This window comes from Rhizobium sp. IBUN, assembly GCF_000510625.1.
Classification (GTDB): domain Bacteria; phylum Pseudomonadota; class Alphaproteobacteria; order Rhizobiales; family Rhizobiaceae; genus Rhizobium; species Rhizobium altiplani.
The window spans coordinates 1-51,263 of sequence record NZ_AZNV01000039.1; the positions used below are offsets into that span (position 1 = coordinate 1).

At 57.2% G+C, this 51,263-nt stretch carries 47 protein-coding genes, 4 tRNA genes and 3 pseudogenes; 35 read left to right on the plus strand and 19 right to left on the minus strand.

Features of this window, described 5'->3' with window-relative positions; genetic code table 11:
* Positions 1–177 precede the first annotated feature (177 nt).
* Genes RHIBUN_RS0126015 through RHIBUN_RS0126025 form a run of 3 tightly spaced genes read left to right on the plus strand, consistent with a single transcriptional unit; the run spans position 178 to position 5,640 of the window.
* Positions 178–948, plus strand: coding sequence for an ImuA family protein (locus tag RHIBUN_RS0126015; RefSeq protein WP_025661816.1), 771 nt, complete (start codon positions 178–180; stop codon positions 946–948).
* Positions 869–2,380 carry a DNA polymerase Y family protein gene (locus RHIBUN_RS0126020; protein WP_037217653.1) on the plus strand — a complete coding sequence of 504 codons (1,512 nt, stop codon included), beginning with the start codon at positions 869–871 and terminating at the stop codon, positions 2,378–2,380. Before RHIBUN_RS0126015 ends, RHIBUN_RS0126020 begins: the two co-directional genes overlap by 80 nt.
* Positions 2,377–5,640 carry an error-prone DNA polymerase gene (locus RHIBUN_RS0126025; RefSeq protein ID WP_025661818.1) on the plus strand — a complete coding sequence of 1,088 codons (3,264 nt, stop codon included), beginning with the start codon at positions 2,377–2,379 and terminating at the stop codon, positions 5,638–5,640. The genes RHIBUN_RS0126020 and RHIBUN_RS0126025 overlap by 4 nt, the downstream gene beginning before the upstream one ends.
* A gap of 720 nt (positions 5,641–6,360) precedes the next feature.
* On the opposite strand, the gene RHIBUN_RS37535 is transcribed toward RHIBUN_RS0126025, so the two are convergent.
* The gene (locus RHIBUN_RS37535) at positions 6,361–6,501 is read right to left on the minus strand and encodes a hypothetical protein (RefSeq protein WP_245271723.1); all 141 of its coding nucleotides are present in this window, start codon (positions 6,499–6,501) and stop codon (positions 6,361–6,363) included.
* A 427-nt stretch (positions 6,502–6,928) separates the two neighbouring features.
* Positions 6,929–7,897 (minus strand): HNH endonuclease domain-containing protein, encoded by a 969-nt coding sequence (locus tag RHIBUN_RS0126045; protein ID WP_025661820.1) that lies wholly within the window; start codon positions 7,895–7,897, stop codon positions 6,929–6,931.
* A 144-nt stretch (positions 7,898–8,041) separates the two neighbouring features.
* On the opposite strand from RHIBUN_RS0126045, the gene RHIBUN_RS0126050 reads away from it, so the two are divergent.
* Positions 8,042–9,460: a hypothetical protein gene (locus RHIBUN_RS0126050; RefSeq protein WP_156932756.1), complete on the plus strand. Its 1,419-nt coding sequence runs from the start codon at positions 8,042–8,044 to the stop codon at positions 9,458–9,460.
* Between the two features lie 35 nt (positions 9,461–9,495).
* Here the strand turns inward: RHIBUN_RS0126050 and RHIBUN_RS0126055 are convergent, their stop codons facing one another.
* Positions 9,496–10,818 carry a reverse transcriptase domain-containing protein gene (locus RHIBUN_RS0126055; RefSeq protein WP_025661822.1) on the minus strand — a complete coding sequence of 441 codons (1,323 nt, stop codon included), beginning with the start codon at positions 10,816–10,818 and terminating at the stop codon, positions 9,496–9,498.
* Between the two features lies 1 nt (position 10,819).
* Positions 10,820–11,482 carry an SLATT domain-containing protein gene (locus RHIBUN_RS34030; RefSeq protein WP_156932757.1) on the minus strand — a complete coding sequence of 221 codons (663 nt, stop codon included), beginning with the start codon at positions 11,480–11,482 and terminating at the stop codon, positions 10,820–10,822.
* A gap of 733 nt (positions 11,483–12,215) precedes the next feature.
* Between RHIBUN_RS34030 and RHIBUN_RS0126070 the strand changes: the two genes are divergently transcribed.
* Positions 12,216–13,433, plus strand: a complete 1,218-nt coding sequence (locus tag RHIBUN_RS0126070; RefSeq protein WP_198021179.1) for a hypothetical protein — start codon at positions 12,216–12,218, stop codon at positions 13,431–13,433.
* A 355-nt stretch (positions 13,434–13,788) separates the two neighbouring features.
* Positions 13,789–14,015: pseudogene (locus tag RHIBUN_RS37540) on the plus strand (glyoxalase); the annotation flags it as partial.
* 351 nt (positions 14,016–14,366) lie between these two features.
* Here RHIBUN_RS37540 and RHIBUN_RS0126080 read toward each other — a convergent pair.
* Positions 14,367–15,419 carry a hypothetical protein gene (locus RHIBUN_RS0126080; RefSeq protein ID WP_025661827.1) on the minus strand — a complete coding sequence of 351 codons (1,053 nt, stop codon included), beginning with the start codon at positions 15,417–15,419 and terminating at the stop codon, positions 14,367–14,369.
* 526 nt (positions 15,420–15,945) lie between these two features.
* Here RHIBUN_RS0126080 and RHIBUN_RS0126090 point away from each other — a divergent pair.
* On the plus strand, positions 15,946–16,434 hold the full coding sequence (locus tag RHIBUN_RS0126090) for an MgtC/SapB family protein (RefSeq protein WP_025661828.1): 489 nt from the start codon (positions 15,946–15,948) through the stop codon (positions 16,432–16,434).
* 381 nt (positions 16,435–16,815) lie between these two features.
* On the opposite strand, the gene RHIBUN_RS0126100 is transcribed toward RHIBUN_RS0126090, so the two are convergent.
* The 3 genes from RHIBUN_RS0126100 to RHIBUN_RS0126110 all read right to left on the minus strand — a co-directional run bounded on the left by RHIBUN_RS0126100 (position 16,816) and on the right by RHIBUN_RS0126110 (position 20,188).
* Positions 16,816–17,628 (minus strand): metallophosphoesterase, encoded by an 813-nt coding sequence (locus RHIBUN_RS0126100; protein WP_025661829.1) that lies wholly within the window; start codon positions 17,626–17,628, stop codon positions 16,816–16,818.
* 86 nt (positions 17,629–17,714) lie between these two features.
* A complete protein-coding gene (locus tag RHIBUN_RS0126105; protein WP_025661830.1) occupies positions 17,715–19,721 on the minus strand; it encodes an AAA family ATPase in 2,007 nt (668 codons plus the stop codon).
* A 23-nt stretch (positions 19,722–19,744) separates the two neighbouring features.
* Complete coding sequence (locus RHIBUN_RS0126110) at positions 19,745–20,188, minus strand: hypothetical protein (RefSeq protein ID WP_245271725.1); 444 nt, start codon at positions 20,186–20,188, stop codon at positions 19,745–19,747.
* A gap of 57 nt (positions 20,189–20,245) precedes the next feature.
* Here RHIBUN_RS0126110 and RHIBUN_RS0126115 point away from each other — a divergent pair, with 57 nt between their 5' ends.
* From RHIBUN_RS0126115 to RHIBUN_RS0126165, 10 genes are all read left to right on the plus strand, one after another.
* Positions 20,246–20,686: a hypothetical protein gene (locus RHIBUN_RS0126115; protein ID WP_025661832.1), complete on the plus strand. Its 441-nt coding sequence runs from the start codon at positions 20,246–20,248 to the stop codon at positions 20,684–20,686.
* Positions 20,687–21,371: 685 nt separating this feature from the next.
* Positions 21,372–22,514: a tyrosine-type recombinase/integrase gene (locus tag RHIBUN_RS0126120; RefSeq protein WP_025661833.1), complete on the plus strand. Its 1,143-nt coding sequence runs from the start codon at positions 21,372–21,374 to the stop codon at positions 22,512–22,514.
* A gap of 304 nt (positions 22,515–22,818) precedes the next feature.
* Positions 22,819–23,097, plus strand: coding sequence for a hypothetical protein (locus RHIBUN_RS0126130; RefSeq protein ID WP_245271726.1), 279 nt, complete (start codon positions 22,819–22,821; stop codon positions 23,095–23,097).
* Between the two features lie 487 nt (positions 23,098–23,584).
* On the plus strand, positions 23,585–23,767 hold the full coding sequence (locus RHIBUN_RS37545; RefSeq protein ID WP_082728602.1) for a hypothetical protein: 183 nt from the start codon (positions 23,585–23,587) through the stop codon (positions 23,765–23,767).
* Positions 23,768–24,049: 282 nt separating this feature from the next.
* Positions 24,050–24,445, plus strand: a complete 396-nt coding sequence (locus RHIBUN_RS0126140; RefSeq protein ID WP_025661835.1) for a DUF1236 domain-containing protein — start codon at positions 24,050–24,052, stop codon at positions 24,443–24,445.
* Between the two features lie 391 nt (positions 24,446–24,836).
* Complete coding sequence (locus RHIBUN_RS0126145) at positions 24,837–25,433, plus strand: BA14K family protein (protein ID WP_025661836.1); 597 nt, start codon at positions 24,837–24,839, stop codon at positions 25,431–25,433.
* Positions 25,434–25,629: 196 nt separating this feature from the next.
* Positions 25,630–25,860 carry a hypothetical protein gene (locus RHIBUN_RS0126150; protein WP_025661837.1) on the plus strand — a complete coding sequence of 77 codons (231 nt, stop codon included), beginning with the start codon at positions 25,630–25,632 and terminating at the stop codon, positions 25,858–25,860.
* Positions 25,861–26,104: 244 nt separating this feature from the next.
* Positions 26,105–26,377: a hypothetical protein gene (locus RHIBUN_RS35765; RefSeq protein ID WP_082728603.1), complete on the plus strand. Its 273-nt coding sequence runs from the start codon at positions 26,105–26,107 to the stop codon at positions 26,375–26,377.
* Positions 26,378–26,750: 373 nt separating this feature from the next.
* Positions 26,751–27,275: a DUF992 domain-containing protein gene (locus tag RHIBUN_RS0126160; protein ID WP_025661838.1), complete on the plus strand. Its 525-nt coding sequence runs from the start codon at positions 26,751–26,753 to the stop codon at positions 27,273–27,275.
* A 92-nt stretch (positions 27,276–27,367) separates the two neighbouring features.
* Positions 27,368–27,619 (plus strand): hypothetical protein, encoded by a 252-nt coding sequence (locus RHIBUN_RS0126165; RefSeq protein ID WP_025661839.1) that lies wholly within the window; start codon positions 27,368–27,370, stop codon positions 27,617–27,619.
* Positions 27,620–27,633: 14 nt separating this feature from the next.
* Here RHIBUN_RS0126165 and RHIBUN_RS37550 read toward each other — a convergent pair whose 3' ends face one another.
* Together RHIBUN_RS37550 and RHIBUN_RS0126175 are read right to left on the minus strand one after the other, a co-directional pair.
* Entirely contained in the window at positions 27,634–27,819 is a 186-nt protein-coding gene (locus tag RHIBUN_RS37550; RefSeq protein ID WP_025661840.1) for a hypothetical protein, read from the minus strand.
* Between the two features lie 102 nt (positions 27,820–27,921).
* Positions 27,922–28,863: a lytic transglycosylase domain-containing protein gene (locus RHIBUN_RS0126175; RefSeq protein WP_025661841.1), complete on the minus strand. Its 942-nt coding sequence runs from the start codon at positions 28,861–28,863 to the stop codon at positions 27,922–27,924.
* A 211-nt stretch (positions 28,864–29,074) separates the two neighbouring features.
* Between RHIBUN_RS0126175 and RHIBUN_RS0126180 the strand changes: the two genes are divergently transcribed.
* From RHIBUN_RS0126180 to RHIBUN_RS0126190, 3 genes are all read left to right on the plus strand, one after another.
* Positions 29,075–29,839, plus strand: a complete 765-nt coding sequence (locus RHIBUN_RS0126180; RefSeq protein ID WP_025661842.1) for a TIM barrel protein — start codon at positions 29,075–29,077, stop codon at positions 29,837–29,839.
* 121 nt (positions 29,840–29,960) lie between these two features.
* Positions 29,961–31,187, plus strand: a complete 1,227-nt coding sequence (locus tag RHIBUN_RS0126185; protein ID WP_025661843.1) for an adenylate/guanylate cyclase domain-containing protein — start codon at positions 29,961–29,963, stop codon at positions 31,185–31,187.
* Between the two features lie 109 nt (positions 31,188–31,296).
* Positions 31,297–32,628: an FAD-binding oxidoreductase gene (locus RHIBUN_RS0126190; protein WP_018117098.1), complete on the plus strand. Its 1,332-nt coding sequence runs from the start codon at positions 31,297–31,299 to the stop codon at positions 32,626–32,628.
* A 59-nt stretch (positions 32,629–32,687) separates the two neighbouring features.
* On the opposite strand, the gene RHIBUN_RS0126195 is transcribed toward RHIBUN_RS0126190, so the two are convergent.
* The 3 genes from RHIBUN_RS0126195 to RHIBUN_RS0126205 all read right to left on the minus strand — a co-directional run bounded on the left by RHIBUN_RS0126195 (position 32,688) and on the right by RHIBUN_RS0126205 (position 34,336).
* A tRNA-Glu gene (locus RHIBUN_RS0126195) sits at positions 32,688–32,762 on the minus strand.
* Between the two features lie 93 nt (positions 32,763–32,855).
* Complete coding sequence (locus RHIBUN_RS0126200; protein ID WP_025661844.1) at positions 32,856–33,407, minus strand: alpha/beta fold hydrolase; 552 nt, start codon at positions 33,405–33,407, stop codon at positions 32,856–32,858.
* 158 nt (positions 33,408–33,565) lie between these two features.
* A complete protein-coding gene (locus tag RHIBUN_RS0126205; RefSeq protein ID WP_025661845.1) occupies positions 33,566–34,336 on the minus strand; it encodes a glucose 1-dehydrogenase in 771 nt (256 codons plus the stop codon).
* 579 nt (positions 34,337–34,915) lie between these two features.
* On the opposite strand from RHIBUN_RS0126205, the gene RHIBUN_RS0126210 reads away from it, so the two are divergent.
* Positions 34,916–35,389: a tyrosine-type recombinase/integrase gene (locus RHIBUN_RS0126210; RefSeq protein WP_025661846.1), complete on the plus strand. Its 474-nt coding sequence runs from the start codon at positions 34,916–34,918 to the stop codon at positions 35,387–35,389.
* A 10-nt stretch (positions 35,390–35,399) separates the two neighbouring features.
* Here the strand turns inward: RHIBUN_RS0126210 and RHIBUN_RS0126215 are convergent.
* From RHIBUN_RS0126215 to gloA, 3 genes are all read right to left on the minus strand, one after another.
* Positions 35,400–35,474 (minus strand) — tRNA-Glu (locus RHIBUN_RS0126215).
* A gap of 197 nt (positions 35,475–35,671) precedes the next feature.
* Positions 35,672–36,736, minus strand: coding sequence for a D-Ala-D-Ala carboxypeptidase family metallohydrolase (locus RHIBUN_RS0126220; protein ID WP_025661847.1), 1,065 nt, complete (start codon positions 36,734–36,736; stop codon positions 35,672–35,674).
* 155 nt (positions 36,737–36,891) lie between these two features.
* Positions 36,892–37,332, minus strand: a complete 441-nt coding sequence (gene gloA, locus RHIBUN_RS0126225; protein WP_018858625.1) for a lactoylglutathione lyase — start codon at positions 37,330–37,332, stop codon at positions 36,892–36,894.
* 205 nt (positions 37,333–37,537) lie between these two features.
* Here gloA and RHIBUN_RS0126230 point away from each other — a divergent pair, with 205 nt between their 5' ends.
* Together RHIBUN_RS0126230 and RHIBUN_RS0126235 are read left to right on the plus strand one after the other, a co-directional pair.
* The gene (locus tag RHIBUN_RS0126230; RefSeq protein WP_018117103.1) at positions 37,538–38,116 is read left to right on the plus strand and encodes a cold-shock protein; all 579 of its coding nucleotides are present in this window, start codon (positions 37,538–37,540) and stop codon (positions 38,114–38,116) included.
* Entirely contained in the window at positions 38,116–38,598 is a 483-nt protein-coding gene (locus RHIBUN_RS0126235; RefSeq protein ID WP_018858624.1) for a DUF192 domain-containing protein, read from the plus strand. The genes RHIBUN_RS0126230 and RHIBUN_RS0126235 overlap by 1 nt, the downstream gene beginning before the upstream one ends.
* 115 nt (positions 38,599–38,713) lie before the next feature.
* Here the strand turns inward: RHIBUN_RS0126235 and RHIBUN_RS0126240 are convergent, their stop codons facing one another.
* Complete coding sequence (locus RHIBUN_RS0126240; protein WP_037217658.1) at positions 38,714–38,992, minus strand: hypothetical protein; 279 nt, start codon at positions 38,990–38,992, stop codon at positions 38,714–38,716.
* Between the two features lie 428 nt (positions 38,993–39,420).
* Here RHIBUN_RS0126240 and RHIBUN_RS0126245 point away from each other — a divergent pair, with 428 nt between their 5' ends.
* The 7 genes and pseudogenes from RHIBUN_RS0126245 to RHIBUN_RS0126275 all read left to right on the plus strand — a co-directional run bounded on the left by RHIBUN_RS0126245 (position 39,421) and on the right by RHIBUN_RS0126275 (position 46,901).
* Positions 39,421–41,070 carry a membrane protein gene (locus RHIBUN_RS0126245; protein ID WP_037217659.1) on the plus strand — a complete coding sequence of 550 codons (1,650 nt, stop codon included), beginning with the start codon at positions 39,421–39,423 and terminating at the stop codon, positions 41,068–41,070.
* A gap of 157 nt (positions 41,071–41,227) precedes the next feature.
* A pseudogene (locus RHIBUN_RS34040) lies at positions 41,228–42,000 on the plus strand (alpha/beta hydrolase).
* A 13-nt stretch (positions 42,001–42,013) separates the two neighbouring features.
* Positions 42,014–43,948, plus strand: a complete 1,935-nt coding sequence (locus RHIBUN_RS0126255) for a mechanosensitive ion channel family protein (protein ID WP_025661850.1) — start codon at positions 42,014–42,016, stop codon at positions 43,946–43,948.
* Between the two features lie 97 nt (positions 43,949–44,045).
* Positions 44,046–44,468 (plus strand): hypothetical protein, encoded by a 423-nt coding sequence (locus RHIBUN_RS0126260; RefSeq protein WP_018858619.1) that lies wholly within the window; start codon positions 44,046–44,048, stop codon positions 44,466–44,468.
* Between the two features lie 4 nt (positions 44,469–44,472).
* Complete coding sequence (locus RHIBUN_RS0126265) at positions 44,473–45,054, plus strand: OmpA family protein (RefSeq protein WP_025661851.1); 582 nt, start codon at positions 44,473–44,475, stop codon at positions 45,052–45,054.
* 237 nt (positions 45,055–45,291) lie between these two features.
* Positions 45,292–46,431 carry a calcium/proton exchanger gene (gene cax, locus RHIBUN_RS0126270; RefSeq protein WP_025661852.1) on the plus strand — a complete coding sequence of 380 codons (1,140 nt, stop codon included), beginning with the start codon at positions 45,292–45,294 and terminating at the stop codon, positions 46,429–46,431.
* Between the two features lie 137 nt (positions 46,432–46,568).
* On the plus strand, positions 46,569–46,901 hold the full coding sequence (locus tag RHIBUN_RS0126275; protein ID WP_025661853.1) for a potassium channel family protein: 333 nt from the start codon (positions 46,569–46,571) through the stop codon (positions 46,899–46,901).
* A 162-nt stretch (positions 46,902–47,063) separates the two neighbouring features.
* On the opposite strand, the gene RHIBUN_RS0126280 is transcribed toward RHIBUN_RS0126275, so the two are convergent.
* Positions 47,064–47,140, minus strand: a tRNA-Pro gene (locus RHIBUN_RS0126280).
* Between the two features lie 330 nt (positions 47,141–47,470).
* On the opposite strand from RHIBUN_RS0126280, the gene RHIBUN_RS0126285 reads away from it, so the two are divergent.
* The 3 genes from RHIBUN_RS0126285 (at position 47,471) to RHIBUN_RS0126295 (ending at position 48,260) form a co-directional block, all read left to right on the plus strand.
* The gene (locus tag RHIBUN_RS0126285; RefSeq protein WP_016554394.1) at positions 47,471–47,776 is read left to right on the plus strand and encodes an ETC complex I subunit; all 306 of its coding nucleotides are present in this window, start codon (positions 47,471–47,473) and stop codon (positions 47,774–47,776) included.
* Between the two features lie 45 nt (positions 47,777–47,821).
* Positions 47,822–47,898: transfer RNA gene (locus RHIBUN_RS0126290), tRNA-Arg, on the plus strand.
* A gap of 176 nt (positions 47,899–48,074) precedes the next feature.
* On the plus strand, positions 48,075–48,260 hold the full coding sequence (locus tag RHIBUN_RS0126295) for a hypothetical protein (protein ID WP_018117079.1): 186 nt from the start codon (positions 48,075–48,077) through the stop codon (positions 48,258–48,260).
* Between the two features lie 81 nt (positions 48,261–48,341).
* Here the strand turns inward: RHIBUN_RS0126295 and RHIBUN_RS0126300 are convergent, their stop codons facing one another.
* Complete coding sequence (locus RHIBUN_RS0126300) at positions 48,342–49,382, minus strand: LacI family transcriptional regulator (protein WP_037217662.1); 1,041 nt, start codon at positions 49,380–49,382, stop codon at positions 48,342–48,344.
* Between the two features lie 346 nt (positions 49,383–49,728).
* On the opposite strand from RHIBUN_RS0126300, the gene RHIBUN_RS0126305 reads away from it, so the two are divergent.
* The gene (locus tag RHIBUN_RS0126305; protein ID WP_018117077.1) at positions 49,729–50,988 is read left to right on the plus strand and encodes an ABC transporter substrate-binding protein; all 1,260 of its coding nucleotides are present in this window, start codon (positions 49,729–49,731) and stop codon (positions 50,986–50,988) included.
* An 81-nt stretch (positions 50,989–51,069) separates the two neighbouring features.
* Positions 51,070–51,263: pseudogene (locus tag RHIBUN_RS34045) on the plus strand (sugar ABC transporter permease); the annotation flags it as partial.

Sequence of the window (51,263 nt, forward strand, 5' to 3'; positions counted from 1 at the left end):
GTACGCCCTGTGGACCAGCGTTTGCTAGCGCATTGAATTCCCTCATGGATCGTCGCGCCGCGCTGCTGTGGATGGCTTGTTGGTTCAAAATCCACCTGAANCGCGCCCGTTGACTCAAAATCCGGAAAGGAACAAATGTAGAACATACTCGCTTTTGAACGAGATGGAACCCTTGAATTGACGAAGGCTACAGATGGCGCAACTTGGCGCAATCCTGTCATCACCGAACTTCGGGAGCGTATCGCGCACCTCGAAGGTGGCTTAGGGCGTCGCAATCAGGTTCTGCCGTTTGGTGTTCACGAGATCGATGAGCACCTGCCTGCAGGCGGACTGTCTTTCGGTGCCGTGCACGAGTTCGCTGGCGGAGGAGCGGGCACCGTCGACGGCGCGGCAGCCGCTTTGTTTGCCGCCGGGATAGCCGCGCGTACTAAGGGGAAGGTCATCTGGTGCCTGACGAGGCCGGACCTCTTCTTTCCGGCACTGGCTCAGGCTGGCCTTCACCCGGACCGCGTCGTGTTCGTCGAGGCCGACAAGGAAGAAGACGTGCTCGCTTCCATGGAGGAGGCCCTTTCGTTCGGTGGCCTCGGCGCGGTGGTTGCCGAACTTGTCCGATTGCCGATGACAGCCTCCCGCAGGCTGCAGCTAGCAGCCGAAAAAACGGGAACCATGGGTCTGGTCGTTCGACGCTGGCGGCGACAGGTGGAGGCCTCCGACTTCGGCCAACCGTCGGCGTCAACGACTAGGTGGCGTGTGAGCGTCGTGCCGTCGGAGGAGCTTCCGGTTCCGGGTGTGGGAAGGCCGAGATGGTTTCTGGAACTGATGCGGGTGAAACCGGGTGAGTGCGCTGAGTTTTTCGTAGGAGCGTGTGATGTCCAGGGTCGTATCCATCTATCTGCCGGAGTTGGCGACGGATCGAATACGTCGCAACGACCCCTCTATTCCCGTTGAGCAACCCGTTGCCGTAATCGCAAAGAGCGGGCCAAAGCGGTGGGTGTCGGCGGCCGACGCCGCAGCAAAGAAAGCGGGGGTCCGTGTTGGGATGGCGGCGGCGAAAGCCCAGGCCATCTTCAGGGGCTTGATGCTGATCGACGCCGATCCGGCGGCCGACGCAGCAGCTCTCGCAAGGATCACGCTTTGGGCACTCAGCCAGTATTCTCCAATCGTCGCTGTTGATGAGCCCGATGGCATTGTTATGGACACGGAAGGTGCTGAGCATCTTCAGGGTGGGGAGCTGCCGATGTTGACCGGAATAGCCAACCGGTTCCATGGGAAAGGACTGACAGCGCGGGTTGCTGTGGCCGACACTTGGGGAGCGGCACACGCTTGTGCTCGCGCGATCCGAACGGGGACGGTCATAGTTCCGATTGGACAGACGGTCGGGGCCGTCGAACACCTTCCTCTTTCATTGCTCAGGCTTCCGGCCAAGATCGTTAGCGATCTCAATGTTCTCGGTTTCAAGTCGATTGGGGAGTTATCCGCAACGCCGCGCGCACCGCTGGCCCTGCGCTTTGGTCCGGAACTCGGGCGTCGCCTGGACCAGCTTTTCGGTAGGGTTGCCGAACCGATTGATCCGATCCGAGTACCGGAGTTGATAGAGGTCAGGCGGGTCTTTGCCGAACCTATTGGGGCCGCAGAAACCATCAACAAATATGTTGCTCGCCTCGTTGTGCAGCTCGTCGCCGAGTTGGAGCGCAAAGGCCTTGGAGTGCGGCGGACTGACCTTATTGTCGAGAAGGTCGACGGTACACGTCAGGCAATCCGTGCAGGAACCGCCAAACCTGCTCGTGACGTTGCCTGGCTGACGAAGCTCTTTCGAGATCGAACTGAAAAAATCGAACCGGGGTTCGGAATCGAGAAGATGACATTGGCGGCGGTTATGACGCAGCCGCTTGAGCAGGAGCAGCGATCCTCTGACCTGATAGAGGAGCAGGACGATGACATCACGCCGCTGATCGATGTGTTCGGTAATAGAGGGCAACGGGTCTATCGGGTCGCGCCGGTTGCCTCCGACGTTCCCGAGCGCAGCGTGCGACGGATCGCGGCTGCCGCTCCCGATGTAGTTGAAACATGGGCGCACCACTGGCCCCGGCCTGTGCGTTTGCTTGCCCGCCCAGACCAGATCGAAGCTATCGCACTCCTGCCTGATCACCCGCCTGCGAGTATCACTTGGCGTGGAAAACGACGAAAGGTCAAACGTGCTGATGGCCCTGAGCGCGTATTCGGCGAGTGGTGGAAGCGCGACAGCGAACTAGAGGCAGTGCGCGACTACTTTGTTGTCGAGGACGAAGGGGGCGAGCGTTTCTGGATATTCAGGTCGGGCGATGGCGTCGACCCCGACACCGGTTCCCATAAGTGGTTTCTTCATGGGATATTCGCATGAGCTACGCAGAACTTCAGGTCACGACCCATTTCAGTTTCTTGCGCGGAGCAAGCAGTGCAGAGGAACTCTTCGCGACGGCGAAGGCCCTCGGTATCGAGGCCTTGGGTGTGGTTGACCGAAACTCTCTGGCCGGAATCGTTCGAGCACTGGAGGCATCACGCTCAACCGGAGTTCGGCTTGTCGTCGGCTGCCGCTTGGACCTACAGGACGGAACGGCGATCCTGGTTTATCCGACTGACCGCGCTGCATACTCCCGACTGACACGGCTCCTTACGACCGGCAAGGAACGGGGGGGGAAGGCAAAATGCATCCTAACATTGGATGACGTCGCTCTTTACGCCGAGGGTCTTATCGGCGTCCTGGTGCTGGAGCTTCCAGACGAGACTTGCGCGGTCCAACTGCGAAAGATGGCTGAGATTTTTGGCGACCGAGCCTACGTATCGCTCAGCCTGCGCCGTCGGCCCAACGACCAGTTGCGGCTCCATAGGCTTTCGAACATGGCGGTCCGCTTCAAGGTCAAGACAGTTGTAACCAACGACGTTCTGTTTCATGAGCCAGGTCGCCGCCAGCTCCAGGATGTCGTTAGTTGCATCCGCAACAATACGACCATTGATGAGGTGGGCTCTCAACGGGAGCGCCACGCGGACCGGTATTTGAAACCACCGCAGGAAATGCAGCGCCTCTTCCCGCGCTACCCAGAAGCGCTTGCCCGGACGTTGGAGATTGTCAATCGCTGCAAGTTCTCACTCGAAGAACTGACCTACCAGTATCCCGAGGAAGCCATCGTGCCGGGAATGGATGCCCAGCAATCGCTCGAGCACTACGTCCGCGAGTGCATTCCCAACCGCTATCCGGAAGGATTGCCGCAGAAGGTACTGAGGTCCGTCCGCCACGAACTTAATCTGATCAAGGAGATGCAATACGCGCCGTATTTTCTGACAGTCTTTTCCATCGTCCGCTATGCCCGCAGTCAGGGGATCATCTGCCAGGGAAGGGGATCGGCGGCGAACAGCGCCGTATGCTACATCCTTGGCATAACAAGCATCGATCCTGAGACCAGTGACCTGCTGTTTGAACGGTTCGTCTCAAGGGAACGCGACGAGCCTCCGGATATAGACGTCGATTTTGAACATGAGCGTCGGGAAGAGGTTATTCAGTGGATTTACAGGACCTACGGCAAGGACAAGGCGGCGCTTTGCTCGACCGTCATCCGGTACCGAGCGAAAGGAGCAATCCGCGATGTCGGGAAAGCCCTCGGGCTGCCCGAGGACATCATCAAGGCGCTGTCGTCTGGGATGTGGCACTGGTCGCACGAACTCGTCAGCGACAGGAACCTTGTTGAGCAGGGCCTGAATCCTGAGGATCGCCGCTTGGCTCTGACACTAAAGCTCGCACAGCAGCTTATGGGGGCTCCCCGACACCTCGGACAGCATCCAGGGGGCTTTGTCCTGACCCATGACCGTCTTGACGACCTCGTTCCAATCGAACCAGCGACCATGGAAGACCGACAGGTAATTGAGTGGGATAAGGACGATGTCGAAGCTTTGAAGATGATGAAAGTAGACGTGCTCGCCATCGGTATGCTGACCTGTATGGCGAAAGCCTTCGACCTCATCAGGCAGCACAAAGGCGTCGATCTCGATCTCGCAAAAATTCCGCAGGAAGACCCGGCCACCTACGCGATGATCCGAAAAGCCGACACCCTTGGCACTTTCCAAGTTGAAAGCCGGGCTCAGATGGCCATGCTTCCCAGACTAAAGCCGCGAACATTCTACGATTTGGTCATCCAGGTTGCTATCGTGCGGCCGGGACCAATCCAAGGTGACATGGTTCATCCTTATCTGCGCCGACGCGAGGGCAAGGAACCAGTCGAATACCCGACGCCGGAACTGGAAGCGGTTTTAGGAAAGACGTTGGGAGTGCCGCTTTTCCAGGAAAGTGCCATGAAGGTCGCGATGGTCTGCGCCGGGTTCAGCGGCGGCGAGGCCGACCAGCTCCGCAAGTCGATGGCGACGTTTAAATTCACGGGCGGCGTCTCAAAGTTTAAGACCAAGTTAATCGACGGCATGGTCCGCAACGGGTATAGCCCCGAGTTCGCCGAAAAGACCTTTGGTCAGTTAGAAGGCTTTGGCAGCTACGGTTTTCCGGAAAGTCATGCTGCCTCGTTCGCATTGATTGCATACGCGTCGTGTTGGGTAAAACGTCACTATACGGAAGCCTTCTGTGCAGCGCTGATCAATAGCCAGCCGATGGGATTCTATGCGGTCGCGCAAATTGTCGGCGACGCCCGAAAACACGGCGTTGAAGTGCGACCCGTCTGCGTCAATCGCTCGCGCTGGGACTGTACGCTGGAGCCAAGTGAAGGGTCAGAGCGGCTCGCCGTTCGGCTTGGCATGCGCATGGTCCGGGGCCTTGCCCAAGCCGACGCTGGCCGCATCATCGCGGCTCGCGCTGACGAACCGTTCGAAAGTGTCGATGATATGTGGCGGCGGTCTGGCGTTCCTGCGGCGTCGCTCGTCGAACTGGCCGAAGCGGACGCTTTCCTGCCGTCGCTGCGCCTGGAACGACGCGATGCACTCTGGGCGATCAAGGCTTTGCGTGACGAGCCGCTGCCTCTCTTTGCGGCGGCAGCCGAGCGCGAAGTCAAGGCGATCCGCGAGCAGCAGGAGCCTGAGGTGGCGCTTCGGCAGATGACGCGCGGGCATAACGTCGTAGAAGACTACGGCCACACCGGCCTGACACTACGTGAACATCCGGTCGCCTTCCTGCGCCGGGAATTGAGGGAACGGAGCATCATCACCTGTGCCGAAGCGATGGCGGCCCGTGACGGTCGCTGGGTACTGGCCGCTGGGCTTGTGCTCGTTCGCCAGCGACCCGGTTCGGCAAAGGGTGTCATGTTCATTACCTTGGAGGATGAAACAGGAATTGCGAACGCCGTCGTCTGGCCAAAACTGTTCGAGCGCTCACGCCGCGTCGTACTGGGGGCTTCGATGATGGCGATCAATGGCCGGATTCAGCGGGAAGGGGATGTCGTTCATCTGGTTGCCCAGCAACTCTTCGACCTGTCGGCAGATCTTTCAAGTCTCGCCGAGCGCGACGCGGATTTCTGGCCACCGACCGGCAGGGGCGACGAGTTCGGGCATGGATCACCAGGACGTCCAGATTCAAGAGAGTGGGCTCAGGACGTTAAGCCGCGCGATATCTTCATTCCTGACCTTGACATCGACACACTCAAGGTAAAGAGCCGGAATTTTCACTAGGGATGAGCAAGCAATCGATTGCCGCGGAGAGGAGCCAGTCTGATGGTGCGTCGCTGTCGGAAGAGAGGCTCGGGGGCGTTGCCTCTGGAAAGTCCCGAGCCTCCCTTCCTCTGGCGTTCGAGCTTGCCGCAATAGCTGCTCGGTGCCCGCGGTCCGCCATCTCGGGTCAGGTCGCGACGCTAGCCATGAATTACATATTAGGCAAGTTCGAAGTCATGGAAACCTATTCTTAGGCAATGGGTTAACGCCGAGCCTGGATCACCTCATGCGCAGTTCATGTGGATCGACGGCTTCGACGGCGATTGACAGATTCGGACCAAGCCGGGGACCCGCGCGGGTCCGCGGCATGACGGGAAGTTGCGCCATGCGTCCTACAAGAGGTTCGAGAAGTGCAAGACAACGCGGCTATTTTCGAGATTCATCACCCTAGGTGATCGCCGAATTGTCCACGGAATGCGGAATCCAAGAAGAGCCGAAAAAGTGGTTGAAAAAGAACCACGAGAAGGTCGCTCCTACGCTTTAATCGGTGCATGTCATCACACCCTTCTTGACGATTTCCTCCCACTTGGGGCCGAGCATTTCACGCGCGGAAAGCGCTTGCGAACTTCCAGGCCGACCGTCCTTGAACATCTTGATTCCGAAGGACTGGTCATGGGTGCCATGATAGATCGTTGGCCCTGGCGTGTAGGTGGTGGTCGCGTTGACCGTGCCGTAATTCCCTTAGGAATTCACGGTCCCAAAAGTTTGGTAGGTTCCCGGCGACTGGGTGGCATAGACATTGTTGGAACTCGCCGCACTAACAATGACGTAGCGGTCGTAGCCAGCTTTGACGGTTTCGATTGCCGCCTGCTTCTGAGCCACCTTTGCAGCACCTACGCCGCAACAGATCGGAGCCGCGCTTGTCTTGATTATCGCTGTGTCCTGCGAAACACGTATCGCACTCGAATTGGCGCAACCTGCCAGCAAAAGGCAAAGCGCCACGGAAATTCTCGACTTCATTTAGGAAATGTCCCTCAACCCACTCGACGCAAAGTTGCCGAAACGGATTCAAGCCGGGAACGCGGCAAAATACCTGATTACCAAGGAATTCCCCAGCTTGGACGCTGATGTAGAAAGCTGGATTTAGGCGGGCGACGAAGCTCCGGTGATCGCGGGTATCCAAATGTGATTTCTCGCTTAATTTGGGTACTGACTTTCATCGCCGCCAAACCCACTTGGGAACCCCATTCGTCTTGCGATGGCAATCATCGGGTGGAGAATACCCGCGTAGGCCTCGTAGACCACGTCCCTATCCGTCAATTCTGAGGGTACGATCCGCAAGTCCACACAGTACTGCTCCAGGCTCCAGGAACTTCTCCTCCGCTTTAACTGAACGCGTCCTGACGCAACTGATCAAGCCGAAATGGATGTCAACCAGGGGCGCTACGAAATGCGCTGCAGGCACTTGCAGGCCCTTTGCTGAGTTTAGCGCACGACTAACCGGTGCGAGGTTCCAAATTCGGTCATGTCCAACAAAGGCGTGCGGCAAGAAGTGATCCAGGGCAAAATCGGTCTTGTCGACCGGCAACCCGGTGTAAACGCACCTGAAATGGCCCTTTGTGCTCAAGAGGAACAGGCGTCTTTCAGCGGATAGGCTGTTACGCCTAATCGGCGGCTGCAACTTCTCCAAATTGACCGGCACGTTTGGATTTCGCGCCTGAACCCACTGGGTCCATTCATTGTCTGCCCAACCGCAGACGATGGGTAGATTTTCCAAAAGGTATCGGTGCCATTCCTCTTCCAGAACAATACCGCCGAGCTTGATCGTGTACAGCGGAGGGCGTTGTGACCCTGCCCAAGGCGATAGGAGCGCTTCTGGAACGTAGCGGAGACAGCCTCGCGCCCGTTCCGATTTTACATGGTATGCCGCTCTGGTACTGACCGCTTGATAGGACAGCCGCTCATGCATCGCGTCACCAACCGCGTCCAGTAGGCCGGTCAAGCTGTCGTTAACCCCAGAAGGACCTATCACGAGATGGCTAACCTTAACCGGCCACCACGCCGCCACGATCATCTCCGCGAGCAATTCCTGAAAATTGATGGTTCGGCTGTTACTTTTCTTGAGCCGCGTCAAGATTGCCCGGAAAAACAGAAATTTGTATGACTGAGTGGTGTTGAGAAAAAGCCCAGCCAAACGCTCTACTTCCACTTCTCCATCGGGAAGGACTTGGCCGTTCATTTCATTTACCTGTTTCTCTTGGGTGGCGGTATGAACCATGTGGCTCGAAGATGAAAAAGACATCAACGACGAGGCCCTTACATTCCGAGCGACACGTTTTGCCAAACACAGGGAATCATGTTGCTTTTATTTGCTGTTGGGTCTCGGCTACAAGCCAGCCCTGTCTGAGCGGTGAGGCAGTCCTTGAATTCACCATCCACTAAACACAACGCCAGGCGCCACCATCTTAATGAAAGAGTGCGCAAGGCCGCCGCTTTTCGGCGTCTCGACGAATTCATAAAATCTGCAGCAAGTAAGAGCTTGCCGGTGGTGACACTTCGTCCAACCAACCTCCTTGAGTTTGATCTTCAAGGAAGCCGGACTGGGGTCATGAGGAAGGATATCCTCGCTTACGGCAGGTTCCTGGTTGAATTCAAACTGGCGACTCAATTCGAAAGGATTAAACAGGCCTTCGCCTTTCACCTTACGCCGGATGCCGTCACGCTGCTGAAGACGGGCCGTTTTTCGTCAGCCAATATCCGGGTGGGTAAACATCCCGAAGGCACTGCAGCGAGCCCGCGCGTCAGTCGGGGGACAGCAGAGGCCGAATTGGCGAAGGCCGAGTTGATTCAACGACAGCACGGCTTACCGCTCGCTTCGGCGATGTGTATTCCTGTCCTCAAGCAAAGCAGGACCCCGGTTCGCTTCGCCAACCTTATCAAAGCCGTCACAAACGAGATGAGGTTTAACCACCGTCTGGTCGACCTTCCCATCCCGGTCGGCACCAACCAAACCTTCAAACTTCGGATGATGGTCGCAGTCGAGTACCTGATTGCACAGGGACTGTTGTGCCGAGAGGGAGGGCTCTACACATGTACGTCAGCTGGCGAGGCCAAAGCAGCCGTACGGGGGCAAGCCGAACCTTGGCTAGGCTTCAAAGAACAAACGGTCAGGGAGATGGTCAGACCGTCGATAAGTCTTCCCAATGAGGCTCGTGGCCCTTTCCACGTTCTCAAGACTGACGTCAGCAAGATCATCGCAACCTTTGGGGAAGCCGGTCCAACCAAGCTGGTCGCTATCTTTGACAACGCGCACAAGATGCTCGCCGAGGCGGATATCAACGACAACCATTCCAAGGCCCAGGCAATCCTTGGCGCACTCAAAGAGGAATTCGAACTGCGATTAGCTCCTGACCACCCAGACCGGTGGTTCAAGTGGCCCACAACCGAGGCAGGGTCCGGGAGCGGGGTGTCATTGGGCGTACCAATGCAGCCCGACGGCATGTTGGCTCATCTCGGATATCATGTCGGCCGTACGAGAGGCGAGGATATTACTCTCCGCCAATCCACACTGAGGCGCATTTTTGAAAAGCCGCTCCCCACGGCTCTTGGAAAGGCCTACGCCGAGGAATGGGGTCCAGACGGCTCGGCCGGACGCTTGCGCAAGATGGCCGAGAGCATCGCAACGTTCACCAAAAATGCGAAGTACAAGAATGATGAAAGCTACGCCCAGGCAATCTTCCAATGGGAACAGGATTTGGAGTATCTGCATGATCGCTACTATGTTGGCAAATTCCACTTCGATTTCCCTTGGCCCTCGACGTCAACGCCGAAGCGTCAATAACGGATCATCAATCATCTCATAGGGCGGTCTCGCCCTTAACTAATCGGCGTGATGTCCTTTTCGAGTTCCGCAACTTCCTTTCTGATCAGCTGCAGGAATCTGCGATTAATCCGCTCGATGGCCCAATTAGCCACCACCGAACGGTCGGCGTCCAACATTGTAGCGATTAGGTCCACCTTTTGATCGTTGGAATACTCGTCGAAACGCGGAATGTAACGAGACGACGCGAGGTTGAAATTGATCTCGTGATACGCCTTAACAAACCGCTTGGGGGTACCGAACTGTTCCATCCCCAACCGCCGCCATGTCTTGGAGATGAAGCCGTCGAGCCGCTGAAGCTGCTTCAAATCATCCGTCATGGAAAAGAAAAACATCCATCCCATTCTTCGGCCATCAAATATGCATCCGGTGATCTTGAGATTTAGACGAGCTAGGATTCTGGCGTGATTTCCGCTGTATTTCACGCCCGTCATCACCGTCATCACCTTGTCGATGATTCTTCGATAGGAGCTAGTCCGCACCGACGTAACTTCAGGGGCGAGATGGAACCCAAGATAATCGACGCCTTTGGAGAGCGGGACAATTTTGGTTTTTGTATTGTCTTCGAGACGATGACACTCCAGCCCGATCTGTGCCAAGCGGTTTCTAACTAAACGAAAGTTCCGCTTTGCATCTGCCGTTGGGCACACGATCAAAATGTCGTCAACATATCGGAAATATGCAAATCGCGACCGCGCGAATTCATCGAATTTCATCATATAGATTGATGATAGCACGTTGGAGATGCTTAGACCCTGTGGGATACCAATGGTGTTGGGACGAATTTCCTTACCTGCTGAGGTGGGTGTGCCAACGGCTTGCATGATTAGGTTGAGGAGCGGCTTATGGCGGATGCGAGTTCTCAATCGGCGAAGTAACTCGTCGTGACGCACTGACGGGTAAAAGTTCTTGATGTCGATTTGGATGAATGAGAAATCGTCTCCACGGGGCGCGATAAGACCAGCCACCTCTTCTACGATGTAGTGAGCGGGTAAAATCCTGGCGTCGGGAAAAACCGACATCAACACGTTTGTGACCGCGCGTAACGCCACTCTGTCCCTCACTGTGGCGACCGAGATTTGCCTTGGCGGTTTATCGTGACCCTTCAGCACCAATTTCTGTTTGAAAGTAGTAAACCTGTACGATCCGGAATGCGCCTTGTCCGAAATATGCTGCACTCCGGCATTTAAGTTTTCCGCAAATACCAAAGGATGGACGCCATCCTTTCCGACGGTGCTAGAATGTAGGATGCGCTCGTTGAAAATCTCGGCAAGGCGTTGCGGCGTGAACTCAGTATTGAATATATCGAGCGCAGTCACTTTAGCAGCCACGCTCGAATAGGGGCCAAGCTAGGAATATCAATGGAACAGCGAACAAGACTGTGACCGAGGCATAGTAAAAGATGCGACGTGAAATGTAAGACAGCCACATGTATAGTGTTGGATTAAGGGGTTTTTCGCCAATTTTTAATTCTTTTCCCTCCCAATATGTGTGGTTTATTATTAAGTCGTAATAATCCCTATTGGAATGATTTGGATATATATCAAGTATTTCCGTGTATTGTGTCAGTCTCTCGTCAGGGGGTAGGTTCTTACTTTCAAGCTTCTGAAGCTTAAGGTAGCATTCGCGAAATGTATTTGCGCGGCTTTCGAAGCGAAAGCCTCCCGCGACCAGAGATGCAACCAACACGATGACGGACGCTGAGAGGTTTATCTCCTCAAGCAAGGGGTAAGTAAGAACGTAGTACTTGGAGAAGATGGACAAGATGACGGTAAATAAGGAATAAAACGTAACGGAGAGGTAGCTAACATTCTGATTCCGAAGAGCTTTGCGTTCAGCGATCATTCTAACGCGTGATGTAATCCAGATGCGGTCGTCAACGTTATTCAATTTCGTTCCCGTGTTGAATTGTGAGGGGTGTCCGGACGCAAAGATTTCATAAGGATTAAGCACTCCAGGGAGTGCAGCTTTAAGCTCAGGCATGCCAGTCTTGGTAACAGCGACCCACAGTAGTGAATCAGTGGTTCTCACCACTCCGCCCGGACGCAGAATATTTACTTTCTATTTTCAATGATTTCAACCATATCGTGCATGTTTTCGCCAACTTTGTCGGCCACGCAAAGCTCTGGTCGTGACTCGGCACTTACATGAAGTTCCTGAAGTCATAAACGGTGTTCACCTTATTCGGGTTCTGCTGGATGATGTCTGCAAAAGCCTTTGAATACCCCAACGTGACCGGAAGCTTCTTGTAGAGTGTATTGTTGTTCCAATCCATCTTAGTGAGGGCCAGGATGCCTATGCATGTCTCATGCCATCCACCCAATCCACTAAAGCGCCGCACCAGGATCGGGGATGGCACAGGTTTCAAAGCGCCTTCCTTGTAGACCCGTCGATTTTGTCCCTCCATGTGGACGCCGCGCACGCTTCCTTGGGTCCAAAGGAAAGGGTTCGTTGCTCGGCGGTAGAATACGGAGGTCGGTCCACAGGATTCATGCTCGCGGTTATCCTCTGGGGATTGCCGAAACCTCGATTGCAGGACTGAATTGAGCAGATTTACAACCAAGGCACTGTTATTCTGGGGGATGTGATGGGGATTACTGCACTTAGACAGATCATATTCGCGTCTGCGCTACTCGGGTCTGCGCTTGCTGTACTTCCATCGCCGACCCAAGCAGCTGAGGTTACAAAATCGACGGCAGATGCATGTGTCCTTCGATTGGACGGGCAGATCGTCGAAGGCGACCTTCAACGCCTGACGGATATGGCCAAAGGCGCGTTCAAAGGCTTCGATGGGGAGAGTTCGTCTCATGACACGCTCTGCCTGAATAGCCCCGGCGGAAGCGTCACGGAAGGTGTTAAGCTCGCTACGTTCATATACAAGTCCGGTGTCGGAACCGTCATCGACCGTGGAGACGAATGTTACTCCATTTGCGCGATCATGTTCATGATGGGTATCGCGCAAGGCCCCGAGGTCAGCTTCATCAATCGAAAGCTGAACGTAGGCGGGAAGTTGGGCTTCCACCGGCCCTATCTCGCAATCGATTCTGATGAGATGATCAACGTGAAAGCGCTGGCAATAGCCCACGACGCGGCTGTCGAGTCCATCACGGAATTGATGATCCTCGCCAATAATCAGGTTCCGTGGTCGAACTCCACCATGATGAAGCCTGATCTCATCCAGGCAATGCTCAGCCACATCGGGAATGACCTCTACTACATCGATACCGTCGACAAGGCAGGGCGATTTGAAATCGAGGTAGTTGGTGACGGTGAAACGACTGGCCTGAACGCGCCACAGGCCTACTACGCTTGCGAGAACTCATTTCATTGGCAGGTCGGCCTGCAAGGCAAGAACACGGATTACCAGCGCCTCCGGGTTTCATTGGGTAATGAAATCGTCAAGGTGGTTGCTGACGGGCCGGACGGTCGGATCTACGAGGTCACTAGCGAAGATGAGGGCTATGCCGAGGCACGCTGCTTGATCGGGTTCAAAGACGGATACGTTCAAGGATGCGGATACAACGGCTCTTACAACGTCTCGGTGGGCCAAGGGCAGTGCGCGGTTGAGAACTTTAGCGAGCGAGCGTTTTCAATCCCACGCGTCTCTCTGCTCCGACCTGGACTTGCCTTATCGGACCTTGGTGGCGGTCCCGCGACCGATGATTTTGCCAAAGCAACTTGTGTTTTGTTTCCGGCCACTGGAGTCATGGAACAGGAAAGCTGCTCGCTGCGGTTTGACAACGCCGCCACCCCGGATGGTCAGAAGGTTGCAAAATACGAGTTTACGTGGCCGACCGGGAACAAGACAATCCTTCAGCGAACCGGGCAGGAGGCCCGGATAAACGGGAAGGCAGCTAAGATCAGCTACGAAACCGGGTATCAGCTGTGCGCCACGAACACCGAAAGCAACAACCGCTTCTGCTTCAAGCTATGACGTGAGCACGTCGCGTCGGGTCAACCTGTCTTGGTTATGTTGTAAACCTGATTGATGGGCGCCTTAAACTTGTCGATGGAGGGCGGCATGCTTCGACCAGTGCAGTTACCCGGGGATTTGCTGTGACACAGATCGGGTAGACTGATCAGCAAACTAAGGAGCGTATCCATCTCGCGATGAGTGCGAATCACTGCTACAGGGACATCCGGACCATGCTGGTCAATTTGCTCGATAAAAAGAGGCGCGTATCTCTTCTCGAAATTCCAGATGTAAGACAAGAACTTGCGATCAGGCAGGGGCTCAGGGAAACCGTCAGCCATTGCAGGACGCACTGACCCATAATAACGAGAAACAGCGCCGCACCTATAGGACCTAGGCTTCGTTCAATGATCCTGATGGGAACGGCTGGTTGTTGCGGGAGGTCACTAGCCGCTTGCCGGGTCGCATAGACACGTGCGGGGCAGGCGCGCGTCAGAGGCCCATGGCGAGCACGAGAAACTGACCGGGCAACACAATGAAGGTTGGCCAAGCTGGTATGCGGAATACATGGTAAGGGAACAAACGGGAGAGCCGTTGGGGACGAAGGCCACTTACCCCAAAGCCTTGCCGCGAATTGACCTTCGCTCCAAGTTTCGTACGATGCACCTGCCCGATCAGTATATTTCGAAGCTGACGCCTTGCACGTCAGGGTTTTCCAGGCGACTTAACGGCATAGATCGGCGCTTTGCTACCGAAAGTCTCTCCGTGGCATCGAATTTCCTGGACTTGCGCCTCGATCGACGCGGCTAGGACCATGATTCGACGCATGGAGAGGCTCTTGATATGCAAGGAACGCATTCTCGCCGAGCCTGGCGGCCCAGTACGGTGCCAGCATGCAATGGCTGCGCCCTGCCACCGTTTGGTTTGGTGATGGGCCTGAGCCGTAGCTCCGGGTCAACCCAAACGGTCGAAGAGCGACGGCTCTTCCCGACCGCCGGTTGCCGCATTGTGTCTGCCAAGGATGGCGTCAAGCGCGTCGGGAGGGAGTGGTTCTGCAAGGTTGTTGCCATTGTATTCCAGAACCCGGATCACCCGGCGATTTTTAGCCCTTCCGTTGATGATCTGGCACGCCCATTGGACTTTGAGATTATCCAGCACATCGACATGGAGGTTCTTCGTCCTCACTAAGTACCAAAATTGCGCATCGTCGATGACGAAATAGCAATCGCGGTGGGACTGATCCTTCCCTTTCCAATTCCGAACGTGCTGGTCGTCCTTGTCCCAATTTGGGGAGGTGACATAGATGTCTTCAATTGAAACGATCCATTCTGGCGGCTCTTCCTCTGCACCCTTTCGAGGCGGCTTCTGTGCTCGCTCAGCAAATGAACTTCTAGGGATCGGGAAATCGTTATCCGGAAGAAAACCTACCCGATTGACGTCCTTGTCGTTGATGCAGGCAGCGTAGAATTCGGCTCGTGCGTCCATAGCGCCGACCAGTGGACCATTTTCCATTCCCAGTTTTTTCAGTTTTTCACTGTCTGACTCAAGGACGCCTTTGGTCATTGCAACGACGATCTTGGCAGCTGGGTGACAGGAGGGTTCGCCGGGAGGCTTCTCCTTCGAGTTTAGGGTCTCGTAGAAGACCTTGACCGCATCACCGCTCATTTCACCAAATTCTTTTGCCCATTCAATCGGCGGCCTACCTGTCAGTCCCTCGATATAAGCAGCTCCAACGTCGGTATTGGCGAAGGCAAATGCTGCGGCGGGCACAGCGCCGACCCATACCGCAAGTCTTGTCAGAAAGCTTCCTTCTTCCGGCGGAAGCACAACCAGCTCGTACTGCAGAGACTTCTGGAAGAAGGTTTCGTTCAGGGATGTGACAACCTTTCGGGCGCTATCCGCTGTTTGGATGAATGTTTCGAGCTTTAGGAAATGATTTTTAACATCGAAATGGAAATAAAGGATCTCAGAATGATCCTCCAATTCCTTGTAAAGTACTTCGTCCATAACAATCCCCCGTCCGGGGTGAATCTAGTCAGGAGAAGGTTTGGCGGGCAAGACATTACCGCCGGAGCATTCCTTTGCTGCACAACTTTTAGGACGTTCCTCGTTCACAAGTGCGACTGTTGCCGTGCTGAGGTTGCAAGGGAAACACCTACTAGATGTCGCCTCGTCTGCGAGTTTCAGCTTCTCTCTTGTGGCGGCTGGGCCAGCCTTCTCAAACCTCGTTCTTCAAGGCATGCTTCACGCGAAGGATCGACACCGCGACAGCGGCAACAACCAGAGGGATTGAAATAAGCATGACAAGCGGGGCTCATGCAGCTGCGGCGCTAGGAATGCCACTTTGGAAGGAATGCGTACGTTTTCCTATTTCTATAGATTCCCGGATTTCTGGATGGGGTATAACCAATCTGCTCTTGACGCTTTTCTAATTCGGAAACGCCGAATAATCGGGGTTGAATGTAGTCTCCGATATCTTGCCCAGTATCCGCCGCCGCCCATTTTTCACCGATCACAAGTATAGGAGGAAGCGGTGACTGAGTGGCTTGGCAATATTGGCGTACACATCGACCTGTTAAAGAACCTCACCGTATTGGTCGTAGCTTATATCCTTGCGCTTCCTATCGCCTGGGATCGCGAGCGCAACGAACGTAGTGCGGGCCTACGCACCTTTCCGCTAGTTGCCATTGCAGCTTGCGGGTTCATTCAAGCGGCCGAAACCGTGACCAAAGAAAACGCGGAAGCAACGGCACGCATAGTTGAAGGTCTGATAAACGGCGTCGGCTTCATTGGCGGTGGGGCTATCCTTGTCGGCAAGGCAAGTATTCGTGGAACGGCGACCGCAGCAAGTCTCTGGGCGACCGGCGCAATCGGTGCCGCTGTAGGGCTCGGCGCCTACGAGACTGCGGTGGTGCTTTCGATTGCCACTTTCGCAACGCTTCGGATTATGACGAACTTCAAAGTCGAAGAGAAAGCCGACGTCGTCCGTTTAGAGCCAACAAGCACCCCCGAGGAAAGTTGAGGTTGTATGTTGGCCACCCTCGCGGCGTCCAGGCACGGAGAGCGCAATGGCGACCTGGGTGGAAGTTCTGTGTGGGCTATTTGTCGGATCGGCAATAATTGTCCTAATGATGTTTTGGACAATCAGGTCGAGCGTCTCAAAGCGGTCGCTCCTCCCGCCTGCGATTGAAAAGCAAAACGAGCCATACGACAACAACATTGCACCATAAGAAGACGACGGCTGCGCGATCACTCTGTGTCGACCTAAGATGTTGGCCAGTGTTGAAGCTAACTAGCCTGGAAAGGACGGATGGAAGCATCACCGAGGCCAAGGCGAAGGCTTACCCGAACGGTATCGGTGGAAGCCGGAATGAGACCTAGCCTGCAGCCAAGCGCGACAGGCTTACAACTCGATCACGAAGCCGGGACGGAACCCTGAAATGTACTTCTCGCGCTGGTAGCCAACTGGATTGCAGATGATGCGCGTGTCGTCGGCCATGTAATCTCTGAATTTGTGAATGTGCCCATGAATCCAGAGCGATGGTCGTCTCCGACAGATCAGATCGGAAAGGTCGGACGCGAAGGCCGCGTTGGTTACGTTCCCGAAGAAACTTGGGTCAAAGCTCTGCATCAAAGGGGCATGGTGCGTGACAACAATGGTGCGACCGTCGAACGGTTGAGATAGTTCATGATCGATAAAGTCTCGGCTCCTGACGTGTCGTTCAAGAATTTCCTTAACGGTCACCATCCCATTCTCGCCGGGATGTCGTTCGTCGGACCGAAAGATACTGTAGAAATCCATCATACGTGACGGGACAAGGCCGAAAGCCTTCGCTCGCCGTTCGGCAGGGGGAATGTGTTCATCCTCGCCCACTGAAACTGCAAAGTCGGTCCACAGCGTCGCGCCAACGAACCGGTTTTCGCCGACTATCAGACTCTCATTTTCGAGGAGATGAATCTGAGTACTTTTGGTTAGACGACGTGCTCGTTCGATAACAAAATCGATTCCCGAGCCGTAGTAGTCATGGTTTCCAAGGATTAAGATCACCGGCATGCGAGGCTCGACATGTAGCCTTAGGTACGCCACGCTTTCTGCGATTGAATTTGCGATATCACCCGCGGAGATACAGATATCTGCGTCTGGCACGACGAGACCATCGCTCCAAAGAACGTCCATTCTCCTGTGATGAATGTCGCTGATTATCCATGCTCGCATTTCCTAGCGTCTCCATAAGCAAAGTTCGTCGGAGCGCCCGAAGTTTTCCGGACGTTTCCTTTGACCTTTTTTCTTAGGCCGGGTGTTCAGTGCCGCCGACGGCTTTGCACGTTCTGGCTTCTCGGCGTTTTGCTTATTTGAGCCCCCGGCCAGTATGGCTCCAACTGGGCAGCGTCCAGGCGTTTGTGTTCGACAAGCGCATCGGCGAGTTTCAGCAAACGAGGCTTCAATCCAGCGAGCATATCTTTCGCTCGTTGGTACTGCTCTTGAAGGATTTCTGCGACGTCATCCCGTAGCGCCAAGTCCTCCCAAAGCTTGGGAGCAGACGTGATGTCTACAGAACCGGGAAGGAAATAAAGGGAATTTCCGAACCCATATTGGGCCACCATCCTGATTGCCAATGTGGTCGCTTTGGCAAAATCGCTTTCGCGGCTTCCAGTCGACCAGTTTGACCGGTGTCCGAAAATCAGGTCCTCAGCAGCAGCACCGGCAAGATCAGACGTTATGATTTTCATCGCCTCCCAGCGGGTCAAGAATTCCCTCTGTGGCATAGAAGTCAGCGTGGCCCCATTGGAATCTGTGACTGTCGCAAAGCTCTCCACGTTGTCATAGATTTCAACACGTTCGACTTTGCCCAACAGTAGGGCGTGGGTCGCAAGAGCGTGGCCAGCTTCGTGGATCGCTACGCGGTATAAGGTCTTGGCGTCGAGCGGAGGCGGCACTTGCACCTGCGATCTAACGTCGGAAATGTTGACATCCCGAGCCTCTTTTCGCGCGACCCGCCTGGCTTCTCGCGCCAGTCGTTCAAGATCAGCACCGCTTTTGCCGGGCAGACGTGCGCCTATTTCCTTAAGGGCTGTATCGCCAGCTAACGTCGGAAGATGAAACCCAAGGATTTCCCCTCGCGCGGTGGCGTCCGGCAAAGGAAATAATACGTGCCTTTCGAGCCGTCCGCTTCGCAGTAAAGCTGGATCGATCTTCTCCGGGAAATTGCACGCGCCGACGACGATGACACCTTCGCGACCCTCTGTGCCATCGAGGCACTCCAGCATCGCGTTCACAACGGTGGTCGAATAAGTCTCGTGGCGGGATGGGAATTTAGCTCGATCACCAATTGCGTCAAATTCATCCAAAAACAACAGGCACGGTGAGTTTTCCTTGGCGGAGTTGAAGGCCTGGTACATCGCTTTCAACATGTCACCGAGGTCGCCGTCTTTAAATGCCTGCCACTTCGGGATTGACGTCGCCTCCAAGTGCAGCCCGCATTCGGCAGCGAGAGCAGCCGCGAAACGTGTTTTGCCAGTTCCTGCTGGCCCGTAAAACAAGCATCCCTTGTCCACCTCAGCCCATGACAGCTTTCCTTGCCGCCAATCTGCGAGGTCTTTTTTCAATTCTTCAGCCCAAACGCTCGCTTCTCCGAAACCCTTACTAACATCCAGAAGTGCCGGGCCGTCAGAATCTTGGCGTTTGGCCTTCAGCAACTTCATTGCTGCTCGGCTTGCTGGTTGGTCGCGGCGGAAGATTGCTTCCATTCGCTCCGATGGCTGTGCTGCAATCACGACCGCTTGTTCGTCGGTGAGTTTGCCGCATCTTCGAAGTTCACTGAGGGCTCGCAGATGCCGCACATCGCAAAGGACAAGCTTGTCGAAGAGTGTGGCAGCAAGCTCGAAGTCCTCGTGGAGGACGGAGCCCTCCTGAGCGAAGATGATCAACTTTTCACCTGACTCAAGCAATTCTGCCGCGTCGATTTCCCACCCACGCCTGTGCTTGGATGTGGGATGGAGGCAGACTCTAACGCCCTTTTGATCCCTCAGGATGATCTTCGCTGCGTCATGAACGTCGCCAAGCGGCCATTGCGACGGGACCGAGATCACAGCAACACAAGACGGTTCGGATAGGCCGCCAATGTTTCTGCGAAAGAGGGCTACAAGAGCGCAATATGCCAGAAAGTCAGTTGCAGACTTCAGAGCAATGGCCGCGCTATTGCGGTTCGCTTTACGAAACTCGCTGGTTCGTGAGCCTTTCAACTGGTCGGCTACTTCCTGCAGCTTGAAAATGTACCGGTCGAGGCTGTTGGCTAAGGCGGTGTCCATTTGGGGTTCCCTACACAGTGCCATCAAATGAGGCCATCTTCGAACCGGTACCAACGGCTCAGGGTCCGCGCGAACCGCCGCTTTTGATCGAAAAAGAAGAGTTCGCTGGTGGCGGCGGGATCACCTTCCTTGATGTGTGGGTGTCCTGACATCTTCCCGATGAGGCACGGTACTGAACGTTGTGCCAGCATGCAGTTGCGAATGATCACCGCATCGTCGGGGCCAGCGAAGCCGCCGGGAGAGGAGAGGCGCTCTATATCGGAAAGCAGCGCTTGCAGTCGCGGGATGAGTACGCCGGGCGAGGTTCCAAGCCATCTGTCGTGCATCGACTTTCCTTTCGATTCGATTTTTCTGCTGATTTTCTTAACCGTGAAAAATGATTCGCACAATAAAAGGACCAAACCTGCGGTAAAAAAGACCACTGTAGCCATGCAATGGACTAATGTTGACATTTTTGCCTTATCCATTCTTTTCCGGTCATGGTGGACTACCTGACACATGCGCAAATTCGTGCGGCGCGTTCGATGACTGGCGAAACCCGTGAGGTTCTCGCCAAACGTGCAGACGTCACTGTCCCGGTCCTGAAACGGCTTGAAAGCCCTAAGCGCAAACTCCCTGATCCTCTGATGTTGAAGGCTGTGAAGACAGCGTTTGAGGAAAAAGGACTGGAGTTTCTGGCTGCGACCGAGAATGTCGGGGATGGGGTTAAGTACATCGAGGCCGTCGGGAACAAATGGACGGATATGCTCCCTCACGCTCGTGCATTGCTCGGACATTCTGTCCACAGCTTTGCCAAGGAGGCTGGCCTCAGCGCTGACTCAATCAGTCGAGTGGAAAAGGAAGACTTTAAGCGATTTCCTGAGGACTCAGTTCGAAAGATACGCGAAACGCTTTCAACAAAAGGCGTGATCATCATCCTGGAGGATGGGGAATCTGGGGCGGGCGTTCGGTTTCGCCGACCTTAGGGTGGTTCTGTCTCGCGCTAATTTTGGCAGTCGCGATGCGATGACAAAGCGCTGTTGAAAATGGCATGGCGCGCCAGGGGCTGCTTTTCGTGACTGACGGCTTTGCTGGACGTATCCCTTGCAGGAGCAAATAAATTCGTTTGACAAGGGCAATTGGCAGGAAAGTCGAAAAAATCTAACTACGGTAAGAATTTGGTGGCAAACCATATTTTTCAAACAAAACAGCCGCAAAAATCAAATTGCCATAAGGAAATTTTACTAAAACTCGAAAAAGCCTAGAGTAAGGAAATATAGTAGAATATTGCTTCAATAATACTTAAATATGTCCAAATATACAACTGCTTATTGGGTCGCTGATTAACATTTATACTTTACAGATTTAGGTCGTGAGATCAAAATCTCAAAACTGTTGCATTGAAGCGACAGTGTCGGACGACCCGGCCTTTGTGCTGCGGTCCCGGGCGGAGAAGCGACCAATGTGTGACCCTCTAGCAGATGAACGCTTACTTACCGCCGCAGAGGCGGCGGCGCGACTTGCGATTTCGGTCAAAACCCTACGACAGCATGTTCGGGACGGACACGTGCGCTGCGCAAACTTCGGCACCGGAACGCGAAAGCACCTTCGGTTTGCCAGCTCTCAGCTCACCGACTTTATCCGGAACCGTCAACCAGCGGAGGCATCGAGATGTCTGTCTATAAACCCAAAACCAGCCCGTACTACCAGTATGATTTCGAGATATGCGGGACTCGCTTTCACGGAACAACCAAGGCCAGGAATAGGAGAGAAGCGGAAGCAATAGAACGACCGCTGAAGGAAAAGGCAAAGCAGGATATTGATCAAACCCGCAAGGGCGGAAAGCCACCACTCACCATTGATATTGCGGTCGGAAGGTACTGGAAAGAGGTGGCATGCAAACTAGCGAACGAGAAGGCACACTTCGCAGCGCTGGAACGACTGGTTCAGTATTTTGGAAAAGACACGAGATTGGACGACATTGACGACGTTGCGATCATTCGACTCGTCGAGTTCAAGCAGCAGCAGTGGCGCTGGGGGAAATCGGTTCTTAAGAACGGCAACCTCAAGACCGTATCCAACGCGACGATCAATCGCGACACGCTAGTACCTTTGAAATCAATCTTCATCCGGGCCAGGACTATGTGGAAGTATCAAATGCCAAACGAGCCATGCTGGAAGAAGCACATGCTGAAGGAACCTAAAGAGCGCATTCGGGAGCTTCGCTCGTGCGAACAGGAGGCACTGGAAGTGCATACCCGCGCGGACTATCAGCCGTGGTTTAGGTTTCTGCAACTGAGTGGAAGGAGGTTTAGGGAGACATTGCTCAAATGGAGCGACGTAAACTGGGACGCGAAGGAGATAAAGACGGAAGGAAAAGGTGATCGGAACGTCTGGACGCCGATAACCCCCGCTATTCGAGAAATCCTTGAAGGGTGCAGTGGTCACCATCCGGTGTTCGTCTTTACGTTTGTGGCTCAGCGAACTGAAAACGGGAAGATAAGGGGCCAGCGTTACCCGTTGACCTACGGCGGGGCGATGTCTCGCTGGCGTCGCACGGTAAAGGAGGCGGGTGTTGAAGACTTTCGCCTTCATGACAATCGACACGACACAGCGACCAAGGTACTGCGGCAAACGCGTAATCTGAAAATTGTTCAGAGGCTCCTCAATCATTCCAACGTCGCAACCACGTCGCGATATACCCATGTCTTGGACGACGAAATCGCCTCGGCGATGGAAGACTACGCAAAGTCCCGAGAAAAATCCCGAACTCAAACTATTGAAACACGCCTAACTGACGGATTTTCTATGTAATCCCGAGGGCTTGGCCATCTGATTTAGGAACAGCGGTTCCTGACTCTTAATCAGCGGGTCGTAGGTTCGAGCCCTACATCACCCACCAAAAACCTCAAGAAAAGTAAGCAGTTAGCAAAAAACTCCCAAGCGGGAGCTCTGGCCATTCTGCCAATTCTGTCACAAACTTTGTCACAAAATCGAAAGTGGTAAGCTCCGTCGAGGAAGCGAATTTCTTCCGTCATCCAAGCCCCGCGCCGGGACACAGGCGCGTGCATCCCGTCGGCGTTAAAGCGGCGAGTTCTCATTAGAGCAGCGTGGAGGTTTGCAGCTATCGCCGGCGGCTAATGCGGTGCATGTCGACAATGCGGCCGTCAGTTCGACGGATTGCGATCTCGAAGCGGGTGTTGCCTCGCCACGCACGATAGATGAAGAACCTGCCACGGCAGTCGACCCGACGAACATCGCGGAAGCCGCGATTGCGAAGCAGTCGTTCACCCTGACTACAGGTTATCCCTCGACCTCTATTGAGGCTGCTACCGATCCCGATGTGTATGCTGATGTCCGTTTGGGCAATCGCTTCACGGGGAAGCGCCACTGGTGACGCCACTATTGCCAAGGCGAGCACTGATGAGACGAGCGAAGATCCACGCATTATTGTGACGATACTCATAATCATCCTCACTGTTTGACTCATGCCGGTCCTGAAAAACGCCCGACATGACCGTTTCGGCCAGACCATCGCGAGGAAAAGAACGCGATAGTTGCATAGGGCGAGGCCGGATAGGCCTGACCGTGGTGGCTCCCAGATTATCAGCAAATGTCAGAATCCGTAATCGTGTCGGTGGGTTGCAAACCAGAGACTGGTTCGGCGAGCGATGAAATGGACGATAATTGCGTCAGCGACTTTGAGATGACGAGCTTTCAGCTTGACACGGTGTCAATTGGCAGCCACCGGTTCGAGGCGAAGGCATTGATCGGCGCATGGGTTGTGTGAAGCTTGAATGGAAGCAGGGGACAGCGGTTTAGCGCGGGGCCGCTTTCGTCTAACATCTCTTTCTCGTAAACCGCTGCAGCCAGGAGAAGCATGAATGAGCAGATTTCGGGCATTTGTAGCAGCTGGAGCGATGATCAGTCTTTCCACGCTCCTGTCGGCCTGCGGGACGCCCCCGAACTCGATGGGCAATGCGTCAGGCTATGAGCCGGGAGATTCAATGAATCGAGCCTGCTCCGACGGCTTCAGGCCCAGCGACGGCCGGTCCTGCAGTTACTGACGGGCGGTAGCGCCTGCCGAAGGGCGATCCGCCGACGGGTGCGCGCCCTCGTTGCAGGGATCCTCTCGTCGCCTCTCCAGCAATGGTTTGCGCGCCCTCATCGGTTAGATGACCTTCGCCCGCTGCCATTCCATCACCAATTCCCCATCCGTCCACCTGAGACGACGATCGGACCGAAGTCGGGTTTCGTCTCCGACCGAGGTCTGACAAGTGGAACCGGGAGGATTTTGCCTCGTCGGTTTCAAGAGCGGCCCGTCGGGTCGCCTTTTCAAGGAGGAGAATATGCTTATTAAACAATCTATTGGCGCGGTCGCAGCATTGATCTTTGCGTCTGGCGCGGCATTCGCACAATCGTCCACTGTCAATGGCACCGTTGGCGGCGCGGCCACCGGCGCGATTGTCGGTGGACCGGTGGGCGCGGCTGTTGGCGGTGTGACCGGTGCGGCAGTTGGCGCCATGCTTGAGCCGCCGCAGACGGTTGTCACCTATGTCCGCGAGGTCCCGGCTCCGCAGGCACGGGTCGTCGTCGAGGAAAAGATCGTCGTCGGTCAGCCGCTTCCGGAGACCGTTGTCCTAACACCTGTTCCCGACAATCCGAACTTTGCATACGCGGTCGCGAACGACGAGCGTGTGATCGTCGAGCCTTCATCGCGCAAGGTTATCCGGGTTCTCAACTGATCCTGGTTCGAGAGCGCGGCTATGCTGCGCGCAACCAACCCCAATCAAATTGACGTCAAGGACATACGCTGCGGCTCGATGCCGTACGTTGCGTGCGCCTTGTCGTCCACGGAGAAGAGACATGGAACACAAGAAACTATCCATGATTGTTGGGCAGCGGCGATCGGATAGACGCCGCCGGCGGCGCTTGGCTCGGGTATTGCCGGCAAGACGATAGTGACGCGGAACAAAGTTCCCTCGCACGGGTTTCTTGGCTGATCGCGATTATCTCGACCAGGCCGCGCCGCCTCGCCATGGGGCATCCGCAAGGCGCCATTTTAAGGCGTCGTGCGGCTCCGCATGATCGAGCGCAGAGGGCGCATGCATCAGTCATGAGGGTAGGGAAGCTGTCATGAGAGCGATTGCAACGATGCTGTTCGGCATTGCCTCGGCTGTCGGGGCCTGTTTCATCGGGGCTGCGGCCGCCACTTACATCCTCGCCGTGCCTGATGGGCGGCAGTTCGCGAATCTGGATACACCGAACCTTTGGACTGCATCTCCCGAGCGGGTTGACGCACGTAGTCAGAAGTTCGAGCGGATTGCGCCCCTTGTGTCAGCGGCCTATCCCGTTACATCCGCAGCACCCAAGCCCAAGGTGGACGTGGTAGCAAATTCCGCGTCCGAGGACTCATCGACGGACGCCGCCTCGGCGTCACTTCGTAACGAGCATCAACAATGGTGCGCGTCGCGATACCGGTCCTACGATCGTGCCCGTGACACCTATCGCTCCTACAGCGGTCAAACCCGCATCTGCGTGTCGCCCTTCGCCGCCCCATCGATGGAGATCACTGGATCGGTGAGTGGAAACCCAGACCATCTCGCGTGGTGCTTTGCGCGTTATGCGTCCTATCGGGCAAACGACAATACATACCAGCCGTACGGCCGACCGAGGCGCGAATGTGTCTCGCCATTCTCCAGCAACACCAGTGCCGAGACTGCCAGCCAATGACGCTGTTCCGGCGAACTTGAGCCACCGCCGGTCCTTTCGCACGGCAAAAAAACTGTGGGAACCAACAGTGTGGCGCGGCGTTTTAGGCACAGTTCCAAGGCGATCCGCACGCCCGCCTTGGCCTTTCCAAAAGTCCCTGTCATCTGCCCCGCTTGTTGCGGGGCTCCTTTCTGCTTGTCGAGGAAGGGGAGCCACCATGTCACATAAGCGCTACAGTCGTCGCGACGAGCCGCTACATTCCAAGGATCTGTCAGTCTGCCATCGGGTGCTCGATCACATCCGCAACGAGCAGGGGATCGAAGCGTCCTCGGACGAATCCGATCGGATCGCCTCAATCATCATCGGGTTTTATCGCCAGGGAGTCCGTGACGAGAAACAGTTGCACACGCTGATCGACGTGGCGCGCGGGTTTGCGCATCGATCTTAGTGGACAAAACGAACAATGGTTGGGAACAGAAGCGAACCACCGGCGTTTTTCGCTCAGGTCGTGCCGCCCTAGGCACGTTGTTTTGAAGTGTAACGATATTAGAGAGCCGCGCCGACACCGCGGCGGGGCTTTTCCTTTGTCGTCTTTTCAGCCGGCTCTTGTAGGACTTAGGTCCTATAGGACCTCAAAAACCTGAACCATATGCAGGCCTGGCGCGTTGATCTCCAGAGAAAGGAGACTGACCATGAAACGGTTGATCATCGCAATGGCCGGCCTCGCAGCAGTACTGGTGAGTGCTCCTGCCGACGCCCAAGGTGTCTATTTCGAGTTCGGTTCCGGCGGCCACAGGTATTATGATGATTCACCACCGCCTCGTTACTACCGATACGGCCCAAGGTACCGTGATTACGACTATGACGGACCGCGCTACGCCCGCCGCGACGTATGCTGGAGGGTGCCTTACCAGCACCGAAGCCACCACCACTATATCACCAGGTATAGAACGGTTTGCGAATAGAGAATCGGCCTCGCGTGAAGCGAGGCTTTTTCTCAGGGACCTGGCGTTTCTGCCGTCATCCGCCCTAGACGCCCCAGCCTGATTTTGCCGCGTTGGCCGTCCCACCTATGCACGGCGGTTTTCTCGGGCCTACTTCTCCCGGTCCTCAAGGCAGAACTGTCTCACCAAAATCGGTCTGAGGTCGCGGATCGGGCGAGCCCTTGTGTTTGGCTGTGATCGAGCTGTTTTAGATGGGCGGCGCGCTGCCGGGCGCTGGCAAGGATGCTCACGAATTGGCTCAAATAGCGTGCAAGATCGGAAGGGCAGCCATGCATCAGCGGCCTTGGTAAATCATAGCGATGCGCTATCTATCTCCGTGCAATACAAGGAGAAAATGATGAAGAAGATTGCAACCGCAGTTGCTGCCGTATCGCTGATGCAAGCCTTGGCCACGAGCGTCGGTGCTGCCGATTTGGTCACCACTTATAAGCAGCCCGAGCCCGACCTGAGTGACGGCGTCAAGATCGGGATTCTGACCTGTGACGTCGGTGGCGGTGTCGGTTATGTCCTCGGTTCGGCAAAATCGGTCGATTGCGTTTTCAGCCCGACATCGGGCAGCGAGACGCAGGATCGGTACGCGGGTGCGATCCGCAAACTGGGCGTTGATGTCGGATTCACCACGCGCGGCCGGATTGTGTGGGCGGTGTTTGCGCCGACGACGGGATACCATCGCGGTTCGCTGGGCGGCCTTTACCAGGGCGCATCGGCCGAAGCGACGCTTGTCGCCGGTGTTGGTGCCAACATCCTCGTCGGCGGCACCAGTGGCTCGGTGCAGTTGCAGACGCTGAGCGTGACCGGACAGCTCGGCCTCAACGTTGCCGCTACCGGAACGTCCATGACGTTGATGCCACAAGGCTAACGGCGTCTCGCCGGCTATCGATTGGCGCGCTCTTGAATAAATCTGGCCGCATTCTTGTGCGGCCAGCTTGGGCTTCGGCTCAGGAGGGAGAGATGAGATATACCCCAATAATCATGGCGATAGCGCTTGCCGGCTGCAACACGACTGCACCGCCGCTTGAGCCTGTGCCGGGAAGCCTGACCTATGGACGCGTCGTGCGCTCGCCGTACCCGCCGGGAACGGTGATCAATAACACGTTCCTGGGAAAATGGGGTTACCGCACATTCGAGAAATACGTGGTCCAGCCTGATGGAACGCTTAAGTTGACCTCCCAGCAGACGGCCCCGGATTTTCTGGTCTTCTGATATTTTCGCTGCCGCTATCGAAGTTTCGGTGGCTTACTGGTCATATTCGCCTGAATTTCGTGTTCAGGGACGTGGCGCCCGAGGAGCTTGTGCAATTTGCGCTCTTCGGCGGAATCGGCACCGTTCCGCCTGCCTTGGTTGGCGATGCTCCGGCCCCTCGGCCCCGGATTTCTAATCTGTCGGTTTTGCGTGCTGTGCATGGCTCTTTCCTCCCTCCGGGGGGAACGCACAACTCGCGCCAAAGTTCATGGCTCCACCGGAAAATTCGCCGTCGCCGATCCGCAGCAGGGGCCGAAATGGTTTCAGTTTCGGAAGACGGTGCAGGCTGCCCCGGCGGCACGGACAGTCATGCAAACCTTGTCAGCTTCAGCGCGAGTCTCTCTGCCGATACGAGCAGCAAAGCGCGGCCTGAAGCCAAAGCTGCGATCCCGCATGCGCACGATGACCGGCTCCTCGCTCGCGAGAGGTGCGGGAAGTTGACGTGCGACTGCGGTAAATAGGCGAAGTGCTGCGGCATCGTTACTATTTGCCGCAAGCTGGGCGCCCCATGGCGCCCACTGACCCTGTTGGACCGAGGCGGTTTCGGTCAGGCGGCGCTTGCTGGCAAGCTCTATGCAACCATCGATGAAGGATTTGTCCGGAATGAGAAACTGCGCAGCCTCGACAGGCGGATCGTTCTTCCACTGATCGATCGTATTCGCCGTGATGTCAAGAACGTAGCTGCGTGTCTCGAAGGGCAGCAGGCCCGTATCGAGATAGTCGGAGAGGCCCTGCTCGCCGGCATTATAGGCCGCGGCAGCGAGGCCGAGATTGCCAAAACGTATTCGCAGCTCGTCGAGGTAGCGCGCTGATTCCTTGAGGGATTCGAGGATATCGAAACTATCCCTCAATCCGCGCAGCCTTGCGGTGCCAGGCATGAACTGCGCAATGCCCTGCGCGCCTTTGGGACTGATGGCGCCTGCCTGAAAACGGCTTTCCCGCCAGATCAACCGGGCGAAATATTCCGGCGGCAGGTCGTTTTCCCGCGCGAAGTGATCGATCGCGATGCAGAGATCGCGCCCGTAAGTTTCGCGGGTGATACATAGGCGCTCGCCAGAGGTCGGCATGTCGAGGGAATAGACACAGACACGATGCGACGTTGCAGCGGGCGGCTGGGAGAGGGCCATCTGGGTAAGTGCCAACAGAAAGCTGGCCACCAGCGCTACGATGCGTGCTTTGCCAAACGATACGCCCACCGCAGCCATCGTCCCTCTGTCGCCATTCCTGACTTTCTGGATCGAGCCGGAAAAGATACGCCCGTCAATGATGACGGGCGGAGTTGGGAGATTAATACGCACCCGCACGTTAGCAATCTTGAATATGGCGTCAAGTCAGAAACGGAGCATGGAAGCTTTTTGCCATTTGCCGCGGCTCGACTATTGTCGGCGAAAGAGTTCCCGATTCAGCGAGGCCGCCATGAGACTTTCCGCCTGCATCGAATGGCTGTTCGCAGCTGACGCCGACAACTTCGCGGACAGGATCCGCCTTGCGCACGCGCACGGCGTGGAGGCAGTCGAATTCTGGAAGTGGACGAACAAGGATATCGGCAGCATCGAATGGGCGCTGACGGAAACCGGCATAGAACTCACGAGTTTTGTGGCGGAACCGATGATTGCCCTGACAGACAGAACCAATAAGGAAGCGTTTCTGAAAGGTCTGAAAAGTTCGATCGCAACGGCAAGACGCCTCGGCGCGCACACCCTGATTGCGCAGGCAGGTGATGATCTTGCCGGCAAGTCCCGCGAGGAGCAGAAGGCAGCGCTGATCGAAACCCTGACCGCCGCCGGCGAAATTCTCGAGGGCAGTGGGGTTCGCCTCGGCCTCGAGCCGCTCAACACGCTGATCGACCACGTCGGCTATTTCCTTCATTCAACGGTGGAAGGTCTCGAGATCGTAAGGGCGACGGGGCGTTCCGAGATCGGCATTGTCTATGATGTCTATCATTCCGCCGTCATGGGAGAGGACACGGCCGAGGTGATCGGCGATGATATCGACCGAGTTTTCCACGTCCATATAGCCGATCATCCGGGACGGAATGAGCCCGGCAGCGGAAATGTCGACCTTAAGCGACGGGTCGATTGGCTTGTCGAACATGGCTACCGAGGCGCGATCGGGCTGGAATACAGGCCGCTGGCAGCGAGCGCTGCGACGATTGTGGAGACCCGGCATATGCTCGGCTAGAAGCCGGGTGACTCAGACTCGGATGGACGCAACCATTTCAATCTGCAGAGTCACGCACCATCTAGGGGATGAATGATGTCCTTCCTCAATCGGGACGCGACCGTGTTTGTGGAGTATAGCCATGCAATCCGTTTCGGACGTGCCTTTGTCTTTCAACGATCAGAGTGAGGGTGTGTGGCCCTCGCGTCGGCGAAAGATCATCGATTGGCTGGTCACGGAAACGCGTGACGAGCGCTTCATCGACAACATCTTCGTGCAGATGTGCCAGCGGCTCCGGAACGAAGGCGTACCGGTAGCGCGCGCATCGTTGCACTTCAGGACGCTTCATCCGCAATGGCTCGGAGCACGTATCCTGTGGCGCACCGGGTTGGCCGAGGCCAAGATCGATACGTTCGGCTATGGCGTCGAGAAGACACCGCAGTTTCGCAACAGTCCGGTCAACGAGATCTTCAGCGGCGCGATCGAGGTTCGCAAAAACCTCGAGGCTATGAGAGACGGAGACGGCCACCATCAATTTTATGACGAACTGATACGTGATGGGCTCACGGAATATATCGCTTGGCCGATGGAGCACACACTCGGAAAGCGCCACATCGCGACCTTCGCCAGCGACCGGCCCGGCGGTTTTTCTGACGAGCACATTGCTTTCCTCCAGGATCTTCTGCCCGCCTTGACACTGGTGACCGAGATCCGTCTCAAGAACATTCTCGCGCGCACGTTGTTGGAGACCTATGTCGGGCCGCATGCCAGCGGACAGATCCTTGCTGGGGCGACAACACGTGGCAGCGGGGCCACCGTCGGTGCGGCGATCCTGATCTGCGATCTGCGCGATTTCACGACGATCTCGGATCAATGGCCGCGCGATGACGTGATCGAGTTGCTGAACGGCTATTTCGACGCGATGTCGGAGCCAATTGAGAAACACGGCGGCGAGATCCTAAAATTCATGGGCGACGGGATGTTGGCGATCTTCCCGCTGACCGATCCGATGGCCTGCAGAAACCTCCTGACGGCGATCAAGGAGGCCGGCGCCGCGGTCGCTGCGCTCAACGAGGAGAATGCGCGCGAGGGTCGCGAGGTGCTGCGCTACGGTATCGGCGTGCATGTCGGCGACGTCATGTATGGCAACATCGGCTCGCGCCGCCGGTTGGATTTCACGGTCATCGGGCCTGCGGTCAACGTGGCATCGCGTCTGGAAAGCCTGACGAAAGAGATCAAGCGGCCGGTGCTCTTCTCCAGGGCCTTCGTCGAGATGGCTTCGTGCAAGGAAGGCATGGAAAGCCTCGGCGCGTTCCCTCTGCGAGGTTTGGGCGAGCCAGTTGATGTGTTTGCCTTCAAGCGATCCTGAAGCTGTAAGATATGCAGACGAAGCGCGGGCAGGGTTCCTAAAAGCGGGGCGGGGTTGTAGGGCTACACAAGCCAAACGATCTTGAGTCCCTGCCAGGAGACAATCCCTCATGCCCGGTCCCTATGTTGTTCCCGTCCATGGCGACGAGGAGCTTCCGAAAGAGTGCGACGTCGTTGTGATCGGCGGCGGCATTGTCGGTTGCTCCACGGCGCTGGAACTCGCCGAACGCGGCCTGCGCGTGACGCTTTGCGAGAAAGGCGGGATTGGGAAGGAACAATCGAGCCGGAACTGGGGCTGGGTGCGGATCTCGATGCGCGATCCGCGAGAGGTGCCGCTGATGGCAGAGGCGCTGAGAATCTGGGATGGCCTCGACAAGCGCACCGGGCGCGATACGGGTTTCAAGCGCGCCGGCATCATCTTCACCTGCGCCAATGACAAGGAGGTGGCGGAGCGCGAGCGTTGGCGCACCAATCTGGACGGCTACCAGATCGAATCCCGCATGCTAACGGCGCAAGAATTCGGTGAAACGGTTCCCGGCTCAAGTGTCGATATGGCGGGAGCGCTCTACACGCCGGCCGATGGGCGGGCGGAGCCGCAGAAGGCGGCACCGGCGATCGCCGAAGCGGCACGCGACAAGGGAGCGACCATTCTCACGGAGTGCGCTGTACGCGGTATCGAGACCTCGGCAGGGACCGTCAGCGGTGTCGTGACGGAACGCGGCGCGATCGCCTGCAATGCCGTGGTCCTGGCCGGCGGCGCGTGGTCCAGCCTGTTTGCCGGTCGCTTCGGCATCGATCTGCCGCAACTGAAGGTGCTGAACAGTGTTATGCGCACGAAGCCGTTGGAAGGCGGGCCGGCGCAAACGATATGGGCCAAGGATTTCGCTATCCGCAAGCGGCAGGACGGTGGTTACACAGTGGCCCGCGGCCACGACAACATCGTCGATATCGTGCCGGCCTCGTTCCGCTATGCCGCTACGTTTCTGCCGGCCTTGCGGTCAGAGTGGAAGTCGCTTTCCTTCCGGCTTGCGGGCCGTTTCTTTGACGAGCTGCGCATGCCACGGCGCTGGTCAATGGATGACGCAACTCCGTTCGAGTATCACCGGGTTCTCGATCCGGTGCCCTCGAAGAGATTGACGCTGGATGCACTCGACAGTCTGAAGAAGGCGTTTCCGGTTTTCGCCAAGGCGGAAATCGCCCAGCGTTGGGGTGGCTACATCGATGTCACGCCGGACGCCGTGCCCGTCATCTCGGCGGTCGATTCCATTCGCGGCTTTCATATCGCGACCGGATTCTCCGGCCACGGCTTCGGCATTGGACCGGCAGCGGGACGACTGATGGCCGATATCGTTACAGGCCGGGCGCCCGTCGTCGACCCGAAAGCGTTCCGGCTCTCGCGCTTCAGCGACGGCTCGAAGGTCGAGCTGATCAGCGGCTTCTGATTTCGTGTATGAATGGAACTCGCGCGAGTGCGCCATTTGGTAATCTGGAATCGAGAGGTTGGTACGCCCTAGGGGAATCGAACCCCTCTTTACAGAATGAGAATCTGTTGTCCTAACCGATAGACGAAGGGCGCATCTGACAAGAAAATAGGAACGGCATGGCTGTTCGGCAAGACGTTCAGCTTGCTGGAAAAGGGATCCAGCGCGCGCTTCGGCGTGCTGACAGCTTAGCCGGCTGAAAGTATGTCTCGTGCAACGTCGCTCATATCGTTGTTGAGCTGGTGATCCCTGCGGTCGAGGGTGCGGACGACGGCGTGCGGAATCGCCTTCGCACAGAGATGAACATGGGCAGTGGGTACCACGTCGTCGGCGGCGCCATGATAGAGATAGATGGGAAGGCCGGGCGGGAGACCCTCTGAGACGTCCTTGCAGTCGCCGATGCCGTCGCTCGGCCATCCGCCTTCGCCGATGAAGGGCGCAGCGATGACGAATAGCCCTCTGAACCTCGGTTTCGGCTGCTGTTTGGCAAGCACATGGATCAAAATGGTGCCGCCGACCGAGTGAGCGACGAGAATTGCCCCGTCGTCCAGCGAAGCGAGTTCTCTCGTTAACGCAGGCTCCCACGCTGCGTAGCTTGGATCGTCCTCATTGGGCATTCGGGGATAGCGGACGGTATAGTTTTCGCCGAGTTCGCGCTCAAGGCTCGCCACGAGCTTGCTGTCCCAGCAATCGTAGACGCCTTCGCCGGCTCCTTGTACAAAGAGGACCTGCCTAGCCATCCGGCAACTCTATTCGGCGGGGCAGGCCGAAGCAAGGCTGGTCCATACTCAGCATGAGTAGCGATACCAACGCGTTGTCGAATCCAAGCTAAGTGAGAAACTGGCACGCCCGGGGGAAGTCGTCGTTCTCGTCTGCAGAGGATTTGCGCACTTCGGCATCAGGCCACGGACCATCCGCCGTCCACCAGCAGGTTCGCGCCGGTGATTAGGCTCGCAGCTGGTGACGCAAGAAAGACGACGGCACCCACCACGTCATCGGTTTCACCAATCCGGCCGAGCGGAATGTGAGCGAGCGTCGCTTTGCGATTGTCGGCGTCGGATAGAAAAGGTGCCGTACCATCCGTGTGGATGAACGTCGGCGATACGGTATTCACGGTGACATTATAGCGTGCCCATTCGGCTGCAAGGCAGCGCGTGAGGTGATTGATTGCCGCCTTGCTCATGCAATAGATTGCCTCGCCGCGCAGTGCCACGGTGCCGGCCTGTGAGCTGATGTTGATGATCCGGCCGCTGTTGCGCTTGATCATCTGACGGCCCACCGCCTGCGTCATCAGAAACGTGCCCTTGATGTTGACATCAAGTATTTCGTCAAGGTCTTTCTCCTCAACGAGTTCTGCAAGATTGCCCGGAGCCACGCCGACGTTGTTGACGAGTACGTCGATCCGACCGAACTTCGTAAGAGCCGCGTCGACGGCTTGTGCGATATGGACCCTATTGGGAATGTCCAGTTCGACAGGGAGGACGTTTCGTCCCATGCCCTCGAGTTCGGCGACCAGGCCTGCCGACGCCGCGACATCGCGGATCCCCAAGACAATATCGGAGCCGGCTGCGGCACAGGCAAGCGCGCAAGCCCGACCGATGCCACGGCTCGCTCCCGTCACGAAAGTCACCTTACCCGCAAGGCTGAAGTCCGGCGCGTTCTTCTGCATCATCATCCCTCCCTCGATGAAGCTCATTTATGGCAGCGTCGACGCTCGGATGCCAGATGTTCTGCGCATGCTGAGGAGGCCGACTGGAGGAAGCAGGCGTGTTGCCGAGTCGCGAGTCAAGGCGAGGGCGCTACAGGCTCGAGGGCTACGCGTCGTCGGTTGACCGACCGGATTTCATTCGAGATTCAGTAGCATTTGACGCGCCGCACAACAATGTTACGAGGATATCGTGTACACGTCACAAGCCAAATGATTTCAACGACAAACTGTGGCACGCCCTAGGGGAGTGCCAATTTTCTTGTTTTTATTGGATTTTTTGGGTCGAGGTCACTAACGAAAACTGCCGGAAATACTCAGAGGTCACTAAAGGTCACTAAGCCTTTTGTTCCGGTTTGTTCACGGCTGTTCTGGCCGCACCATCGGCTTGGTCACCCGCAGCCGGTTGTCCTCGATGAGCTTCAACACGCCTTCGCTCTCCAGGTAATAGAGGACGAGCTCCGCATCGAGGACACCATCATCGACAACGATCTCGTCGAAGAGTGGACCTTCAATTTTAACCAGAAGAAGGGCGGCCAGGAAATGTGGCTCCCGGCGCCGGACGAATTAAAGACCATCCTGCAGCTGCCGGAACTGGTGGAGAGCCGTCGGCCAGGCGGCACCATCATCAAGAACGAGTGGGGCACCGGGTTCTCCATCGACAGCTTGGGCAACAAGTTTTTCGACTGGTGCGTGGCGGCCGATATCCCGGATGGTTATCGGGCCCACGGGCTGCGGGGAAACTTTGCGGTCGAGCTATGGCACGCCTCCGGTGGCGACCTGTCGCTGGTGCAGGTGGCCATGGGGCACAAGAGCCCCGCAACGACGACGATCTATCTCAAGGACCTCATCGGCAACGAAGACAGCGCCGACAAAATCCGGGCTGTTCGCGCGGCTTACAAGCAGCGCCAAGCGCAGATTTTGGAATTCAAGCAGAGGCATCAAAAGCAGGCATCAAAGCAGGTCACTTTTGGTCTTAGTGGCCTCGAAACTCAAGTCATTGATTTTATTGGATAATTAGAAAAATTGGCACGCCCTAGGGGAGTCGAACCCCTCTTCCCAGAATGAAAATCTGGTGTCCTAACCGATAGACGAAGGGCGCTTCCTTCGTGGTGGCGCCCTTATAGTCAGGCACTTTGAATCCCGCAAGCGGCAAATTGGATTTTTTTCAAAATAATGACAGGATTCTTTTGCAGCAGCGAAATGGCGTTTATTGCAGCCGAATCAAAACGCTATGGATCGATGTTCCCAATTCTTCACAAGAGCTTACGTAACGCTAATGGCAGCGAAGCGTGAGCGTCACAGAGCGCGAGCAAGGGGCGATGCAGCCGTCCCACCACCGCAGCCCCAGTTCCAGTCGCGGCTTTTTCCGGTATCGAGATGGACGGAGTTCGTGTGGCAGTAGGTACCGACACCGCCGCGATCAGGCAGCGAGCGGATATAGCTTGCGATATCCCATTTCGACACGCCGTCGATCTGAATATCGGCCGCGTCGCATGTCTTGTGCATGGATTCTTCGGCGCCGCCGACCATGCGGTTATGGTCCGGGTCGCGATATCCCGACGTGACGACGAGCGGCTTGCCGAAGTGCGTTTCGACCGCCCTGATCACATTCAACAAGTTCGGCTTGAAGCAGCCGACCTCTACCTTGTCGTTTTGAAGATGCAGGCCGTTGGGCGCAATTCGCGTCATGCCGGGCAGTGAGGCTTTTTGCAGTAGCCCGGAGAGACTGCCGAGCAGGTTTTGCCTCGGCGCGCTATAGAGCGCATTCATCGTCTGGCCTGCCAGTGCTCCGGTCGAGAGCGAGGCACTCTGAACCGGCTCGCCGCGTATGGCCGTGTTCTGTGAGGACTGCTGCGGCAACAGGGGTTGAGTCTGCTGCGTTTGCTGGGGCTGATCGACAGGAAGCTGGCTGCTGTAGACGCTCGAGCGTATGGGGCTGACACCAGCCGGCGTGTAGGCGTTGCCCGTGACGGGCTGCACCTGGGTCGATGTCGGGTTGTTCTGCGGCAGCGTGTGTGCCGAGAAGATGCTCATCGCCTGCGCGTTGATCCCAGTTGATTGCATTGCGAGACCGCCGATATTGGCGGGAGCCGAAGCGGTCGATCCTACTGCCATCGACTGCGCCGCTGGAACCTGTGCCGGCTGCTGACCCGATACATTCGCCACCATAGGGTCGCGATAGCTGGGTTGGGCGGTGGGCGAGGCGGTGGCCTGTTGAACGGCTGCAGTCGATTCGACTGGGGAAACGACAGCGGCAGCGTCGGCGGCCTTCTTGTTTGACACGCAGCCGCTGAGCACCAGCGCTGACGTGGCGATGAGAAGGGCAGGTCCGAAAGGTATCCGCTTTTCAACAGCGAGCACGCGAGCATTCTCCAGAGGACGGCGAGTGCTGCGCCAAAACGCATCGTTCGCCTCGAGTCGGCTGTACAGTGCCCGCGCCACTGGCCTGCGGCAAGCGCGATGCGGACACGCAGGTCCGAAATCGCCAAAGCCGCAAGCCTCGCAAAAGCCTCGACTTACCAGGCGCCGGTATTGCCCATCGAAGCCCAAGGCTCGGCTGTCGGGAGGCTGCCGCCCTTCTGCAGAATCTCGATCGAGATCCCGTCCGGGGAGCGCACGAAGGCCATGTGACCGTCGCGCGGCGGACGATTGATGGTGATGCCGTTGTCCATCAGCTTCTGGCAGGTGGCATAGATATCGTCGACCTCATAGGCGAGGTGACCGAAATTGCGGCCGCCCGTGTAGTCCTCGGTATCCCAATTGTAGGTCAGTTCCAGGCAGGGCGCGCCCTTGGCACTGGCCTCGGTTTTGTCGCCGGGCGCTGCAAGGAAAACGAGCGTGAAGCGGCCCTTCTCGTTCTCCGTGCGCCTAATTTCCTCGAGTCCGAAAAGCTTGGTGTAAAAATGCAGGGAGGCGTCCAGATCTTTCACGCGAACCATGGTGTGGAGATAACGCATTCTATTTCCTCTCTAATGCGGGGTCTTGGATTCTGTCGGAATCTTATGTGGCGGAACACCAGCTTCGGGCAAGATAGCGGGGTATGATTGGGAACTGCGAATAATCGAAAAGTAGGACTTGCGCTAATCCGTTACCAACATGTTAATCTTGATGTGAAGAATCAGTTAACCGTAACAGTGTGACGCGTATTGAGGGACTGGCGATATGGCTGACAGAATTTCGTCAAAGGAATTCAGCGACCTCGATCAACTCGCGGGGGAAGCGGTCGATCTCATTGAAATCACTGGCGTCGTCAAGTGGTTTGACGTGGCCAAGGGCTTCGGTTTCATCGTTCCCGACAACGGTATGCAGGATGTTCTTCTTCATGTGACCTGCCTGCGTCGCGACGGCTACCAGACAATTCTCGAGGGTACGCGGATCGTTGCGCTCATCCAACGGCGCGAACGCGGTTACCAGGCGTTCAAAATCCTTTCCATGGACCAGTCGACGGCTGTACACCCTTCGATGCTGCCGCCGGTCCGCACGCATGTGCAGGTGACGGCGACGAGCGGGCTCGAGCGTGCGCTGGTGAAGTGGTTCAATCGCACGAAGGGCTTCGGCTTCCTGACGCGGGGCGAGGGGACGGAGGATATTTTCGTCCACATGGAAACGCTGCGTCGGTTCGGTCTCACGGAATTGCGTCCGGGGCAGGTGGTGCTCGTCCGTTACGGCGATGGCGACAAGGGGCTGATGGCCGCTGAGATCCATCCCGATGTGCCGAGCCCGGTGAGCCGCGCGCACTGATGCGTATGTCTGCAGCTCACTGGATCAGAAGCGCCATCGCGGCGCTTTTTTTCATTCTCGCCGTGCCGGCCCTTTCCCAACAGCCAATAACCTTCGACAAGGAACCGCTGATTATCCAGACGGCGTCCGGCAAGCGGCTGAATTTCATCGTTGAGATAGCCGACACCAACGAGCAACGCCAGCGCGGGCTGATGTATCGTAAGGACATGGCGGAAGACGCCGGCATGATCTTCGATTTCGGCGTTTCGCGGCGGGTGCAGATGTGGATGGAGAACACCATCCTGCCGCTCGACATGCTGTTCGTCGACTCGACGGGCACGATCCGCAACATCAAGCAGAACGCGGTGCCGTACTCCGAGGACATCATCGATTCGATGACGGAGGTGAAGTACGTGATCGAACTCAATGCCGGTGTAACGGCCAAGCTCGGCATCAAGCCTGGCGACAAGGTGATGAGCGCCACGACGACCAAGAAAAAGTAGGCGTTCGCGCCACGCGGTGACACGGGGCTGCTTGAGGCAGCGCCGAATTTCTCCCGAAAAGCGGGAATGCAGCGGGTGTCTTGTTCCTCGACAGGCCCGGCGTGAGAAGGGCGGTTTAGCGACGTGCGCCGAACACCTCGCGCATGACGTCGCCCTCCAACTCCACACAAAGTTCTTCATATTCATCGACCAGGGTGAGCTCGGCGCTGGCCTCCTTGCGGAACCGTTCGAGTGCGAGGCATGCCTCCTCATAGGCACCCAGCATTTCATCAAGCAACGGTCGTCCATTGGCGGCTAACCGCACAGCCTCGCGCTGGGATGCCGGTAACCTTAACAACATGCGCGCCAGACCGCATCTTGCAGCCTCGCCTAGACGATTGAATGACTTGCCCATTCGCGCCACCGTCCCCTCCTGGTGCACAAACGACAGCAGTGATTGCGTATTGGTCGCTGGGATATCACGGTTCTCCGGATGAGCGGCGTAGAATACGGTAGAATACCTCGGTACCAACCGCGACATATTTGATGTTGGCTGCGATTGAGCCCACCCGGAGCCAACGCATGTGGTCCTCACTCGCCAAGGGCAAAAGTTGCCCGAACGATTGTGAACCCGGTATTGCCACAACGTATAGGTCATGTTTATCTGCTAGCAACATACGCATTGGGTTGTGCTTAGTCAGCATCGAGGGGAATTCGATGGCAAGTGCAAGGTCAGGCGACGTGGCCCCTGTAGCGCCATCTGCCGAGGAAGTGCAAGACCAGCTGGAGCGCATCCTCGGAAGCGAGAGTGTTCACCTCCCTGAGCGAGCCCGGCGGTTCCTGGTGTATGTCGTGACGGAGACGCTCGCCGGTCGATCCCACTACCTCAAGGCCTACACGATCGCGGAGGTCGTTTTCGGAAGGCAGAATTTCGATGCTCAGGGCGATCCCGCGGTGCGGATCGAGGCTGGGCGCATCCGGCGGGAGCTGGAGCGCTATTATTTGATGGCTGGTGGCAGCGAGCCGGTTGTCATCACGATTCCCAAGGGCCGATATGTTCCCATATTCCAAGCTTCGTCGCATTGCCGTGGCGATACAGCGGACGAGGCGATGGCACCGCCTTCTCCCGTCTCTGTCGAGCCTTCATCAAGTGAGGTTGCGGCGGCACCGGCGGCTTCCAGATCCGCTGGAAAACGCTGGCTGATAGCTGGCGCGGCAATGGCGGCCGCGATTGCTGCAGGGGCCATTTTCCTTAGCTTAAAGCCGGCCTCCAAGGAGGTCGCTTCCATCAACAGCCGACCGACGATAGCCGTGGATCGCTTCGAGGATATTGCGGGTGGCAGCAGATTTTCGGGAATTTCGGGCGGCGTGACCGATGAAATCATGTCGAAGCTCGTGAAGTTCAAGGACATTCTGGTCGTCGATGCGTCCGGTAATGATCAGGACGCTGTGAGCGGCCTCCAGAATGCTCGATACGCCCTCCAGGGAAGTGTTCGACAAGATGGCGATCGTGTTCGATCCACGGCGCGCCTGGTGCGTCGTTCCGACGGCGCCGTCATCTGGGCCAACCACTACGATTCCGATCTTCGAATACAGAGCGTGTTTGAAGTCGAGACCGCTCTCGCAGAGGAGATCGCGACCGCCGTCGCCCAACCCTTTGGCGTGGTATTTCAGACCGACATAGCCCCGGATGGGGCGGGTGGATGGGACGCATATGATTGCAGCCTGTCCTATTACAACTATCGCAGAAGCATGACGGCGGAAGCGCTTCAGACAGCACAGGAATGTCTCAGGTCCGTGACCGAGAAGTTTCCGAGCGACGCCACGTCTCTTGCTTTCTTGTCGCTGACTTACCTCGATCAGGTACGCTTCCCCTACAAGCTTGGAACCAAACCGTCGCCAAAGATATTGGAGACGGCATCGGAGCTGGCGAAAAAGTCGGCTGTAATTGATCCGCAGAACCCGCGCGTCCTGCAGGCGCTGATGCTGACCAGCTTCTTTCGCAATGACGTTGACGCCGCCCTCGAGGCGGGTGCCGCGGCCTATCAGTTGAATCCCAACGACACCGAGGTGGCCGGCGAATACGGCTTACGTCTCTCCATGGCGGGCAAGTGGGATACGGGCTGCGATCTCGTTTCCAAGGCAGTCAGCAGGAACGCAGGTCCGCAAGGTTACTACGAGGTCGGGATGGCGTTGTGCGCCTTCATGAGAGGCGACCTTCAGGCAGCAGAACTGTGGTCGCGAATGTCTGATCTAAACTACAATCCGATGCACCGCATGGTTCTGGCGTCCATCCTTGGCGCGTCCGGAAAGATCGAGCAGGCGAAAAGGGAACTCGATTGGCTTGACACGAAGGCCCCTGCGCTGATGCCGGTGGTAAAGCGCGAGATTTCGATGCGCTTGGCGCGTCCGCAAGACCAAGAGCGCGTCCTCGCCGGGCTGCGCGCTGCCGGTGCCGCGGTCGATCAGGTTCAGCCGGCAGTGACCAACTAGCCGTTGCCGTCATCCTCTCGCTGGCGTGGCAATTTCGTACCACGGCGGCGTCCGTCTCGACAGATACTACGCGATGCTACAGGCCTCGCCGCACGCCACCTGCTAGCCTCCAGGCTTGAGATGGCCCATCCCCCTGGGCAATAGCTGGAATGCAGGCATGGTGAAACGCAGTATCCCTCTTCCTCTCTTTTTTCTGACGAGTTGCGGACATCCGGACGGTGTCATGACGCCGGTTCCGCTGTCGGTTTCCGCTCCACCAACGTCCAAGGTTGCGATGCTGGTTGCGACCACACGCGAGCCGTCTGGGGACCCGGCGACGCTATTCAATGGGGAGCGCAGTTCCAAGCCGCACCTGACGAAAATCACAGTCTCGATTCCACCGAAGCGCGAGCCGGGCACGGTACGGTGGCCGAAGCGTCTCCCACCTGACCCGGCAACCGATTTCGCTGTGACGAATGCTCAGCAGATAGACACCATCGCGCAAGGGCGCGAATGGTTCGCGCAGCATGTGAACGCCGGACATGCGCTAGTGTTCATTCACGGCTTCAACAACACCTACGAGGATTCCGTCTTCCGGCTGGCGCAGATCGTGCACGATAGCAAGATGGAGGCGACGCCCGTCCTGTTCACATGGCCGTCGCGAGCCGAAATCACCGCCTACCAGTCAAGTTTGCCGAAAGTCCGGAAATCGTCCAACTTATCGGCCAGCGACTCATGACGGGCGAGACACTTACGGATTCGAATGTCGCGCTCGGCCAAGGCATTACAGCCGTGGTCGGCGGCACGGTGACGAACATCGGTACGGTTGCGGCTACAGCCGTCGCGGTTCCGGCGACAATCATCGAGCAGCCGCTTGCTGAGAGAAGAAAGCCACGGCCGGCCGACGATACGCTTGGCGGCGACCCGAAGCCGCAGACGCTGACGCCATAGGGGGAAAACCAGCATGAAATGGATTCTGTCTCTCATCGCCGGACTTCTCTTCGCATTCAATGCCGTGGCGCAAGCTCCCGCGGCCGCACCACAGCAGAAGATCGACGAACTCGTGCGCCTTCTTCAGGACCCGGAGGTGCAGGCCTGGCTGAACAGTCGCAAGGAGGTCGGTGCACCTCAGAGCCCCGCTTCATCCGCAGGCGCCTCCGATTTGGTTAGCTGGGAGTCTGCGGCGCGGACGCGCGTTCACGAAATCATCACGGCCATACCGGCGATACCAGCGGAAGTGGCGGCCGCCGCTGCCAGAACACGGCGTGACGCCGTAAGCCGAGGCTATGCGCCCGTATTCGTCATATTCGGCGGACTGGTCGCTCTCGGTCTCCTCGTCGAGGGGCTGTACCGCAGGCTAGCCAAGCCCCGCGAAACGCTCCTTGGCCGACTGGCCCCAGTCGGAATCTTCGCGGGGGCAATGGCGATCGTGTTCTTTGCCGTGGAGTGGCCGCCTCTCGCCCGTATCACCTTGCTTGCCTATCTCACGGCATTCGTCGCGTTTCGGCTGGCGGTCGCATTTTTGTCCGCCGCCGATATCACGCCGTTCTTGCGCACACGGTTGATGATCCTATTCGGGCTTGTCTGCTTTGCCGTTGCCACGGCGGCAATCGGAGAACCTTTGGGCGTTCCGCCGCTGGTTAGGGATGCAATCAGCTACTGCTTGTCGGTCGTTGGGCTATTTGTCGCGATCGAGATGGTGTGGGCTACGTCGCAGCGATCTCGGCCGTGGAAAGCGGCTGTGATTGCCTTCCTCGTCGCGCTGTGGATCATCTGGTGCCTCGACATGAGAGGCCTTTTCTGGATCGGCGTCTATGTCCTCGTACTACCGGCGATGCTCAACGCCGTTGGCCGCGTGGCAGGGTCTTTCGTAAGCGATCCCGGTAGCCTTCGTGGTGTCTTGATCGTCCGTGGCGCACGCGCGGCGGTGATCTTCCTCGCCGTCGGGTGGCTGGCACTTGTTTGGCGTCTCAATCCGGACACATTGGGTCAGCGCGATCCTGTTGTCGCTGCCCTTTTCTACGGGGGCCTGAAGAGTGTTTTGATCCTCGTGGTTGCTGATTTTCTTTGGCAACTGGCCAGAGGCTGGATCGACAGAACGTTGCGGGTGGCGACCGACGCAACATCCCTTGCGCCCGCTGATGCCGCCAAACGGGCACGGTTCCGCACGCTTCTTCCGATCTTTCGCAATGCATTGGCTGTTGTTGTCGCGGTCATGGCGGCGTTGGTCGTGCTGGCCCAGATGGGCGTACAGATCGGGCCATTGATCGCGGGAGCCGGCATCTTCGGCGTTGCCATCGGTTTCGGTTCTCAGACCCTCGTCAAGGACGTCATCAGCGGTGTGTTCTACATGCTGGATGATGCCTTCCGGGTTGGGGAATACATCCAGGCCAAGGATTACAAAGGAACCGTGGAGGGCTTCAGCCTGCGATCGGTACGCCTTCGTCATCATCGCGGTCCGGTCTTCACCGTGCCATTCGGCGAACTCGGAGCCGTCCAGAACATGAGCCGCGACTGGGTGATCGACAAGTTCAGGATCACGGTCGGCTTCAACACCGATATCGACAAGGCACGCAAGCTGACCAAAAAGGTCGGAGCGGAGCTGAAGGATGACCCGGAACTCGGGCCGCTCTTTATCGAGCCCTTGAAGATGAAGGGTGTCGAGGAGTTCGCCGACTACGGAATCGTATTGAGCTTCGCCATGACCACGGTTCCCGGCATGCAGACCTACATACGCCGCAAGGCCTACGCCAAGATTCGCGAGTTGTTCCTGGCAAACGGGATCACGTTCGCCCAACCGACGGTGCAAGTCGGAGGTGACGACAAGGAGGGTGGCGCGGTGGCTGCCGCGCAGGCGATCCGGGCGCACGAAGCAGGTACTGCCGCGCCGCCGAAGTGAGTGCTCTGCAGTGTGCGCTACCGTAATATACGTCCCCAATCATAGCGCTTCGTGAGAACATTCACCGCCTAGATCGTCGAGGCAGGGAGAGGGCGACATGTTCAAACGCGGAATTCTTACGGCGGCGCTCACGTTGGCGACGCTGACATTTGCCGGGAATGCGCCGGCGCAGACGCTGAGCTATGCGGATGCGGTCACGAAGCTCGCCGCCGACTGCGGCACGGACATCCAGAAACTGTGCAAGGGACTGAACCTCGGCAGCGGACGGATCGCCGACTGCCTGCAGCAGAACGCGGCAAAAGTGTCGCCCACTTGCAAAGGCTCGCTGACATCAGTGTTCCAATCGATAACCCAGCGAGAACACGCGCAGACCGCCTACGAGCGGGTCTGCCAGCGGGACATGTCCAAAAGTTGCTCAGGCATCAAGGGTGACGGCTTCGTGCTGGCTTGTCTGGTGAAAAAGGAAAAGCGCGTCAGCAAGGAATGCAATCAGGTCATCACCGATGCGGGTTGGAGGTAAACCGATGAAACGTCTTATTTCCAAAGCCATTCTCGTTCTGGCCGCGGGCGTATTGTTTTCCGGCTTTGCGTCGGCGCAGGAGGTCTCCCAGGAGCGCATCGTCAAGGGACTCGGTAAACTCAGGGCGGCGGCTCCTGCGATCGACCTCGAGATATTGCGACAGGAGGCTATCAACGGCGGTAACCAGCCGATGTCTGCGCTTCCGAACTGGAAGCGGATAGGGAAGCTGCCGCAGATGGTGGTCGAGATCGATTTCGAGAACGACTCTGTCGCCATCCAGCCGAATTCCTATCGCACCCTCGGGCTGATCGCCGACGCGTTGCATCATCCGAACCTGTGGGACTACAAGTTCCTCGTGGTCGGTCATGCCAGCGCGACCGGGGACGAAAAACATAACCTCGATCTCAGCGAACAGCGTGCTGCTGCAATCAAAGAAGCACTATCGACGACGTTTGCCGTCGATCCGGCGCGCCTTTACGCGGTCGGTGTCGGGGAACACTTACCGATCGAAGGCACTGACGTGAAAGGGTCGAACAACAGACGTGTTCAACTTATCAACCTCGGTGTCTTCAAGATTAAGTCCTGATCGGAAAGAGGCCGCGGCGTCGAAACGATGCCGCGCGCCAGCAGTTGATGGGCCGCCCTCTGGGAGTGTGGAGGCTCGGATGAACGCCCCGAGACTAACGCTGTTGGGCAACGCCTGCTTTGCTGGCGGTCTTTGCAGACGCTCGATTCGGCTGCCGATCGCGATCCTCTCGGATGAGTACTCCTACTGAGAATGCATCGCCTGCAAACGAGACTATCTTATGATGGGAGAAACGACATGAGCAGCTCCGACGGACGATCTTCTCCATCTGCTGGCATCGGAAGAAGTGTTCTTCAAGAACTGCGACACACGCCCGTTCTCTGGCTGCTCGTGCTGGTGCCGATCGTCATCGTTCTGGAGCACCTGGTTCCGGACAGTCATACGCTGCTCTTTTTCACATCGGTCCTTGCAATCGTTCCTCTGGCGACGCTCCTTAGCCGTGCAACCGAGGCGGTTGCGGCGAGAACGGGCGACGCGGTCGGCGGCCTGCTAAATGCTACGCTCGGAAATCTGACCGAGCTGGTGATATCGCTTTCGGCCCTGCGGACGGGACAATATCTACTGGTCAAGGCATCGCTGGCCGGCGCAATCGTTACAAACACCCTGTTCATGCTGGGCGGCGCATTTCTACTCGGCGGGTTGAAGCATCACCTGCAGGAGTTCAATCGCGTCAATGCTCGCTTCCAGGCCTGCCTGCTTTTCCTGGCAACCATTGCCGTTCTGGTGCCGTCGATCATCAGTGAAGTCGATCAGCCGCCACAGCTCGCCATCTCTCAGAACGTAAGCCTCGGGTTGTCGGTCATCCTCATCGCCGTCTACGCCTTGGGCATGTTGTTCTCCTTGCGAACACATAAGGAGCTTTTCGCCAGTGCCGGTCACGCGGACGAAGAGCAGGCTACCTGGCCGCTTGGCCTCAGCATCGCCATTCTCGTCGGCGTAACCGTGCTGGTCGCATTGGTCAGTGAAATTTTCGTCGGGTCGGTTCAGGTTGCGGCTGAACATCTGGGAATGACACCGGCGTTCGTCGGCTTCATCGTGGTCGCCCTTGTTGGTGCGGCCGCGGAGATGACCACCGCGTTTTCGGCAGCTCGGGCGGATCGCCTTGATCTCAGCGTTGGGATCGCGCTCGGCAGCGCCGCCCAGATCGCGCTTTTCGTTGCCCCGCTGCTGGTCATTGTCAGCTACGTCATCGGACCGGAACCAATGACGCTGCAGTTCTGGCCCGGGGCAGTTACAATGATGATCGTCGCCACCGTGGCCGCTACGCTTCTGTCGAACGGTGGTCGAGGCGCCTGGTACGCAGGAGTGATGGCACTTGCCCTCTACGCGATCTTCGCCTTCACCTTGTTTGTCTTGCCTCCAGCTGGACCGACGTGATCGAAAGGCTTACTTCTAGGCGCGCCGCGCGATAGCTCTGCAGCGACGCCAAAGCAAACTCAATCAGGCACCTTGGAAGCGCAAGGAAAGCGGCGCCGATGACGCGAGGCACAGAGAGCAAGTTTAAATCGAGGAGGATGAGAAGGCGGTTCTTCGCCTCTCTCTTCCAGCAACTTCGAATATTGTGGCCGATCTTCTCCGGTGTTCTCGTTGTCATCGTCGGGTCAGGCGCACTTGTCGGATGGATTGAAGGATGGCAGCTCGGCGACACCCTGTACTTCACCTTTGTTACGGGATTGACGATCGGCTACGGCGACCTCGTACCAAAGCAGACAATCGCGCGGGTGCTGGCTCTGGTGATCGGCCTATGCGGGATTGTCCTTACGGGTCTTATTGCCGCAGCCAGCGTGCAGGCTCTCCGTGGCGGTGATCCGGATCGCTCAAATTCTGACAATGCCGATCAGGACTAGGTGAAGTGCCTCGCCGAACCGGCCATTCAGAACTGGAAATCTTAGACTTATGATTCCTGGGACAACGCGGAGGCCCCAGTACGGCATCGAAGTTTTCGGAAGCGTCGATCGGAGGATGTCCTGCGAAAGTCCGACAAGTCTTGATGTGGAGGGGAAGGGTAGTGGTCGGAGTGGAGAGATTCGAACTCCCGACCCTCTGGTCCCAAACCAGATGCGCTACCAGACTGCGCTACACTCCGTGCCGACGAGGGAGGCCAATACACGGTTCGCCCCGTGCCCGCAATATCTAAATCGCCTATCCCCAACCTTGGTGTGAGTATTCTCTTCCTCAAGCTTGCGGTGTGATGCGATCGATATGAGCATGACAATCGATGATCGCGGGAGGAAGGCGCCTGTTGGAAACGGTTGAACAGCGCTGCGACTGGTACGGCTTTTTTCTTGAAAAGAAAGGGATTCGCCGCTAAGCAAAATTCATCTCTTCGTGCGATGGTTTGCGTCAAGAGTAGCTGCCTTGTGGGGCAGAATGAAGTTTCAAGTGCGAAAGCCGCTAAATCGGAGGCCCTGCAGCAATGTCTGCCAAGATCTACCGTCCAGCCAAGACCGCGATGCAGTCCGGCAAGGCAAAGACACATATTTGGGTTCTTGAGTTTGATCAGGAGACGCCGCGCACCATCGATCCGATCATGGGCTATACGTCTTCCTCGGATATGCGCCAGCAGCTGAAGCTGACCTTCGAAACGCAGGAACTCGCTGAGGCTTACGCGAAGCGTAACGGCATCGAGTACCGGGTTATTGCCCCGAAGGATCCGCAGCGCCAGATCGTGGCTTATCCTGACAATTTCCGCTATACGCGGACGCAACCCTGGACGCATTGATCCGCGTTCATCCGCAGATTTGACCGGGTGCGAATTCGGTCATGCGGCCCCTTAGCTCAGCTGGATAGAGCACCTGCCTTCTAAGCAGGTTGTCGCAGGTTCGATTCCTGCAGGGGTCGCCACTCTTTCTCAAGCCGCCCAGCACGTGCGCGTCTCTTGAATCGTTGGGCGTCCTTGTGAAGGCCATAGTAAATCCCACTAGGTCGCTGGTGACATTCTCCTACGGCACGCTCAACCGTTGATGTTGCCCTGGGTGCGGGCGCACCCTAGTATCTCCGTGCTTCCGGGATACGCCGCCGTGACCGATACGATCGCCCCACAACTGATATTCACTCTGAACATCGCGTGGGAAATCGCCTCGCAGGAGAGCCCGGACTATGACCTCGTCGTCTATTTCATCCAGCAGGCTCTTCGTGCAGCTCAAGAAGAGGCATTGCGACACGGCGTCATTGTCGATTTCGAGCAGAAATCCGAGCTTCAATAGGGTGTCCGCTTGCAGTAACCGGCGAAGTTACGAGGCTAAGGTCTACCGCGTAGCCAGTTGAGATCGAGTAGCAGATGTCATCTATTTTCCGGCACCGCCGGAGAAAGGCGGCTGCGGCGTTAGCAGCATCTGCAACTGGTCCATATCCGTCTCGCCGCTGATCCGTTTCCTCAGGATGCGGCCGATATGTTCGCCGGTGGCCGTAAGGTCCTCATAAATCGTTTCCACCTTCGGCTGGATGGCGGAAAGTAACTGCGAGGTCTGCTTGGCGACGATGTCGTATTCGACGCCAAGGGTGAGGCCGCAATCGCTCATGCCGGTGATCGTGGCGAGCGCGCACACTTCGCCGCCGCACATGAAGGCGTCGGGTGGATCGGCTTCGCGATGCCGTCGGGCGATACGGTCGCGAATTGCGCCCGCCGGATGATCGAGGTCGATCTCGGAGATAATCTCGTAGGCACAGCCGGCTTCGCGCACCGCGGTCATGAAGCCGTGCAGGATATGGCTGCCGAAGCTGAACTGCATCGGACCGCCGATCAAAGCGGGCTTACGACGCCCTTTGGCGATCAGCCGCTTGGTTGCCTCATAGGCGAACGTGAAATTGTCGTAGTCGACATAAGGATGCGGCGTGGAAAGTTCGGTGCGGCCATGGGTGACGAACGGAAAATTGTGCTCCATTAGCAGCCGCACGCGCGGGTCGAACGGTTCGGTGCGCGACATCACCAGGCCGTCGGCCATGTGATTGCGCATGATGTAGTTGACTGCCTCGATATTGGTCGTGTGCGGCAGGTTAGGCATGACGATCAGATGGTAGGTGGTGCCCTGCAAAGCAGCGGCGATGCCGGACATGATCGAGGTGCCGTAGCCGAGGATCTCCTCATGCGATTCAAGAAGGATGGCGATGACGTTCGTGCGGCCGGTCTTCAGGCGCTGGGCCGCTCGATCTGGGGAGTAACCGACCTGCAGCGCGATCTCCCGGACGCGCTTGCGGGTCTCGTGGTTGATGACCGGGTCGTCCGAGAGGGCTCGCGATATCGTCGTCACAGCAAGGCCCGCGATGTCCGCGATGGTGCGCAACGTCGGCTTGCCGCTCCTGCGGGTCACTCCGGTCGTGGGCGGCATTGTAATGCGAGACACGCTCGACTTTCCTCCAAAGCGTCGATTGGCCGGACACTAGCGCGATATCGGCGCCGAAAGCAATGCTATTATGGAAACGTTTTAAATAATCGGCTTCCGGTTTCCAAGCAATAGGGCTGCGTCTGAAAGACGAGTAAAAACAGGCAGTAAATGATACTGCCTCCGACAAAGAAAGGCGCGTCGCTACACTTGACTTGCTTATGTTTATAACGTTTTAAATTAACCCATGCGGCGTTCGCGCCGTATAAGTAGAGTCTTTCGCGCGGGGAGCGCAGGGGCTTTTTGGCCGCGGATTTTCCGCTTTTGTGAACTTGCAAACCGGGAGGAAACGATGCGCAAGTTTTTGATGACGACAGCGTTGGTGACGATGAGTGTTGCGGGCTTGGGTGCTGCCAAGGCTGCGGATGTGAAGGAAGTGCAGATGCTGCACTGGTGGACGTCCGGCGGCGAGGCAGCGGCCTTGAACGTGTTGAAGGAGGATCTGTCGAAGGAGGGGTTTGCCTGGAAGGACGTGCCGGTTGCCGGCGGTGGCGGTGATGCGGCGATGACGGCGCTGAAGGCGATGGTTGCGGCCGGCACGTATCCGACGGCCTCGCAGATGCTCGGCTACACCGTTCTCGACTACGCCCAGGCCGGCGTCATGGGGGACCTGACGGAGACGGCGAAGGCCGAGGGCTGGGACAAGGCGGTTCCGGCGGCGCTGCAGAAGTTCTCCGTCTATGACGGCAAGTGGGTCGCAGCCCCCGTCAACGTCCACTCGGTCAACTGGCTGTGGATCAACAAGGGTGTGATGGACAAGATCGGCGGCACCGAGCCGAAGACCTTCGACGACCTGATCGCGCTGCTCGACAAGGCGAAGGCTGCCGGCGTGACGCCGCTGGCGCTCGGCGGCCAGAACTGGCAGGAAGCGACGATGTTCGACTCGATCGTGCTGTCGACGGGCGGCCCCGAGTTCTACAAGAAGGCGATGAACGACCTCGACGAGGAGTCGCTGAAGTCGGACACGATGAAGAAGTCGTTCGACAACCTGCAGAAGATCGTCCAGTACGTCGACCCGAACTTCTCCGGACGCGACTGGAACCTTGCGACCGCCATGGTCATCAAGGGCGATGCGCTCGTGCAGGTGATGGGTGACTGGGCCAAGGGCGAGTTCGTCGCCGCCAAGAAGACACCGAACACCGACTTCCTGTGCTACCGCTTCCCGGGCACCGACGGCAGCGTGATCTACAACTCCGACATGTTCGGCATGTTCAACGTGCCTGACGACCGCAAGGCAGCACAGGTGGCGCTTGCCAAGGCAACGCTGTCGAAGAGCTTCCAGTCGGCGTTCAACGTCGTCAAGGGCTCGGTTCCGGCCCGTACCGACGTTCCGGATACCGATTTCGACGCCTGCGGCAAGAAGGGTATCGCCGACCTGAAGAAGGCCAATGAAGGCGGCACGCTGTACGGCTCGCTGGCCCAGGGCTATGGCGCGCCTCCGGCGGTTGCCAATGCCTACAAGGACGTCGTCTCGAAGTTCGTGCATGGCCAGATCAAGACCTCCGACCAGGCGGTCGAAGAGCTCGTCAAGGCCATCGACGACGCCAAGTAATCAAGGCCTCCCACGGTCTTCCCCGCCGGTGTCGGCGGGGAAGATTCCGCCACGGACGATCTCGTTGGAGGAGATGACCCCATGAGCACCATCGCTACCGATAAAACCGTTCTCACGCCGCACCGTGGAACGCCCATTTCCATCCGCTCGCGCCTGCAGGACGCGCTGCCGAAGATCGTGCTCGCGCCGAGTTTCGCCATCACGCTTGTGTTCGTCTACGGCTTCATCCTCTGGACGATCTATCTGTCCTTCACCAATTCCAAGACCTTTCCGTC

Bases quoted from the DNA above. Each gene is read 5' to 3' on its own strand.
- RHIBUN_RS0126285 (WP_016554394.1), top strand. From the start codon at position 47,471: ATGTCTGCCAAGATCTACCGTCCAGCCAAGACCGCGATGCAGTCCGGC.
- RHIBUN_RS0126260 (WP_018858619.1), top strand. From the start codon at position 44,046: ATGTTCAAACGCGGAATTCTTACGGCGGCGCTCACGTTGGCGACGCTG.
- RHIBUN_RS0126240 (WP_037217658.1), bottom strand. From the start codon at position 38,992: ATGGGCAAGTCATTCAATCGTCTAGGCGAGGCTGCAAGATGCGGTCTG.
- RHIBUN_RS0126230 (WP_018117103.1), top strand. From the start codon at position 37,538: ATGGCTGACAGAATTTCGTCAAAGGAATTCAGCGACCTCGATCAACTC.
- RHIBUN_RS37545 (WP_082728602.1), top strand. From the start codon at position 23,585: ATGAGCAGATTTCGGGCATTTGTAGCAGCTGGAGCGATGATCAGTCTT.
- RHIBUN_RS0126105 (WP_025661830.1), bottom strand. From the start codon at position 19,721: ATGGACACCGCCTTAGCCAACAGCCTCGACCGGTACATTTTCAAGCTG.
- RHIBUN_RS0126120 (WP_025661833.1), top strand. From the start codon at position 21,372: ATGTCTGTCTATAAACCCAAAACCAGCCCGTACTACCAGTATGATTTC.
- RHIBUN_RS0126080 (WP_025661827.1), bottom strand. From the start codon at position 15,419: ATGGACGAAGTACTTTACAAGGAATTGGAGGATCATTCTGAGATCCTT.
- RHIBUN_RS0126110 (WP_245271725.1), bottom strand. From the start codon at position 20,188: ATGGATAAGGCAAAAATGTCAACATTAGTCCATTGCATGGCTACAGTG.
- RHIBUN_RS0126205 (WP_025661845.1), bottom strand. From the start codon at position 34,336: ATGCAGAAGAACGCGCCGGACTTCAGCCTTGCGGGTAAGGTGACTTTC.
- RHIBUN_RS37550 (WP_025661840.1), bottom strand. From the start codon at position 27,819: ATGCACAGCACGCAAAACCGACAGATTAGAAATCCGGGGCCGAGGGGC.
- RHIBUN_RS0126180 (WP_025661842.1), top strand. From the start codon at position 29,075: ATGAGACTTTCCGCCTGCATCGAATGGCTGTTCGCAGCTGACGCCGAC.
- RHIBUN_RS0126190 (WP_018117098.1), top strand. From the start codon at position 31,297: ATGCCCGGTCCCTATGTTGTTCCCGTCCATGGCGACGAGGAGCTTCCG.
- gloA (WP_018858625.1), bottom strand. From the start codon at position 37,332: ATGCGTTATCTCCACACCATGGTTCGCGTGAAAGATCTGGACGCCTCC.
- RHIBUN_RS0126255 (WP_025661850.1), top strand. From the start codon at position 42,014: ATGAAATGGATTCTGTCTCTCATCGCCGGACTTCTCTTCGCATTCAAT.
- RHIBUN_RS0126300 (WP_037217662.1), bottom strand. From the start codon at position 49,382: ATGCCGCCCACGACCGGAGTGACCCGCAGGAGCGGCAAGCCGACGTTG.
- RHIBUN_RS35765 (WP_082728603.1), top strand. From the start codon at position 26,105: ATGAAACGGTTGATCATCGCAATGGCCGGCCTCGCAGCAGTACTGGTG.
- cax (WP_025661852.1), top strand. From the start codon at position 45,292: ATGAGCAGCTCCGACGGACGATCTTCTCCATCTGCTGGCATCGGAAGA.
- RHIBUN_RS34030 (WP_156932757.1), bottom strand. From the start codon at position 11,482: ATGCCTGAGCTTAAAGCTGCACTCCCTGGAGTGCTTAATCCTTATGAA.
- RHIBUN_RS0126305 (WP_018117077.1), top strand. From the start codon at position 49,729: ATGCGCAAGTTTTTGATGACGACAGCGTTGGTGACGATGAGTGTTGCG.
- RHIBUN_RS0126115 (WP_025661832.1), top strand. From the start codon at position 20,246: ATGACTGGCGAAACCCGTGAGGTTCTCGCCAAACGTGCAGACGTCACT.
- RHIBUN_RS0126150 (WP_025661837.1), top strand. From the start codon at position 25,630: ATGTCACATAAGCGCTACAGTCGTCGCGACGAGCCGCTACATTCCAAG.
- RHIBUN_RS0126100 (WP_025661829.1), bottom strand. From the start codon at position 17,628: ATGCGAGCATGGATAATCAGCGACATTCATCACAGGAGAATGGACGTT.
- RHIBUN_RS0126145 (WP_025661836.1), top strand. From the start codon at position 24,837: ATGAGAGCGATTGCAACGATGCTGTTCGGCATTGCCTCGGCTGTCGGG.
- RHIBUN_RS0126235 (WP_018858624.1), top strand. From the start codon at position 38,116: ATGCGTATGTCTGCAGCTCACTGGATCAGAAGCGCCATCGCGGCGCTT.
- RHIBUN_RS0126045 (WP_025661820.1), bottom strand. From the start codon at position 7,897: ATGGTTCATACCGCCACCCAAGAGAAACAGGTAAATGAAATGAACGGC.
- RHIBUN_RS0126160 (WP_025661838.1), top strand. From the start codon at position 26,751: ATGATGAAGAAGATTGCAACCGCAGTTGCTGCCGTATCGCTGATGCAA.
- RHIBUN_RS0126020 (WP_037217653.1), top strand. From the start codon at position 869: ATGTCCAGGGTCGTATCCATCTATCTGCCGGAGTTGGCGACGGATCGA.
- RHIBUN_RS0126165 (WP_025661839.1), top strand. From the start codon at position 27,368: ATGAGATATACCCCAATAATCATGGCGATAGCGCTTGCCGGCTGCAAC.
- RHIBUN_RS0126200 (WP_025661844.1), bottom strand. From the start codon at position 33,407: ATGGCTAGGCAGGTCCTCTTTGTACAAGGAGCCGGCGAAGGCGTCTAC.
- RHIBUN_RS0126185 (WP_025661843.1), top strand. From the start codon at position 29,961: ATGCAATCCGTTTCGGACGTGCCTTTGTCTTTCAACGATCAGAGTGAG.
- RHIBUN_RS0126265 (WP_025661851.1), top strand. From the start codon at position 44,473: ATGAAACGTCTTATTTCCAAAGCCATTCTCGTTCTGGCCGCGGGCGTA.
- RHIBUN_RS0126210 (WP_025661846.1), top strand. From the start codon at position 34,916: ATGTGGCTCCCGGCGCCGGACGAATTAAAGACCATCCTGCAGCTGCCG.
- RHIBUN_RS0126175 (WP_025661841.1), bottom strand. From the start codon at position 28,863: ATGGCTGCGGTGGGCGTATCGTTTGGCAAAGCACGCATCGTAGCGCTG.
- RHIBUN_RS0126140 (WP_025661835.1), top strand. From the start codon at position 24,050: ATGCTTATTAAACAATCTATTGGCGCGGTCGCAGCATTGATCTTTGCG.
- RHIBUN_RS0126275 (WP_025661853.1), top strand. From the start codon at position 46,569: ATGAGAAGGCGGTTCTTCGCCTCTCTCTTCCAGCAACTTCGAATATTG.
- RHIBUN_RS0126025 (WP_025661818.1), top strand. From the start codon at position 2,377: ATGAGCTACGCAGAACTTCAGGTCACGACCCATTTCAGTTTCTTGCGC.